This is a genomic window from Spirillospora sp. NPDC048911 (assembly GCF_043198015.1).
Taxonomy (GTDB): domain Bacteria; phylum Actinomycetota; class Actinomycetes; order Streptosporangiales; family Streptosporangiaceae; genus Spirillospora.
In genome coordinates this window covers 56,341-111,817 of record NZ_JBICUD010000001.1, presented here as the reverse complement: position 1 = coordinate 111,817, position 55,477 = coordinate 56,341, and the positions used below count along the sequence as shown (strand labels likewise).

Sequence of the window (55,477 nt, the reverse complement as noted above, 5' to 3'; positions counted from 1 at the left end):
TGAGTAGGTTGACTTCTTCGTAGGTGAGTGTGCCGCCGAGGCCTTGTGTCCAGTCTGGTTTGGTCCAGTCGCCGTTGAGGCGGATGGCGTAGGCGTAACCATGCACGCCTGCGTAGAGGAACGTCCCGTCGGTGGCCAGGTTGGTGGCGACTCCGCCCAGGGCCTCCGTCAGGTGCAGGCTGTGGACGACCTTGCTCGTCACTGGGTCCAGTTCGTAGACATAGCCGTTGCAGGCGGCGAACAGCCTGTCCTCGTGGACCAGCATGTTCACCGCGTGGTAGCCGCAATCAGGAAGGCTCTTCGACCAGACGCTCGTGAAGTCCTGGTCTTGTGACACCACGCCGAGGCGAGGGGACGCGAGGCCCAGCAGCAGCGTCTTCAGAGTCGCGGTGAAGCTCTCGAAACGCTCCATGCAGAAGGACTTCTGCGTCGTCATCCACGTTTCGAGGTCCTGCAGTCCGGTACTGCTGGAACTCGCCTTGGTCGGGAAGTGACGGCGGATCTCCTCTGTGGTGATGGACGTCTTACCCGAGGCGAGAATGTCGAGCAGGGCCTGCTGCGACATCTGCGCCGTCTCGCTCGTGGCCGCCACTCCATCGCCGCCGTTCGCGCCGCTGAACAGCGTGTCATCGCCCCAGACCTCGTACGGAGTGGTGCGCGCCGCCGAGCTCACCCACAGGGAATTCGAGTTGTAATAGTCGTGCAGGTTCGCCGAGCTGAGCTGAGCGGCGGCGCTCGTGAGGAAGGTCAGGTAGTTCTGATAGGCGGCGAACTGACCGGACGTCCCATCGGCGCCGACGGTGCTGGCGATGACGCGTCCGACGAGCGCACTGGCCTCCTGGGCCGTCTGGGGATCGTTGGACGGGCCGGCGTAAGCGGGATCGTAGAGCCACTTTCCCGAGAGCGACGGCTGGCGGCTCTCGGTGATGTCCTTGATGGACTCCCAGTCGGCGATGAACAGATCGCTTCTGGCGGCCCATTCGATGAACCACTGCATGACCAGCGTCTTGTTGACCAGGTGGCCCGCGGCGAACGAGTCCTCCAGGAAGTGATCGGCGTAGCCGTGGAAGACCCAGGCCCGCCGGGCGAGTTCCGGGTCCTTCTGGGCATGCGCCCGCGCGGCGAGATCACGCGCGATCAGGTGCGAAGACTGCCAGCGGTACCAGGAATAGGGCGCGAAATGGCATGCGTTCCGGGCGAGGAGACCTTGGTAATGGTTCTGCCCGGACGGCCCGAGGCCCAGCGTGAAGTCGTCGAGTTCGCTTGTTTCGACGATGTTGTTGACCATGCTGAGCTGCCATGGCCGGCAAGCCGCCTTGGCGAAGGTCTTGTTCGGGTTCTTCCCGGTGAGCAGGTAGGTGAGCTGGTTGTAGCCCTCCTGCCGGATGACCTGGAGAATCGGCAGCACGATGTCCGCGTCGAGGTCGTCGAAAGCCGCCGCGTCCGAAAGGTAATCCGGAAGTGCGTTCAGCTCTCCATAGGTGACCAGCACGCCTTTCGGTCCGAGCCGTAGCGTCCTGATCCATTTGCACAGTCTGTTGATGTCCTTTTCCGTGACCTTGTCCGGGTCGTACTGCCACAGATCGAGCAGCTCGATCTGGTTGGCCAGGAATTCCTTGCGGGTGGGCCCGCCCGTCGATATGTCGACGAGATTCTTGGTGGGGCCGTCGCCGAGCATGCGGTGCTCGAACGACACGTGCCGCTGGATCGTGGCCGGCGGCACGGTCGCGCCGGCCGGTCCGCGCCAGGTCCGTCCGGCCAAGACCGCGTCGGCGCGGCGGTCCGCGTCCCGCTCCGACGGATCGCCAGGGCTGCTCATCGTCCACGGTGAACCCGCCACCGCGCCCCCGGCCCCCTGCGCGACGTGCGCCGCGACGTGCGCGGCCTCGTGCGCGAGCAGCCACAGGCCGTCCGGCGTACCGGGCCGGAAGGCCCCGTCCCTGAAGAACACCTCGGAACCGACGGTGAACGCCTCCGCGTCCAGCGCTCGGGCCAGGCCGTCCGCGATCGGGCCGGTGTGCACCCGCATCGCCCGCAGGTCGGCCCCCAGACCCCGCTCCAGCTTCTCGCGCAGGCCCGCGGACAGCCGCCGGCCCTTTCCCGAGGTTTCGATTCCCTGGACGATTTGCGTCGACACGATCTCCGGCATCTGCGACCCCCATCGCTAGCCCCCCGGATTGTCGCCCGAAGCGCGCTTCCATATCCAGACGGCAGCGCTGGCCACATTGTGACCGCGCCGACGAACAATCACCGTGAACAACGTCCGCCGCGAGATCACAAAACTTTGAGGCCGGTGACGTTGGGTCACACCCACGGCGAGCGATCTCGGCGACCGCTTGAGGGAGTGGTGTGGCGGGGGATACCGTATGGCTCTGCGAAGGTGATCTGGCGGGGGAAGGCGGAGATCGGTGAACCCTTATCTACCGGCCGAGCCTGTCATTCTCAGCATCGGGGATATCGCGGTCAGCAGTTCGTATGTGTACTTGCCTCATGGCTGCTATCCGCTCCGCGGAACCGTATGGACGGTCCAGGACTCCACGCAGGTGTATGAGGGAATTTCGACGGCCGGCATCGTCCTGACGATTATATTCGTCTGGTTTTGCCTGCTGGGTTTGTTGTTCCTGCTGATGAAGGACCGCCGCTACAGCGGATTCGTCGCCATCTCCGTCACCGGCAACGGTTTCCACCATGCGGTGCAGCTTCCGCCTGGACCCCAGACCGGAGCCTGGGCGGCCCACATGGTGGCCCAGGCCCGTGGCATGGCAGCGGTCGCCCCGCCGGTCTGAGCAGGTGTCAGTCCCACCATCACAACCAGGGCTGTCCGGTCCCAGCAAGGCCTCCAGCGCGACCCGTAGCGCGAGGGCGTAACCATGGGCGCTTCGCCACGTCCTTCCTTCCGGCAGTGACATCTGGTAGCTGAGCTGCGCAGCTTGCGTGAGGACTGTCACCTGATCGGCGACGAGGTCGCCGCCGAACTCTTCTGGTCGACGGCGAAGGTCAGCCGAATCGAGAACGCCAGAACCGGCCCGTGAATCTCCGAGGTCAGCCGGGCTCCTGGGGCTGTACGGCGTGAACGGACCGAACGGCGGCTCGAGATCTGGCTACGCTGCCGGCAACCGCTGTGCCGGATCCTGCGGCCCGCCGAGCCCTCGCTGGCTGTCGACAAATCCGTCCTCCGGACGAGGGCTGGATCGTCCTCCTTCTCGCCCACACCCAACTCCGGCTGGTCCAGCATCTGGCGAGGACCTTACGCCACCTCTGGAAACCTCAACCTACGCTCGGTTCCTCGACTGCACGGTGGCTTGCACACGTCTGGCAGCTTCTTCAGGATCTTCGTGCTCCCAAATCCGGATGACCACCCAGCCGGCGTCTGACAAGAGGCGGTTGGTCTCCTCGTCGCGGACGCGATTGCTTGTCACCTTCTCGGCCCAGAAGTCAGAGTTGGTCGCAGCCTTCGTGTGGTGCTGCGGACATCCGTGCCAGAAACACCCGTCGAGGAAAACTGCGACCTTTGCTCGCGTGAACACGAGATCGGCGGTACGACGGAGGTGAGGAAGAGGTTGCTTGGACACGCGGTATCGCAGACCGAGCCGATGGGCAGCTCTTCTCAGTTTCAGTTCGGGTTTGGTGTCCCGGCTCTTGTTTGCCTGCATGTTCTTCCGAACACCTGGGGACGACGCCTGAGATGGTTTGCTTGTCACCACAAAGTCAATTGTACAGGAAATAAAGATCCCGCCATGAGGAAACCCTGACTTCCAGTAGAAAATCCTCGGTCCGGTTGGATACGCTAGCTTGGTTAATCCCCTGAGTGGAGTGGAGTGAGCGATGCCGGATGCGCTCGAAGCAGAGTTGGTTGGCCTGTTTCATAAGATGAATTCGACTCAAAAGGGTCAGATTCTGCGTATCGCGCGATCATTGCACACTCGCGTGGAAGTGGACATATTCCATGGTGCAGGCCTGATCACCGTAGAGTTTCAAGAAGAGTTCACTTCTCGCCTTCAAACTCATCACGGAACCCACTCCAAGCAACTCGACCGGACTTCATTCGAGGACGCTTTTCGAGCGGGAGCCAAGGCTTCTGGCCGGCGAATCCAGGGAGCCTTGTCGGCGACCAACCGCTACTACGACGAGATCATTGACGGCGAAAAGTGGGCCCTTAAGACCTCGGCAGCGAAAGATGTCCACAAAAGCTATTTGCATATCAGTAAGCTTTCTGAAGCCGTATGGATCCAAGACGTCCGCAGCGCGACCGCGAGAATGCAGAAGACCAAAGAATATTTCGAGGATTACTTGAATGTGGTCGATCGCCTCCTTCAACTCCGGGTACATCGAGACCCGAAGCGGTGGTTTTACGAGCTTGTAGAGGTTCCGATGACCCTCTTTTCTCCCATCCTCGAATTGGACAAGAGTGAATTTGATGCCGATGGTCCAGCCATTCAGGTTGAAGACGAGGGAGGCCCCTGCTTGACTCTTAAATTGGATCGGAGTGACTCTAAGATAACGATAACGAGAATTCCACTCGAGCGCTGTACTGTGCATGGTCGATGGGAGCTGCCAAAGACTATGGATGTATAGCAGTCAGAGAAGAAAAATCTTCAGAGCGTGTTGGAGATCCTCTGAAGTATCTCCAACACGCTCTGGCCTTCGTCGCTATCTCAAAGTATCCGTACGCCCACTGGGTCCCGCGGGGAATATTCTTCACCAAGACAGCTTGCGGCTCACCGGTTGAGTGACTCGCTTCGAAATTTCGAATTATTGGATGTGCCGCCGCGGAGGTCAGAACAGAACGCTTTTTTCTGTGCGAGTGATATCAGCGAGAGAAAGGTGTGTTTTAGGAAGGATGAGTTCTTCGGGCCCAGGTCTGGGTGATCCGAGGATCCATGTGACCAGCGCCGCCAGTTGATAGGAAATCAAAGGTGGCACTGCATCTCCGATGTGGCGATACATGTTACTGACACTCCCCTGGAAAACGTAATTCGCTGGAAAACCATTTAGAATCCCCATCTCGCGGACAGAGCAGAGCCGATCCTGTTCGGGATGGGAATAGCGGCCGTTCCCTACATGTGAACATTCTCGTTTGATCGTCGGAGCCGGGCGATCCCACCACATGCGTCCGTACACGTCAGGATGGCTGCCGAGAGCGTTCCGGTTCAGCCGATCGATCATGGTGGGAGTCAACAGCTGACTGGCTCGGGGGTGCCCAGCAAGGTCGAACCAGCTACCGCCATCGTGAGGTATGGCTTTAAGCCGTCCCCACACTGCCTCGTCTCGTATCGAAGGAGCCGTGTGCATGGGATCGTTCGGATCCATTGCTCCCGCTTCGAGAGAGGGAAGCGACCAGATTGCGCGCCGTACATGGGTTGCTTTGGGGTCGACCGAATAGCCATCCCATAGATCTCGCATAGTCAGGAGTGGAAGATCGCCCTTGACTGCTACGACAAGTGCCCGCTCGCGCTTTTGAGGAAGTCCGAACTCACTCAGAAAGTGAGTCCCATAATGGACTTTGTATCCGAGTTTTTCAAGGTCTTGAACCAGAAAAACGAGGTGTTTATTAAAACGTCCCATTACCAGTTCGCGGGCGTTCTCCATGACGAGTACGTCAGGTTGGAAGACGGAAGCGAACTCCGCGGTCCTTCCAACTAGGCTGTTCCTCGAATCGTCTTCGATGTGGTTCTTTGAGAGGGTGCGAGAGAATCCCGTGCAGGGCGGACAGGCGACGAGAACGTCGAGACCGGATTCAAGATCGAAACGCTGACCGAGTTCATCCGGATCGATGACACCAAGGTCGACTTCTTCAGGCGTTATTCCCATATTTGCGGAGTATGTGGAGTTGCAAGCTAGCGTTCCGGCCCCGGTGCTCGGCTTGCCGAGCTGGGCGTCCGCCGCGCCAACGATCTTGAAGTTCGGGTTTGCGTGGAAGCCGCTGCTGGCGCCACCGCCGCCCGAGAATAGATCAACAACAGTCAGGGCCATGCCCCAAGCTTATCTCAGGCCGCTAGCGGATAACGAGCAACGATAGCGACTCGCCGCTCCCACTCACCAAGCCTCCGCCCAGGCATCTACCGTCAGGCGGATGCCTGGTAGCCGAGTACTTCAAGATCAAGTGATCCGACTCGTGTGCACATGCGTGGGAGTTCTTCAAGGAAAGCGAGCGCCTGTCAAGCTGGGCATTCCCTTATCTGCCCAAACAGGAACTTGAAAGAGTGAATGGTGATAGTGCGGGATGAGAGGGTCACTCGTCATTGTCTACATCGACCAGCTCTGGTGGGAATTCGACGCGCCAACTCGCATGCAATATGCAGTCGCTGACGGGGATTCCGCTCAAAGTTATCTTTTCTACGCTATTGTCTAGCTTGAGACTAAATGCCTTTTTTCCGTTTAGCTGAAATACGAGAGCGCTTCCGCCGCTGCCCACTCCGGTGCCATTGAGTTTTCCACGAAAGTCATTTTGCTTAAGATTTCTCACCGACTTCAGAAGGTTTAGAGGAATCTCGACGAGATCGTACTGGATGGTATTGCGTCCCGCGGTAAAGGCTCTGAGAGTGGCAATCCTCTCGTACTCGGAGAGGTGTTTATAAATTCTCTCTCTGGCCCGCTCCGCGCGATACTCATCCGGGCAGTCTCGGATCCACCTTGCCTCGGAGAACTTGGAGATCCTTATGCCCGTTCTGCTGATGCTGGCGGCCGCTTCGGTCTTGAGGGACCAGCGAACCTCATCGATGAGGACATCCGCGCCCTGATGGGTATTGGAAGTGGTTTTTCTAGCCCGACGCCCCGCGAACTTAGCTGCGGCCACGAAGGCGTATTCAAAGGACCCCTTTTTAAACTTCTCATCCGAAGTCGCATGGTGAATCTTGAGTCGATTCAAGAAGGATTCACCAAATCCGTTGCTAATCAAGTCGCTATCGGGCTTCAGATATTCCATATTCGGACGGAGCAGGGACTCTGTCATCTCGCGGAGAAGGTCGAGTTGGGCAGGCTCAAGCCTGCGAGCCTGTTCGGCCAGTTCCTCCACTGTCAAGGCTGCAGCCTCCCTCATGACACCTGCGGCAACCGGTAAAAACTAGTCGAACTTCGAATGTCAGTCAAAAGGTGCATATCGGGCGCATGGATCCAGTGGGTTGGCGCACCGTAGTCAGTAGATGCCGCTGCGTGGCACCGATGGCATCGGTGCTCCGCAAGGTCTTGCCGTCCATCGCGATAGCCCCAGGAGCCTCTGGTGCGACAGAGAGTGGTCCAGCCAGGCGCGGAGCTTTGGCAAGGCGTCGGTGTCCGGCCGGGCCCAGCGCCACCTGAGGGCGGTGGTCGCCGGCACTCGGAGCAGTCCCCATGCAGCCAGCAGCGCCAGGTCATATTCGGCGGTGAACCGCACGATCTTGGTCAACGAGATTGCGTCGCCAGCAATCCAAAGAACGGGGGGCGTGGCGTCCCGACTGGGGGTGCGGGGAGTACAACTGCCTCAGCGCCCACGCTGGATGAAGTCTGAAAGAGTTAGGACAGGTGGTCGTTGAGGCGGTGTAACAGGGCCATGTTCATCGCGAGGTAGATGACGTTCTCCGAGATGGTCCTAAGGCATTCGGAGCCCTTGACCCGGCGCCTTTATCTGCTCAGCCAGGCGAAAGTCCGCTCGACCACCCACCTGCTAGGCGCGAGCGCGAACCGCGAGAGTTTCCGGGTGGGTGAGTCCTGTTTGACTCAGGACTGCGAAAATCGCAGCTCCGGCGGGTCGCAATCTCAGCTAAGGCACCTGCGCGCCACCCTGAAGAATGCCTTCGAACGGATCTTTCTTAGTGCTCCCAGGACATGTCGTGCATGGAATCAGCCGCCGACGAGTTTGGCAGCTTTAACCACACCTTCTGCTACGTGTGCATACCGCTGCCCGAGACGAGTCGCGAGACCAACAAACGTTTTTCTCGACTGGGCCCTGCTCACTGGTACACCCGAAGATTGGGGCATCTGCTTCTTCAACAGGCGCGACTGGCCAGCGGCGACTAATAGTCCGGGTTCGGGCAGTCGATGCAGGCTCCGTTTGGTCCTGTAGAGCGGTCTCACTCCGGCTTGACTCCGACGACCATGATGACACTGGGGCCGGCGTTTGGAGTGAGACCGTCGTGGGCGGTGACGTCGCCGCGGCCGTGGAGCTCCGGGCAGAGACCGTTGACGGCCAGGTGTGTCTCGCGGTTGAGAACACCCGACGGAGCTCGGACGCTGGGAAGGCTGGGCTGTCGCCAGTGAACGTGTTGATGACGGAGAACGAGGACCAGGGCTCCAAGCTGTCGGCCGTGATCTTCCCGGAGCCGGACACGGAGATGATCCGGATTCCGTGACGAGAATATGGATCTTGGCCGCTGCTGGAGGCGGTGTTGCTCGGTTTCGTCATCATCCATTGTCGGCCAGAGCAAAGCTTGAGCTTGAGCGGCCGATGCCTTGCCGCCGCGCCGTCCAGGAGGATCGCGTTGATCCCGGCTCGGGCGAATGGTGATAGTGAGCTTCCCCCCGGTCCGCGGACACTCTGATGTTGCCCCAATTTCACGGACTCGCGGGTGAGGAGATCAGGTTCGGCAGGTGGGTAGTGTTTTCGAACTCTAAAGGCTGTCACGTAACTCCCCGCGAATTGGGTGATGTCGGACGGGACACCGGTGGTGTCAGCCGGTGGCGGCGAGGTTGTGCAGGTAAGCGATGCCGGCCACGGTGTAGCCCAGGGTGCGGGCCTTGCGGCGGTGGTCACGCAGGATCTTCCAGTTCTTCATGCGGGCCAGAGCGTGCTCGACACGGGCCCGCACGCTGCGGTGCACGGCATTGAGGTCTTCCTGCCAGTCCTCGAGCTCGCCGTCGCGGGGCCTGCGGTACGGGATGATCACGCCGAGGTTGCCCTGGTAGGCGCCATCGGCCATGACATGCCCTCCGGTCAGAGCCTGGTCGATGCCCGAGTCGCGGTAGGCCTGGCAGTCGTTGCGATTGCCCGGCAGCGGGTCGCCGGTCGCGACCACCAGGCGGGTGTTGGCGTCGATGGCGATCTGCACATTGGCCGAGTAACGGTAGTTCTTGCTGCGCGCGGCCAGGCTCCGGTCCCGCAGGGGCACCAGCGTGCCGTCCACGATGCACACCTCCTCGGCCCCGCGGCGCCGGACGGGCGCCAGCGCCAGCAGTGCCGACAGGGTGTCCACGACACGGTGCGCGGCGGCGTGCGAGATGCCAAACAGCGGACCGACCTGCCGCAAGGTCAGGTTGGCGCCAGTACACCGCCACCAGCAGCACCCGGTCGGCCAGCGGCAACGCCCACTGGCGGCCCGGCCGTCCATCGGCGATCTGCGCACCGCCCCGCTCGGCCACCACGCGCACAAGCTTGCGGAACTGCCGTGGCGACAGCCCGGTGAACGGGACGATCCACTCCTGCTCAGCCGCTGTGATCACCTGACCCACACAAGATCATCGATCAACTACCGCCCGCGTTACGTGACAGCCTTTAGCCACGACGGGTCTACCCGCCTACCGTGATCCGGTACAGGACGCCGATCGGGCGCCATGCGGTCGGGTGTGATCTCCCCTCGGGCACAGAATCCCATATATGGGCGCAAAGTTGGACGGAGATTACTCCGTCCCACTTTGTGTTTTCAGGCTTCAGGGAACGTTGCTGTTCTCCTACCATTCAGGGTGAAGAGCAAGCGGCTTGGCAGCCTGCGGCGGGCGCATCGGCGGACAGCGTCTCCACGGCTACACACTCCCGCAGGATGCCCTGAGTCGGAGCAGCAGGGGTTTCGTCTGGCGTCGCTACGGTCAGGACGTCAGGCCTGGTCGAGGGCAGCAAGCTCTCGTTCGAGTTCCTCTTGACGCTGACGCAGCTCAGCCAAGTCTGCCCTGATCTCACGAGAGCGGAGGAGCCGTTGGAGTGGTGTTCCGTCCTCGAACGGAGTAACGACATTGACCGAGCGATCGGTGACCTCAATGCGCTTCGTGAGGAAGGCACGGGCGAAGTCTGTGAAGGTCCATACGTGAACGTATGAAGCACGTGCTGCATAGGTTGTGAGACCCGCTGCTGCGAGGCCGCCTTGTTCGTGGATTTCGCGGACCAGCTCCAGCTCTTCCACCAGCCGCGACCTGATCTGGACCAGTTGATCGACCGACTTCGCCGCTCCGATATGGGCGTCGAAGATCTCTATCCTCTTTGTCAGGTCGCCGAGGTAGGCTGCGATCTTTTCTCGGCTGGGCTCCAGTTCTGCGGCGGTCGCCCAGGAGGGGTGATCGCGGAGCCTGCGATGCAGGATCCGGTCGACCCACTCGTCCACGCTGCTCTGCTCATGGTGTCTGTATTTGCCGTCTGCATGGCGGTTCTCACAGCTGTAGTGGGCCTCGATCGACTGGCTGTTCGTAGTGATTCCTGGCCAGAGCCGCAAGGTGCCGCCGCAGTCGCCACATCGCATGTCCGGTGCCAGCCGCAGTGGAGGCGGATGCTCTTCGTCGAAGGCCTCCAACGCGGAAACCGTGGCCTTGTAGTCGCCGACCCGGGTGGCATACGTCCTGGTCCATGCGTCGTCCCGTCCAGCGAGCACTGGTGCGACCAAGCCGAGCGCGACCAACTCGTTCTCATCGTTGGACCGCCATACGGCCAGCGGATCCTCGTTCAGACGGACGAATCCGTGCTCAGGGTCGGCCCCACAACGGTATGAGACATCGAGAGACCGCGGATCGAAGCTGATGGCGGCCTCGGCCTCGCAGTTCGTACAAGGAACGACCGCGATGCGGCGGGACGCCGGATATCGGCCAGCGGTTCTCTTCTCCTCCTCGATCTTCCAGTCCCAGCCATGTATAATGTGATGAGCACGCCTGTCGATCATGTCTGCTCGGCGTATCCGGTCCTGTTCTTCCCGCTTCTCCCGTTCAGCCTCACGCATCTGTTCACGGCGCGCCTCCAGAATCGGGACAAGCGCTTCAAGCTGCTCGGTCTGATCGTTAGATAGCTTCTCAACGATCGCTCCGCCACATGTGCGGCAAGGCCGAACGTCGCCGATAGCTCGTAGTTCCCCGATAGTCATGTTCTTCTCGGCCTCGGCCTTCTTGCCGACTTGCCTGCATCGGGGGGAGTGGACGACGCCGGTCAGGCCAACTCGAACTGTGACGTTCAGCCCTGCCAACGCTGCTCCCAGTTCATCCTGGGTCAACAGCGTTGAAGAGAGAATCTCCATTGGCAGCGGCTTCCCCATCGGGAATGTCACCTCCATGCGTCACGGTCGATCCGGCCACTCGTAAGACAGGTAACCGTCCTCAGGTCCAGGCTTACAGGTCAACACAGGACAACAGCCGGATCTGGCCAACAGCGCAGATCCGGCCGCCTGCTTCTTGATGGAGCCCAATGCAGAAGTCACGGTGAGTGGTGTGAGAGCCATCTACCGGAGGTGAGTGTGGCCAGCGTTCCCAAGCCGGGCGCCGAAACCGCCGCACGTGTGATCGTGAGCAAGTTCGGCCGAACAATCTCCCAGAAGAGAGGGTTGGGCGGAGCAGAGGAGGATCAACTTCGCGCCCCTCTGGAGACGCTGCTTCGGGAGTTCGGCACACTCATCGGTGTTGAAACAGTCCCTTACGGCGAGGTGAGGCTGGATCACCTTCGTGCACGACCGGACTACGCGGTGAACATCGGACAGGTGCGAGTTGGCTACATCGAGTTGAAAAGGCCTGGCAAGGGCGTCCCAGGGGCTCCGGAGTGGCGGCCGGCCGAAGACGACCGGAACCAGTGGACCAAGCTCTGCGCGCTTCCGAACGTGATCTACACCGACGGGATCACCTGGGCCCACTACTCGTTCGGTGAACGGACTTCTCCCGTCATCAGGCTCTCGAACACGGTCTCTGAACTGCGTCGGCCGTCAGCTCCCGCCGTCGCCGAACTGGCCGGGATCCTCCGGCGGTTCCTCCTCTGGGAGCCTGAGGCCCCCAGGACACTGGGCTCTCTGGTGAGAATCGTCGGTGGGTTGTGCGGTCTGCTGAAGGACGAGATCCACACCGCGATCATCGCGCCGGTGAAGAAGCGATCCCAGGTGCGGCTTGCGCTTCTGGCGGACGACTGGCGGGACCTGCTCTTCCCAGGACTCGACAACGAGCGTTTCGCTGACGCGTTCGCACAGACCATCACGTTCGCGTTGTTGCTCGCCCGTTCCGACGGCATTGATCTCGCCGGCGATTCCTACTACGAGATCGCCCAGAAGTTGGGCAAACGGCATCTGTTGATGGGGCAGGCCTTCGCCCTGCTCACTAACGGAGCTGACGACGAACTGGACACCGTCGAGACCCTCCGCCGCGTCATCAATGTTGCTGACCTCCAGACCCTCGACGTCAGCCCCGCGGACGCCTACGCTTTCTCGCGGCCTACGACCCCATGCTCCGCAAGGACACCGGCTCGTACTACACCCCCATCGAGGTCGCCCGTCACATGGTCAAGTTTGTTGACGAGGTGCTGCATGAGCATCTCGGCAAGGAATGGGGGTTCGCCGACGACGACGTAGTGGTCGTGGACCCCGCCATGGGAACCGGGACCTTCCTGGTCGAGGTCATCAACTCCGTGGCCGACCGGATCGACGACAAGCTCGGACCCGGGTCACGCGAGGAATTTGTCCACGAGCTGGTCACCGACAGGCTCGTCGGGTTCGAGATCCAGGTCGCGCCGTACGCTGTCGTCGAACTTCGCATCCATGGTTCCTTCAAGACGCGGTTCGGGGTCGAGACGCCGCCTGAGGCCTTGCGGTTCCTCACCGACGCACTGGCCGACCCCAACCATGTCCAGCGGAAGTTGGGCGCGTCCTATCGGGTGATCGAGGAGGCCAGGGACAGGGCGAACGAGATCAAGCGCCAGGTTCCCGTGATGGTGGTCATCGGCAACCCTCCTCATGTGGAGAATGCGAGGGGCCGGGCCTCGTGGATCGAGCGTCCCCGAAAGGGGGTACCAGGACCTGAGGCCTTCGTCGGACGTCCTTCCCTCGACGAGTTCAGAGCCGCCGGTCTCGGCCGTTACGAGTCGGACCTGCATGGGATGCCGTGGTACTTCCTGCGTTGGGCGACCTGGAAGGTGTTCGAGGCTGAGCGGCGCATGCCGGCGGGGGCAGTGGCCTTCATCGTCCCATCGAGCGTGATCAAGAGCCGTGCTTTCTGTGGTCTGCGCGAGTACCTGCGGCACAAGTGCGATCTTGGTTGGGTTATCGAACTCTCGCCAGAAGGGAACCGCTCACCTGCCGTCACGCGAGTCTTCGGTCCCGATGTGGGACGGGAACTCAGCATCCTCGTCTTCGCCCGAACGGCCGGTTCCAACGAGTCGGAACCGGCCGATGTCCGCTATCTCGAGTTGCACGGGACACGCGAGGAGAAAGAAGCAGCCCTGGGGAAACTGACCACGAAAAGCTCATCTTGGCGGCGTTGCGACCGCGGTTGGCAGGACTCTTTCCTCCCTGCCGCGGACCCGGAATGGACGGCGTTCCCTTCGCTCGGCGAACTGATGCCCTGGAGGTCGCGAGGCGTCACTCCAGGTCGAACCTGGGTCTACGCTCCTACAGCCGACGTCCTTCGAAGCCGCTGGCACAAGTTCCTTGTCTCGCCGGTTGAAGAGCGTCGTGAACTCTTCCGTGAAGGGCGGGATCGAACTTTGCGAAGCTTGGTCAAGCCGCTTCCCGGTTTTCCGCGTCCGCAATGCTCGCTGGTCAAAGAGACCGGCCCTTGCCTCGAACCGGTTCGAGTCGCATACCGATCATTCGACCGGCAGTGGCTGATTCCGGACAACCGTCTGTTGGTCATGGCCCGTCCTCCTTTGTGGCAGGTCTGGTCCGAAGACCAGGTCTACGTCTCCGAGGACGCCCATGCCATCAAGCATGGGCCGGGCCTAGTCTTCACTGGGTTGGTCCCCGATCTTGACCACTTCTGCGGCCGGGGCGGCGGGATACGTCCCCTCTGGCGCGATCCCACGTGCTGCGCTCCGAACATGACCAAGGAGTTGCTCGATCACCTTGGCGATGCGCTAGAAGTCCCGGTCTCCGCGAAGGATGCGCTGGCCTACATCGCAGCCGTGGCCGCACACCCCGGATATACACGCCGGTTCCAGAAGCACCTACGGCAGCCAGGTGTGCGAATCCCGCTCACCGCAGACCCAAAGCTGTGGAGTCGCGCCGTGACCATCGGGCGCGAAGTCCTCTGGCTCCACACCTACGGCAGCCGCTTCGAAGACCTGTCCGCCGGGCAGGCGCGTTCCGAGCGCGCCCTTGTCGAACGTTTCGGAATCAAGTGTCTAGCTCCTGTGAGATCGCTTCCCGAGCGACTCGCCGAACGTCTCACTTATGATCTGGAGGCGCAGTCGCTCTCGTTCGGTAGCGGAACCTTCGCTCCAGTGCGACAGGACGTCGTTGACTACACGGTCTCCGGCCGACGCGTGGTGTGGCATTGGCTAAACGGTCGGACAATTCAACCCCGAAACAAGCGCCGTTCCTCCGCTCTTGACGACATCAGGCCAGCCACCTGGAATCGCGATCTCACATTCGAGTTCCTGGCGCTCCTCTCCGTCCTTACGGGATGCGTGCTCCTGCAACCAGGCCAGGAAGCGCTGCTGAACGAGATATGCGCAGGGCCGTTGATCAGCAGCAACGATCTCTGCAGCGCTGGTGTATTTCCTGTTCCGACAGCAGCGACAAAGCCACCGAAATCAGCACGGCTGGGCTTTCACCCCATTCCCGGAAGTTGACCGGTAGCACGGCTTCCCATCAACTCGGCCGTTCTCCGGATACTGATGTCGTCTTCGTTGTGCAATGGGGTGCATGGAGGTCGGAGAGATCTGGGCTTATCGCGAGGATCGCGACAGCCCATTGTGCCGGGTCGAGGTCGTCCGGATGAACCACCCCCGACGCCGCGGTGTCCATGTGCGATTTCTGGACGGCGAGGATGCCGGCATCCAAGAATGGGCCGGAGGCGAGCAGCTTCCGGCGCTGTGGGGTGAGGCGCAGAAGGTCGTTCAGGATGACGCGCATCTGGCGGCGGCGGTCGAGGAATCGAAGCACGTCCACGGCAGTCCCGAATGGGAGGCCGCCAAGCTGGTGTTCTTGATGATCAGGCCCAAGGGCAGGATTTACATGTTGCACACCAAGGTGGACGCCGGAGTGGTGCAGATCAAGGATCTGTGCAAGGTCGCCTTGTGGCTGCGGCTGGATGAGCACGAACTGCTGGAGGCCGAGGGCGCCTTCGTCGACCGGTACGGCACCTATATGGCCCCTTGGCCGGTCACCCTGCGGATCGCGCGTCGAGCCGCAGAACTTCAGGCGGACGTCGTGCTGGAGGAGATCCTGCGGCGGCTCGACTCGGAGCGGAAGTACCTCGACCAACGCTACTCATGGGAGCGGGGCCGGGGAGAGAAGAAGGTCGCGAGGCTGGAGGCCGTCGCCCGTCTTCTGCACGAGTGGTGCGGTGAGGAGTCCTTGGAACGGTACGACGAGTTGGAGGCTCTACGTGCTGAGGTTCAACGGCTGGGCCTGGTCGCGGAGAAGGCGATCGCAGCCCTGCGCCAGAACGGGCACCGGGCTATCGCCGCCGCCATTGAGCGCGACCTCGGCGTGCGAACCACGACATCTCACGGTAGGGATCGTTGACGTCACGTGGAGCCTCGTCCATCTTTCCGTACTCACGGTAGGGCCCTTTCGGACTCCAGTCACCGAGGTACGGCCTCAGGTCGTCGGCATCGGGGATGAACTCGAACTCGCTCAGCACAGATGGATTCCGGGTCGGGTCCAGACGATCGGCAACGCCGAGCGCCCATGGAATCCAACGCCGGAGTTCGGCCATGCGTTCGGGATCGTCCGTCTCCGCTGCGACGACCTCCAGTTCACCGCACAACGCACGGATCTCGCGCGCCGCCGTCCAGCCGTCGAGCGCCGCCGCCAGCGTCCTTCCACGTTGATCTTCGGTGGACTGTCGCCTCGCTTCGGCCATCGCCCGTTGCCAACGTGCTCTCTTCTCGGCCTCCTGTCCCTCCGACTGCGCTCGTTGTTCGTCGAGCTGACGCTGCTGTTCAAGCCGCTCCTGCTCCTCGCGCTGGACGCATCGTTCCACCGTCTTGAGGATCTCGCCTAGTTTGCGTTCCACCGATGCTCTGCCGTCGGTCCATTCGCGTTTGTCCGCATGTGCAGGAAGCCCCAGTTCAATCCTGAGCCGACCTGTGAAGACGGTCTCGTACTCCGGGGCGACGCGCTGCCACGCGTAGATCCCGCGCTCCTTGCGTTCCGCGTCTGACAGCTCACGGGTCTGCTCTTCGGTCTCCTCAGTTATGGTCACCGTGATCTGGTGGTTCCCGACCTGCAGGAACAGTCCTCTGGGCTTGCGTCGTCTGGAGAGCGCGAGTCGGTGGCCCCGGCGCTCGGTCTGCTCCGAGAGGTCCTGGACCAGACGAAGGGCACGCGATCTCAGTTCGTCGGAGACCGTCAGCAGCCCTGGGTCCTTCGCGACCGTCGTGATCAGGTCAGGACGGTGGGACACTTTGTCCCGCGCGCCCAGCCGGATTCGGTTCCAGTCGGTCTCGTCCTCCAACCCTCCGCTCGAAAGGCGGATGACCAGGTCACCAGCGCTCCGACCCGTGTGCCGCAAGAGCATGGAGTCAGGGACCAGACCGTTCTGTTTCGCCGCATGAATGATCCGGCGATACGCCGCTCGTGTCTCCTCGTCCGGGTCCTCCACTCTCAGGGTGCCGCCCGCGCGTTGGACACGTGCGATCAACTCCTGGCCGGACAGCGGCACGTCAGAGGTCTGGGTGTCGCGCCCCGGAACGGCTCGGGACCTGGACCCCGGCTCTGGCCTGTCAGGGTGATGGCCGTGCTCAAGGTAGAAACGCCCCGCATCGGTGATCTCCGCGTGCCAGACGCCTTTGTGGCGAGGGGTCACGACCAACCCCCGGTTCCGAAGGGCATAGACCGTCGCCGCCAACTCGGGGTGCTTCGCGCTGACCGGGTCCTTACCGACGCCGATGCGGCGAAGCAGGGTGAGTTGCCGCTCGTTCAGAGGTGACCACCGCTGCATGAGGCCCAGCGCATCCCACCTTTGGATCCGCCGCAACCGATTCCCGGGGATCCATCAGACCTGCGGCTGGCAGGAGGGGCGAGCAGGCGAGCGAATGCCTTTCAGCCGATCATGATTCGATAGGGTCGCCGATCGGACACCATACGGGCCATGTGCGGTCGGATGTGATCACCCCGCCGACATGAACCCCCATCGAGCGCACACCGCTCGATTCTGGCATCACGTCCTGTGACGGACACCCTGCAACGTGGTCGTGCGGGTGATCGTGATGGCGCCGTCCGGGGGGTAGCGATCATCGGCGCACCCATGCCTTGTGTACCCCCTACCGGATTCGAACCGGCGCTACCGCCTTGAAAGGGCGGCGTCCTAGGCCGCTAGACGAAGGGGGCCTTGACCTTGCCAAGCATAGGGGACAACCAGGCTGGACGCATAAATGGTTACCGGGTTGTCAGGGGCTGGGCGAGCGAGGGGGTGTTGAGCTGGGCCATTGGGAGGGGAAGGTCGGGCTGGTGGGGGGAGGAGTCGGAGGTGTGGCGGGTGGGGTGATGGCGCGGTCTGGCTTGGGTTCTAGATGGCGTTCTATCTGGGCTGACGTTAGGCCTAGTCCGCCTAGGCGGAGGTCGTCCCAGCCCTGGAGACGATGGGTGGCTCGGCTGAAGTAGAGGACGGACAGCTCGATGGGAGTGGGCTCTTCATGCTCCAGGCCGCGGAGGCCGGCGCCGCCTGTGGAGCCTTGGATGAAGAGGCGAGTTTTGCTGGAGAGCAGTTTGGTAGAGCGTTCGTGGGCGTGGCCGGAGAGGGCTAGGGGAGTGAGGCCTGAGAAGCCTTCGGCCTGGTTCGGGTCGTGGATGACCGTTATGTCGGGGGTTGTGCCGGTGGCGCGGAGTTTTTGAGCTTGGGTGCTGCCAAGGCTGCGGAGTTGGTCGGCGCCTACGTCGTCGTCTCGCGTGGACTTGTCCGGGGTGAAGCGGGGGTCGCCTACGCCGTAGATGCGGAGTCCCTCCACCTCTTGCAGCCTGTCGTCCAGGACGACCGCGTTCTTCTGGGCGGCCACGGCGTTCTGGGTCGACTTGGAGTCGTGGTTGCCGCGTACGAAGACGTACGGGACCTTGAGGCTTGAGATGTCCGTGGCGAAGCGGTCCTCGGGCTTGCTGCCGTGGTCGGTGAGGTCGCCGCTGTCGATGATCAGATCGACCTGGAACTGGGTGCTGACCGAGCGGATGACGGACCAGGCCGCGGGGTTGAGGTGGATGTCGGAGACATGGAGGACGCGGAGGGTGGAGGGGTCTGGTTCGTAGGTGGGGAGCGTTGAGGTGGCTGCGTAGAGGCGTGAGACGTTCCCCACCAGGCGGGCCAGTTGGGCGCGGTAGGCGGAGAAGCGTTCGACGATGCTGCGGGCGTCGCCCACGACCTGGGGTGCGTTGGCCAGGAGACCGGTGTAGCGAGGCTCAGCCAGGGCCTGCGGATTGAACGTGGCCCAGGTGAGGAGTGTCAGGACTACGAGAGTTGCCAGGGTGGTGGTCAGGGCCAGAAGAGCCTTACGGAGGGAACGGAAGACCACTAGGGCGGCCAGGAAGGAAAAGGCCAGCGTCAGGGCCAGCGCACGTAGGAGCATGACCATGACGCCGTGGCGAAGCTCTGTTCCTACCTGGTCAGTGAGCCGGTCTACTTCGCTGTTGGACTCGATCAGCTTGCGGGCCTCTTCGGGACGCAGGTCGGTGACACTGGCCTCCAGAGCGATCGGGCCCCAGTGAGTGTCGAGATGCAGGGCCCCTAGGGGCGGTATCCGGATCGTGGTGCCGCCCGTCCAGGACGGACGTAGCGCCAGGGATACATCCGTCGGGCCCACAGGGGTGACGGCATGGCCACCCAGCGTCAGGCCTAGCAGGCCTCCCAGGAGGCCGACTGAGATGACCAGGATGACGCGGCCTGCACGGCCGCGGGCGATCTTCACGAGGGCCGTGATGGTGCGACGGAGCGCGGCCCGGATGCGGGTCACGGTGCCTCCTTCCGTCGAGCAGAATGATTCAGGTGATCGAAATATCGCGTGAGAGCTTCGAAGACCTGGTCTCCGAGGCCCTCGACACCGTCCCGCCCGAGCTGACCCGGACCATGCGCAACGTCGTCATCGTGGTCGAGGACGACGCCCCCGAGCCCGGTCTGCTCGGCCTTTACCAGGGCGTACCCCTCACCGAGCGCGGCGACTGGTACGGCGGCGTACTCCCCGATCACATTTCGATCTACCGCAACGAGATCCTTCGAATCTGCGAGACCGAGGCGGACGTGGTCGATGAGGTGAGGATCACAGTCGTTCACGAGATCGCGCACCATTTCGGGATCGATGACGACTGGCTTCACCAGCACGGTTACTGAGCTCCGGGGGTAGGGGACCGGATGGCAAAGGGTTCCATCAATCGGGCACGGTAGGTTACACAACTGCCACGCAGCGTGAGTTAATAGGACGACCACCCGGAGCCGGGTGGACGAACTGGAGCGCATGGCAGATGGGCCGGCATCGGCGTCCCCCGGAGGCACAGGCCACGTACCGCGAGGTCTTCGCGGTAGGTGAGTTCCGTGCTCTCTGGCTTGCCCAAACGTTGTCGTTCATGGGGGACCAGCTGGCCCAGGTGGCGCTGGCGGTCCTCGTCTACCAGGCCACCGACTCGGTGCTGCTCACGGCACTGACGTACGCGCTGACCTACCTTCCGCCGATCGTGGGCGGGCCCGTGCTGTCCGGGCTGGCCGACCTCTTCCCGCGACGTAGCGTCATGGTGATCTGTGACGTTCTGCGCATGGGGCTGGTCGCCCTGATGGCGCTTCAGGCGATGCCGTTCGGGGCGCTGTGCGCAGCCGTCTTCTTGACTGTGTTGCTGGGTGCACCGTTCACGGCGGCGCGAGCCGCGCTGCTGCCGGACGTACTCGAGGGCGACAGATACGTCGCGGGTTCGGCGATCAACAACATCACCCACCAGGCGACGCAGATGCTCGGTTTCCTGGCGGGCGGCGCGATCGTCGCCGTGGTCGGCACGTACGAGGCGCTGGCGCTCGACTCGCTGACGTTCGGGGCCTCCGCGCTGGTCCTGGTCGCGGGGCTGCGCCGGCGTCCGGCCACCAAGGAACGAGGCAAGCAGTCGCTGGGCCTTTGGCGCGGCACCAGAGACGGCGCGCGGCTGGTCTTCGGCGACCCGACACTGCGCTCGCTCGTCTCGTTCGCCTGGCTGTGCGGGTTCTATGTGATCCCTGAAGGTCTGGCCGCGCCCTACGCCGCCACCTTCGGGGGCGGGGCCGTGACCGTGGGCCTGCTGATGTCGGCCATGCCGACCGGGATGGTGATCGGCGCCTTTCTGTTCAGCAGGTTCGTCCGGCCCACCAACCGCATCCATGTCATGGGCTGGATGTCGATGCTCGCCTGCGCCCCGCTGATCGGCGCCGCGACGCACCCGCCCCTGTGGACCGTGCTGGGGCTGTGGGCCCTGTCGGGCGTCGGCAGCGCCTACCAGCTCGCGGCGAACGCGGCGTTCGTGGCCGCCGTGCCCCCGTCCGGCCGCGGCCAGGCGTTCGGTCTCGCCCAGTCCGGGATCCTCGCCGGTCAGGGCCTCGGCATCCTGCTCGCCGGCGCCGCAGCGCAGTTCCTCGGCGTCGAGACCGTCGTCGCCCTGGCCGGCGCGCTCGGCCTGTCGGTCGCCGCGATGCTGACCCTCACCTGGAACCAGAGACGCGGCGACGTGATCGCCGACATGCGCGAACGGACGGAGCGCGCCTCCGCACCGGACGTCAAACCCGGCCCCCTCGCCCGCGCCGAAAAAGGCTCCTCCGAGCTCCTGGTCGCCCCCCGCGAGACGCCCGAGCAGTCACACCTCAACGGCCGCTCCCTGAACGGAACGAACGGCCACCCCACCAGCATCCGCCCCTCGGCCCCAGCGCCCTAACTCCAACCCACACCCACAAGCCCCCACCACCACACACCCGTCTCCCACTCGGCCACGCACGATCGCCGCCTGACCACTCCCACCACTATCCGCATGCCCAGAGCCGCGTGCCGCGTGCGTTGGTGGGGCTGGGGGCGCGCTTCGTTGCGGGCCCCCGTGGCGGGTTACTTCGGGGTGCGGGTTTTGTTCAGGGCGTCCTTGGTCTTCTGGCTGACGTCCTGGAAGACCTCCTGCACCTTCGGGTTCTCCTTGCCCTTCTGGACCAGGTCCTCGGCGATCGAGGAGGGGGCGCCCTCTTCGGGGATCAGAACCCACGCGACGGCGTAGACCAGGACGCCGGCGCCGCCGAAGATGCTGAAGGCCGCGAGGCCCAGGCGGATGATGTTGGCGTCCACGCCCAGGTAGCGGGCGGCGCCGGAGCAGACACCGGCGATCATCCGGTCGTCTCGGGTGCGGCGAAGCTGTTTCGAGGTGCTCTTCTCCATGTCCATGCCTCGATACTTCCCGCTGGAAGGCTTCGGCCACATCGGGATTCGCCCTGATTCAACCCTGAGACGTCCCTCCCCCGGCCGCAGGGGGCCGGTTGGCGGGTTCGGCGTACAAAGATCTTTTAGTGGTGAAGCGTTTCTTAAGTATTCTGCGTAGGACTATTGATTGGACGCTTGGCGCGGGCCTCGGCAGACTCGTTGTCGCAGGTCACGCGAATCGAGTGAGGGAGCGGGCATGAGAATCGGGATCGTCGGGGCCACCGGGCAGGTCGGTGGCGTCATGCTCAAGATCCTTGCTGAGCGCGACTTCCCGGTGGACGAGCTGCGGCTTTTCGCCTCCGCCCGTTCAGCCGGACGGACGATTCCGTGGCGGGACGGCGAGGTCACGGTCGAGGACGCGGCGGTGGCGGATTACGCCGGGCTCGACATCGTGCTCTTCTCGGCGGGGAAGGGCAGCTCCAGGGAGCTCGCGCCCAAGGTCGCCGCGGCCGGTGCCGTGGTGATCGACAACTCGTCGGGGTGGCGGATGGATCCCGACGTGCCGTTGGTCGTTTCTGAGGTCAACCCGCACGCGGTGGCCGTGCGGCCCAAGGGGATCATCGCCAACCCCAACTGCACCACCATGGCGGCCATGCCGGTGTTGCGTCCGTTGCACGAGGAGGCCGGGCTCAGCGCTCTCGTCGTCGCCTCGTACCAGGCCGTGTCCGGGAGCGGGCTGAGCGGGGTCGCCGAGCTGCACGAGCAGGCCCGCAAGGTCGTGGAGGGCGCCGACCGGCTCACGCATGACGGCGCCGCGGTCGACTTTCCGGAGCCGCAGGTCTACGCCCGGCCGATCGCCTTCAACGTCCTGCCGCTGGCGGGCTCGATCGTGGACGACGGGCTCAACGAGACCGACGAGGAGAAGAAGCTCCGCAACGAGAGTCGCAAGATCCTCGAAATCCCCGGCCTGAAGGTGTCCGGGACGTGTGTACGGGTGCCGGTCTTCACCGGGCACTCGCTCCAGATCAACGCGCGTTTCGACCGGCCGATCAGCCCTGAGCGGGCCGCCGAGCTGCTCGCGTCCGCGCCCGGCGTGGTGTTGTCCGACATCCCGACCCCGCTCCAGGCCGCCGGCCAGGACCCCACGTTCGTGGGCCGCATCCGCCGGGATGAGACGGTCGAGAACGGGCTGGCGCTCTTCTGCTCCGGCGACAACCTCCGCAAGGGCGCGGCCCTCAACACCGTTCAGATCGCTGAGCTGGTCGCCGCCGAGCTGGGCGCCGCCTGATCGCATACCTGAGCTGGTTACGCCCATGATCTGATTACGGTTGACTGTCGGCGGTCGTCGCGTTTCGGCGCGGCGGCCGCTTCGCCTTGTCAGGCTGAGCGGCCCCGGACCTGGAGGGTGTCCAGGAGGCGGGCGGTGCTCTCCGCGATCTCCTGGACGGCGCGTTCGAACGCCTCGGCGTTGTGGGCGGCGGGGGCGCGGAAGCCGGAGATCTTCCGGACGTACTGGAGCGCGGCGGCCCGCATGTCCTCCTCGGTGACGTCCTCGGTGAACGGCGGGCGAAGTGTCTTGATGCTGCGGCACATGCCCCCATTGTCGCCCCGGGCCCCAGCGGTGATCCACCTGGTCTCCCGCAATGTCCAGATGTCCAGATGTCCACGATCACTTGGACAAACGCCCGCGGGGCTCGAAGGCGGGCCGGCGCGTGCCATTCTGGCCACTCCCCTCACAAACGATCACCGAAGACGCCCCTCTTCGGAGGGACGCTCTCTGCGCAAGGAGATAGTTCATGCGGATCCGAACGACTGCCACCGCCCTCGCGGGCGCCGTCTTCGCCGCTGGGCTGGTGGCCGGTGGGGCCGCTCCCGCCCAGGCCGCCCGCAAGCCCACCTGCGGCGGCAAGGCCTACGAGATGTGGATGTGCTTCTACCCGGACGGCGACAAGTTCTGCATCACGAACAAGTCCAAGGTCAGGGGAAACCACGTCGAGATCGAATGGTTCGCGCCGTACAAGGGCAAGGGCGGCCGGGTCGTCAACAAGAAGGGCTACAACAAGACCGTCTGCAAGAGCTACTCCGCGTCGCTCAAGGAGAAGCGGAAGGTCAACTTCCGGGGCTGGCTCTACAACGGGGGCGGGACTCCGATCGACATGTCCAAGGGCTTCTCGGCCACGACCTGACCGGCACTTCAGCTTCCCGCCAACGACTCCGAGAGGTGTTCCCATGAGACTCCGTCGCATCACCGGCATCGCTGCCGCCGCCGCCGTCGCGTCCGGCCTCGTCGCCGCCGCCCCTGCCACCGCCAACGCCGAGCCGGCCGCCCAGGCCGCCGCCGCGTACGGCTGCAGCGGCAAGTTCATCCGCTCCTGGCCCGTCACCACCAGCTGGGTCACGCTCAGCGACATCCGGCTCTACTACAACTCCAGCACCGGCTGGAGCTGCGCGGTCAACGTGAAGCGCAAGGCCTACCGGTCGAAGAAGACGTCGGTCTGGATCCACATGATGAACTCGCGGGCCAACGACACCGACAAGGCCGGGCCCTCGTACATCGACTCCGAGAACGGCAAGTTCAAGTGGTACGCCGGGCCGATCAAGGTCAAGGGCAAGATGGGCGGCAAGAAGCTCAAGGTCTCGCTCGTCGGTGAGACCTACTGGGACGGCTCCAAGGCCTACCGCCGCACCCCGTTCGTGAACGCGTACTGAGCTCCCTCACATACGACTGAACGAGCCTGGAAAAGCCACCGCGGGCCTCTCGCAGGTGGGTGTGCCAATTGAGAACGGCCCGTCTCCCAGGAGACGGGCCGTTCTCGGCTCGAAAGCCGTCAGGACTTGGTGATCTTCACGTTGTCGATGCCCGCCTCGACGAGGCTGGCGCCGCTCGCGTCGGCGGCGTCCACGAGGATGCGGACGCTCTGGCCCGCGTAGGCGGAGATGTCGGCGGTGGCCGTCTGCCAGGAGGCGGAACGGTTGGACGCCGCGCCCGTGGTGTTGAGCACGGTCGTGGTGCCGCTGGATCCGACGACGCGGACGCGGACGTAGTCGGCGCTGGAAGCGTTGTTGAGGTGGCCGAGGTACCACGAGAACGACAAGCTCAAGCTCCCTGTCGGCAACGTGATCGCCGCCGACTGGATGCTGGTGACGCCGCCGTCCACGTCGTTGTCGCCCGCGGAGCTGCCTGCGGAAGCGCCCGTGACGAGGGAGCTGGTGCCGCCCGCGGCGGCCAGCTGGAGGCTGGTGCCGGAGCTGCTGGTCGCCTGCGCGGCCCCGCGTTCGAACCGGCCGGTGGTGGCGGTGTCGGTGCTTGACGGGTTGGCCGTCCAGCCCTTGTCGGTCTCGAGATCATCGGTGTAGACGGTCTCGCCCGGCGGCGTCCCGGTCCCGGCGAGGTTCCACACCGCGTACGCGAGCGCGTCGGCGTGGCGGTCGAGGGCGGTGTCGTTGATGTTCGACGTGGTGTCGCACGACCGGTGGTAGCAGCTGTCGAACGCCTGCCCGGCGGTGCCGCCCCACAGCTGGGCCTGGGCGGACGACTTGATCCCCTCGGCTCCGGTGAACATGCCGCCGGCCGGGATGTTGTAGCGGATGAAGCCGCCGTAGTCGGACCGGCCGTCGAACGCGGTGTCGCGCACCTGCACGCCGATCGAGGTGAAGTACGCGCGGAGCGTGTTCTCGATCTCGGCGGATCCGGCGGGGCCACCGCTGCCGCTGGAGCCGTCGCCGTCGTAGGCGAAGTAGCCGGGGTTCGGCGAGCCGACCATGTCGTAGTTGACGTAGCCCTTGATCTTGGCGCGCTCCGTGGCGCCCAGGTTGTTGGTGTAGTAGTTGGACCCGATCAGGCCGAGCTCCTCGGCGCCCCACCAGCCGAACCGCAGGTGCTTGGCGGGCTGGAGGTTCGCCCGGGAGACCGCGAGGGCGACCTCGAGCACGGTGGCCGAGCCGGAGCCGTTGTCGTTGATGCCCGGTCCGGCGGTCACGCTGTCCAGGTGCGATCCGGACATGAGCACCTGGTTGGGGTCGCCGCCGGGCCAGTCGGCGATGAGGTTGTAGCCGGTGGCGCCGCTGGAGGTGAACGACTGGATGGTGGTCGTGTAGCCGGCCGCGTCCAGCTTGGCCTTCACGTAGTCGAGCGAGGCCCGGTAGCCCGGCCGCCCGTGGGCGCGGGTGCCGCCGTTGTTGTTCGCGATGGTCTGGAACTGGGTCAGGTGGGCCTTGACGCTCGCGAGCGGGATGTCCGGCGGTGCCAGCGCGGCCGCCTTGAGGGCGGCGGACAGGGAGTGGCCGGACGTGGCGGGGGCCGGTTTCGCCGCCGCGCCGCCGCCGAGGAAGGTGGCGACGGCGAGCGTGACCGCCCCCGCGGTCGCCAGTACGCGCGATCTCATGGTGCCTCCGAGAGGTCCGAGAGGTGTGCCGGCTCGTGGCGGAGCCACCGGGGAGGTGGTGCGCCTGGAAGGGGGGCCTGGGGCGTACGACCCGCCACGAGCCGGCGGTCTTGGGGCGATCAGGACTTGGTGATCTTCACGTTGTCGATACCCGCCTCGACGAGGCTGGCACCACTGGCGTCGGCGGCGTCCACGAGGATGCGGACGCTCTGGCCCGCGTACGCGGAGATGTCGGCCGTGGCGGTCGCCCACGCGGCGGAACGGTTGGACGCCGCGCCCGCGGTGTTGAGCACGGTGGTCGAGCCGCTGGATCCGACGACCCGGACGCGTACGTAGTCGGCGCTGGAGGAGTTGTTGAGGTGTCCCAGGTACCACGAGAACGACAGGCTCAGCGTCCCGGCCGGCAGCGTGATGGCGCCGGACTGGATGCTGGAGGTTCCGCCGTCGAGGTCGTAGTCGCCCGCGGCCGTTCCGGCCTGGAGACCGGTGGCCAGGGAGTTGCTCCCCCCTGCGGGGGTGCGTTGCAGGTTCGTTCCCGAGTAGGTGGTGGCCTGCGCGGCGCCGCGCGCCCACTGGCCGTTGGTCGCGGTGTCCGAGCTGGACGGGTTGACCGTCCAGCCGGTGTTGCTCTCGAAGTCGTCCGAGTAGACCGTGACCGGTCCGCCCGTGCCGACGGTGAGCGTGTACGTGGCCGTACGGTCGACACTGGCGCCGTCACCGAGGACCGTCAAGGTGTACGTGCCGTTCGCGGTGCCGGCGGGCACGCTGACCGTCATCGTGGACGTCTGCCCGGAGGTCACCGAGGCCGGTGAGAACGAGGCGGTCGGGCCGCCGGGGCTGCTGGTGGCCGACAGCGCCACGGTCTGGGCGCTGCCCGCGGTCGTGGCGGTGGTGACCGTCGCGGTCGTCGAGCCGCCGGCCTGCGCGCTGCCGGCGTTGGGGTTGAGCGTGATCGAGAAGTCGTTCTGCTGCGCGCCGCAGGCGGCCTCACCGCTCTGCGCGGGGACGCTGACCGCGGCCCACGCGGCCTTGACCGCGTTGCACTCGGTCGCCGAGCCGGGGTAGAGCGCCAGCGCCGCGTTGATCGTCTCGATCCGCGCCCGCGCGTGGCTCCACGCCGTGACCTTGCGGTTCAGGCCGCCCATGAAGATCGCGCCGGCCTTCTGCACGCCGATGCCGGTGACGGTCGAGTTGTTGCAGGTCGGGCTGGTGGGCTTGCCGCCCCCCGGGTTCGAGCCCTCGGCCAGCAGGTAGAACCAGTGGTTCTGCGGGCCGGCGGCCGCGTGCACCTCGGTGCTCGGGATCGAGGACGAGTAGCAGTTGGGGTCGCCCTCGGCGGACGGGTTGTACATGTTGCGGATCTCGCCGCTGCCGACCAGGTCGACCTCCTCGCCGACCAGGTAGTCCGGCGGGTCGAGGTTGGCGGGCTCGTTCGCGTAGTGCTCGGTCAGCGCGCCGAAGATGTCGCCGGTCGACTCGTTCATGCCGCCCTTCTCGTTCCCGCTGCCGCCGCTGGAGCCGCCGGGGGTGGTCTGGAAGATGGCGTGACCGAACTCGTGCGCGACCACGTCGACCGAGGTGGCCTGACGGGTGTTGGCCTGGTTGTGGCCGAAGCTGGTGTAGCTGCCGTTCCAGAACGCGTTGGCGTCGTTCAGCCCGACGCGCGCGGGGTAGCCGCCGCCGGTGCCGTTGATGCCGCTGCGCCCCAGCCAGGCGCCCAGCATGTCCCATTCCTTCTGAACGGCGTAGAGGGTGTCGACGCAGGCGGTCTCCAGGTTGGTGCCGCCGCCGTTGCCCCACGCGCTGTCGGTGCCGGTGTACGTGGAGCCGTTCTGGCCGCCGCAGCGGATGCCGGAACGCGTCGGGTCCGACATCTCCGTGGCGGCGGTGCTGAGGTCGACGGTGCCGTGGTAGTAGCTCACGTCGTCGGCGGCGTCGGCCACCTCGTCCCAGGCCTGGGCGACCTTGCCGGTCTTCGCGTCCACGAAGACGTGCAGCTTGGTCGGCGCCTTCTTCCTGAGGCCCTCGACGACGGTCTCGTACGCCAGCCGGCCGGAGCCCTCGGCGATCACGGTGAGCCGGGGCGTGCTCGCCGAGGTCACCTTCGTGATCTGGGCGCGCGAGGTCCTGGCGGCCTGCGCGGCCGAGACCGTGGCCTTGGTGCCGACGTCGAGCTTCTGGCGCTGGGCGACCGTGGTGCCCAGCACCGCGCCGGTGGAGTTGGTCGTCACCACGAAGTCGCCGCCGTACACCGGCAGCCCGTTGTAGGTGCGCTCGTACGCGACGTACTGCAGGCCGCCGAGGCCCGAGACGACGGTCTTGCGGACGATCCTGTCCTTCGGGGCCTTGCGGAAGGTGCCCGGCTTGGCGACGACGATCCGGTCGGCGGAGGCCGCGGCGACCTGCTTGGGGTCGGGCTTGGCCGCGAGGGCGAGGGTGGTGGCAGGGCCGGCTGAGGCGTGGACGGGCGCGGACATCGCCACGGCGAGACCGGCGGCGGTGATGGCCGCCGGCCAGAGCGCGGTCAAACGTCTCACAGGGTGCTCCTTCTACGGGCCGGGCAGGACGGCCTTCGGGAGGTCCTTGTGGGAGCGCTCCGCGAGACTTCGACCGCCCGGCAAGGGCTGGAGGAGATCCCCGCAAAGGTGTGCGTCGCGCGGACGCGGCCAGCGGGGGACGCCACGTCCGCGAGCACCCGTCGCGGGGGCACGGGTGCTCGGCGCGGGGATCATGACCCGCGCCACACGGGGGGAGGGGATAGGGGGATAAAGGGCGGTTCATCCGGATGAGCTGTCGAGAAGTGCACCCCGTGTACCGCTTCGCGTCAACGCCTCCACGTACGACTGGATTTTCAATTAATGTGAAAAAGATTCTGAATATCTTGAATACCGGCCCTGAACAGCGGAAACGACCGCACCCTCACCGTCGTGACACCGTGAGGGTGCGGTCGCTCAGCGTGCTCGCGAGTGGCGAGATCGTGCTCGCCGGGTCGCCGGAACGATCTGTCAGAGGCTCATGACGCGTCGGCGGGTGCGATTCGATGGCAGAGCCAGGCGAGCGCCAGGGGATAGCGGTATTCGATGGCGCCGTGAGCCGAGTCGAACAGCTCGAAGTGGATCACGTCCTCCTTGACGCCCGCGTCCAGCAGCGCCTGCCGGAACGCCTGCGCGCCGACGTCGAGGTACCACTCGTCGCGGGTGCCGCCGTCGATCCAGATCGCGCGCTGGGAGAGCATCGCGTCGGCATACCGCGGCACCATCCGGACCGGGTCCAGATCGAGCCAGCGCTGCCAGACGTCCGGCTTCAGCACGCCCGTGACCGTGTCGAACGGCAACTCCGGAGACCCGTCCTCGCGAGCGGTGTAGGACGCGGTGTAGCCGAGCATTTCGAGCAGCTTGGAGTCCTCCTGCTTGGTGAACGACACGCGCGAGCCGAAGTCGTTCCACCAGTTCATGAGGTCGCCGTCGTACGCGCGCAGATGGCGGACGACGTCGGCGAAGTCGCTCATGTAGCAGTACTCGAACAGGGCGTCGCCCGCGTGCGTCGCCAGCGCGCCGAACAGGTCGGGCCGCAGCATCGGCGTGATCATCGCGCCGTAGCCGCCGCTGGACTTGCCGGTGATCGCCCGGTGCTCGCGGCCGGCGAGCGTGCGGTAGTGCGCGTCCACCCACGGCACGACCTCGTCGCAGATGTACGAGTGGTAGCGGCCGGTGCCGGGGGAGTCCAGGAACTGGCTGCCGCCGTACGAGGTCCACGCGTCGAGGTACACCACGATCGCGGGCGGCGCCTCACCGCCCGCGAACACCGCGTCCGCGAGCTCCGGGAACGGCTGCCGGAAGGGCATCCGGTTGCGCCACATCTCCAGATGCCCGGTGAAACCCTGGATCACGTACACCGTCGGATAGCGGCGTCCGGGCTCGTCGTCGTAGCCCGGCGGCACGTACACCCAGAGCGGGCGTTCGTGCGGGTCGCCCAGCGGGTTGCCGCGCAGCAGATCACTGCTGAACACGTGTTCGTCGAGGCGTCCGGCCAGCTCTACGGACCATGGGAGCATGCGTTCTCCTTTGTTTCGTCGGTCTTTGCCAGTATCGCCGGACGTAAACGATCAGTAGGTTGAGCCGCATGAGAACGCGCTGGATGGTCCCCGCCCTAGCCATCGCCCTCGCCGCCACGCTGCCCTCGGGCGTCGCCCAGGCGGCCGCTCCGAACGCCGAGGCCGGCAAGGCCACGCCCGGTCATCACGGCAAGGTGCGATGCGAGTTCATTCCGACGCCGGAGAACCCCGCCGCCAAGCCCGTCCGGCCGCCCCGCCCCTGGGCGAAGAAGCGCGGCATCGTCGAGGTGACGCTCAAGACGAACTTCGGCGACATCAAGATCAGGATGGATCGCCGGGCGACGCCCTGCACGGTGCACAACTTCGTCAGCCTCGCGAAGCAGCGGTTCTTCAACCGGACGCAGTGCTGGCGGCTCACCAACTCCGAGCGGCTCGGCGTGCTGCAGTGCGGTGACATCTACCGCGCCGAGGAGGGCGGGCCGGGCTACAAGTTCGACGACGAGCTCACCGGCAAGGAGACCTACCCGCGCGGCACCGTGGCCATGGGCAACTGGGGCCCGGACACCAACAGCAGCCAGTTCTTCCTGGTGCACTCGCACGCCAACATCCCGCCCGCGTACACCGTGTTCGGCCGGGTCACCAAGGGCCTGAACGTGCTCGACAAGATCGTCGCGGGCGGGATCATCCCCGGCCCGACCAACCCGCAGGACGGGCAGCCCAAGAACCCCGTCAAGATTCACCGGGTGCTGGTCCGTCACTGACCGCCCGCCCGCCGGCTCCCGCCGCCCAGGCCGCGACCTGGGCGCGGGAGCCGAACCCGAGCTTCGCCAGGATGTTGGCGACGTGCCGGCCCGCCGTCCCCGGACTGATCACCAGCTCCGCGGCGATCTGCCGGTTGGTCAGCCCCCGGCCGATCAGATCCACCACCTCGCGCTCGCGCGGAGTGAGCGTGCTGGGCGGCAACCGGCCCCCCACAGCCCGCGAGACACCCCCACCAAGGCCCGCGCCCCCGCCCACACCCGGGCCCATGCCCCAGGCCACGCCTGCGTCCCCGGCCGCACCCGCGCCTGCGCTGCCGGTCAGATCCGCGCCGCCAGCCACGTCCGCGCCTGCGCTCCCGGCCGCGCCCATGCCCGTGCCTGCGTCTAGGTTTATGGGGAGGTCGCCTATCGCGTAGGCGACCGCTGCTTCGGCTGTCATCGCGTGGCCTTCGGACCAGAGCCGCGCTACCGCCGGTGCGCCGATCCGTTGCCGGACGCCGTCCAGCCAGAGCTCGCGGCGCGCGCCGGAGGACGGCGACGGCGGCACGCCCGCGGACTCGCGCACCGCGCCCGATGCCCCCGCGATCCGCACGGCGCGGAAGGTGTCCCCGGAACGCTCCGCCAGCGTGGCGAACAGTTCCAGCACGCGCGCGACGCCGATCCGCTGGCCGGTGAGCTCGGTGAGCACCAGGCTCTCGGCCAGGTAGCGGCGGGCCAGGTCGAGGTCGCCGAGATCGAGGGTGACGGCGCCTATCCCGGCGAGGCAGCGGGCACGCTGCATCCTGAACTCGACCAGGTCGGTCGCGATCGCGTGGGCCTCGCGGTAGTAGCTCATCGCGCGTTCGTGGTCACCGTGGCCGTGCGCGACGACGCCGAGGCCCACCAGCGTCGTGGCCGCGATGCCGTAGTGATTCAGGCGCCGGAAGATCTCCAGGCTCGCCTCGTGCAGCCGTCCCGCCTCGCGGAGCTGCCCGCGGCGCACCGCCAGCGAGCCCAGCGCGGACAGTGCCAGCGCCTCGTTGAACGGATCGCCGTCGCGGGCGCGCAGCCGGACCTCCGCCAGCCGCCGTTCGGCCCGGTCCTCGTCCCCGCGCCGCAGGTCGATACGGGCCAGCACGGCCAGCGAGCCGTTGACGCCCGGCTGGTCACGCAGCTGCCGGTAGAGGCTCAGGCCCTCGCCGGCGTGCGCGGCCGCCAGCTCCATCTCGCCCTGCTCGTACACGATCTCGCTGTACGCCCTGCACGCGGCGGCCCGTATCTCCGCACGGGGGGTGGTGGGCAGCGCGAAGAACCGTTCGAACCAGGCCCGGCCCTCGGCGAACCGGCCCTGGATCAGCCAGATCCACCGCAGTGCCACGCACAGGCGCAACCCTGCCTCGACATCGCCCGGCCGCGCCGACGCCCGGAGCGCGGCACGGAAATTGTCGAGATCGGCGTTCACGGCGCGGAAGGCGTCGAGCCGCTGCTCCCAGGTCACGTCCGTGGCGCGCCAGCCGGTCCGTTCGTGCCGTTCTGCCACCGCCACCATGTGGTCGCGGTGCCGCGTCACGAGCAGGGACGCCTCCTGCGCCTCCGCCATGCGTTCGGCCGCGTAGTGCCGGATCGTCTCCAGGAGCCGGTAGCGCGGAACGCCGTTCTCCTCGTATGGCACGACCAGGGACTTGGCCACCAGGTCGCCGAGCACGTGCAGCACGTCGATCGTGTCGTCGGCGCAGACCGCTTCGGCGGCCTCCAGCGTCCAGCCCCCCGCGAACACCGACAGCCGGCGCAGCAGCAGCCGTTCGTCCGGGCCGAGCAGATCGTGGCTCCAGTCGACCGTGGCGCGCAGCGTGCGCTGCCGGGCGGCGGCCGTGCGGCTGCCGTGGACGAGGAGGCGGAACCGCTCGTCCAGCCGGTCGGCGATCTGCTCCACGGTGAGGAACGCGACGCGGGCGGCGGCCAGCTCCAGTGCCAGCGGCAGCCCGTCCAGCCCGCGGGCCAGCCGGACGATCTGCGGAGCGTTCCCCGGGTGGAGGCCGAAGCCGGGCCGGGCCGCGGCCGCCCGCTCGGTGAACAGCCGGATGGCGGCGTGCCGCCCGATCTTCTGGAGATCGGTGGCCGACTCGGCGGGCAGGTCCAGCGGCGGCACCCGCCACACCACCTCGCCGGGGATGCGGAGCGGCTCCCGGCTGGTGGCCAGCACCCGCAGGCCCGCGCACCCGTGCAGGAGCCGCTCGGTGAACGAGGCGCACGCGTCGATCAGGTGCTCGCAGTTGTCGAGGACGAGCAGCAGCTCGCGCGGGCGGAGCGCGGCCAGGAGGGTCGCCTCCGGGGGCTGGCCCGGCTCCTCGGTCACCCCCGCCACGGCGGCGACCGCCTGCGGGATCATCGCCGGATCGGTGACCTCGGCCAGCGGGACCAGCCAGGCGCCGTCGCCGAACTCGCCGGCGACCTGGGCGGCCAGGCTCCGGGCCAGCCGGGTCTTGCCGATGCCCCCGACTCCGCTCAGCGTGAGGCACCGCTCGCCGGACAGGAGGGCGGCCAGCTCGGCCACGTCCCGCTCCCGCCCGACGAACCGGTTGGTCTCCGCCGGCAGGTTGTGCCGCCCGGGCTGCGTGCGATGTGTCATGGACCCCTCAACCGAGAGTCTGACACCGGGCGTACTGTCCTGCCAGCGGAGACCTTGTCCTGCTGCGGCCCACTGGGGCCCTCGTGGGGCCCCAGTGGCGGACGCTAGGAGGCGCGGCGGAGGGTGAGGAAGACGCGGTAGACGCCGTTCTTGTCGCCGCCGTCGAACTTCATCGCGGGCAGCGTCACGAGCGACGAGTTCTGTGTCTTGCTGTCGGCGAAGGCCTGCGTGAGGGCCAGCTTCTGCGGCTCGCCGACCGGGTCGTCCGCGCCGACCGAGGAGATGAACCCCGCGATGCTGGCCAGCGCGCCCGCCGCCGCCGCGATGACCGGCATGCCGAGCACTCCGGCGAGCGCCGCGGCCGTCGTGAGAATCTCTCCGATCTCACCCACGATCTTGGCCGCGTCGCCCAGGTCGTGCTCGAAGTGGGCGGCGGTCAGCAGCACGTCGGAGCTGATCGCCGTCGCGCCGGACCGGCCGAACAGGCGCAGCTTCTCCGAGCCGGTCGCCGGGTTACGGTCGCCGTCGTTGGCCTTGTAGAACGGGGTGCGCAGCGACCGGGCGGGCTCCCCGTCGTCCACCTGCTGCTGCGTGATGATCGCGAAGACGGTGTACGGCTCGTCCTTGCCCACCCACTCGGGGTCGCTCTCGTCGTCGCAGATCATGTGCGAGAACTGCAGCTCGTAGGTGTGCGGCGCCGCCCCCGGCGTGCCGGGCGCGGGGGTGTCGTCAGTGACGGCCGTGCCGCCGAGCCTGTCGAAGATGGCCGCCAGGTCCTGGCGCGGAACGGCCGTCGGCGCGGGCTTGAAGGCGTAGGTGCCGCCGAAGTGCGCCCGCTTCTGCTCGTCCCCCAGCTTGTCGGTCAGCTGGACGAGCCGCTGGGCGACGCTCCTGGCCTCCGGCAGGCGGTCGAGCATCTTCCAGACCGCGTTGTCGACGTCGTTGCGCTGCGCGGCCGGCACTCCCGCCGCGTAGCGGCGCAGAAGGTGGAGCGTGACGCCGGCGAACTCGGCGCCGGCCGATGCCCCCGCGGCGCCGGTTTCGATGTTGCTCATGCTGAACCCTTCGGTTCGTCGGGCACCCCCCGTGGGGCCCGATGACAAGCGAGAACGCTACGAACGGCGGCCGTCCCGGCACATGTGCCGAACGATGTAGATGCCGATGTATGTCACGAACGGCGCGGGTCTCCGGTCCTCCATGATGAGAGGTGTCTACCGAGGAGTGATCTGGATGAACGAAGCTGAGACGGTGACCTTGAAAGAGCGGGCCGCGCGGCTCCGCGAGCTGCACCGGCCGGGCGACCCGCTGCTGCTGCCGAACGTGTGGGACGCCGGTTCGGCCAAGGTCGTGGCAGGGGAGGGGTATCCCGCGCTCGCCACGGCCTCGGCCGCGATCGCCGAGATGCTCGGGTACCCCGACCACCAGGGCGCGCCGCCCGAGGAGATGTTCGCCGCCGCGGCCCGGGTCGTCCGGGCCGTCGAGGTCCCGGTCACCGTGGACGCCGAGGCGGGCTACGGCCTGGAGCCCCGCGACCTCGTCGACCGGCTGGCCGGCATCGGCGCGGTGGGCTGCAATCTGGAGGACACCGACCACGCGAAGGGCGGGTTGACGCCCGTCGACGACCAGGCCCGCTTCCTCGCCGCCGTGCGCGCCGCGGCGACGGACGCCGGGGTCGATCTGGTGATCAATGCGCGGGTGGACGTGTTCCTCGGCGGCGCGACCGGGCCCGAGGTGACGGCGGAGGCGATCGAGCGGGGACGCCGCTACTTCGAGGCGGGCGCCGACTGCGTGTATCCCATCCTGGTCGCGTCGGAGGAGACGATCGCGGCGCTGGTGGAGGGGCTGCCGGGCCCGGTCAACGCCAACTGCCTGCCGCACGGTCCCGGTCTTCGCCGGTTGGCCGAGCTCGGTGTCGGGCGCGTCTCGTTCGGGCCGATGGCCTATCGCAGGGCGCTGGCAAGCCTGAAGGCGACGGTCACGCGGATCGCCGCCCTGGAGGACCCTTACGCCTGACCCCCGCCTGTCCGCGGCGGGACGGCACGTCCGTCCGGCGGGACGGCACGTTCGTCGACCTGGCTCACCCGTTCCGGCGCGGGTGGCGAGGCCGTGTACCAGCAGGATCCGAAAGCGCAGGTCGTCACCGACCTGCGCTTTCGTGCGTCCCGGGGGTGTCTCGTATGACGGGCTTGTTGGTCCGTCCAACATTTTGCTAATGTTGGACGCGCCAACGTTAGAGCGGCTAACGATAGCGATGACTTCCCGGAGGAGCACGATCATGATCAAGTCGTTCCGTATCGACGTCCCGCAGGCCGACCTCGACGACCTGGCCGACCGGCTCGCTCGGACCCGCTGGCCCGACGAGCTGCCCGGCGCCGGCCGCGATTACGGCATCCCGCTCGGGCGCGTCAGGGAGCTCGCCGAGTACTGGCGCAACGGCTACGACTGGCGCCGGCACGAGGCGGAACTGAACGAGCTGCCGCAGTTCACGACCGAGATCGACGGGCAGACGATCCACTTCGTGCACGTCCGGTCGGCCAAGCCGGACGCCCTCGCGCTCGTCCTCATCCACGGCTGGCCGGGCTCCTACCTGGAGTTCCTCGACGTGATCGAGCCGCTGTCGCAGGACTTCCACCTGGTGATCCCGTCCATCCCGGGCTTCGGCTTCTCCGGGCCCACCCGCGACCGGGGCTGGGACATTCGCCGTGTCGCCCGCGCCTTCGCCGAGCTGATGGACCGGCTCGGCTACGGCCGGTACGGCGCGCAGGGCGGCGACTGGGGCGCGGGCATCGCGCGCGCCCTGGGCGGCACCGCGCCGGAGCACGTGGTCGGCGTGCACCTCAACTACCTGCCCACGCCACCGCCGCCGGTGCCGGGCATCGAGGACGCGCTGTCCGACGACGACCAGGCGCGCCTCGCCAAGATCAAGCAAATGGTGGCCCAGCGGCCCGGCTACCAGGTGCTCCAGGGCACCACTCCGCAGACCATCTCCTACGCCCTGACCGACTCACCGGTCGCGCAGCTGGCCTGGATCGTCGAACGGTTCGACGAGTGGACCGACCCGGCCTCGACGATCGAGCTCGACCGCGTCCTCACCGACGTCTCGCTGTACTGGCTGACGGGCACCGCGGGCTCGTCGGCCCGCCTGACCCGGGAGAGCGGTGTCGGCGGCCCGCTGAGCTGCCCCGTCCCGGTCGGGATCGCCGTCTTCGCGCACGACATCACCCGGTCGATCCGCCCGTTCGCCGAGCGGATCCACGACATCGTGCACTGGAGCGAGTTCGGCGACGGCGGCCACTTCGCGGCGATGGAGATCCCGGAGCTGTTCGCGGGAGACGTGCGGGAGTTCTTCACGGGGCTCGCGCTCGGATGAGCCCGGCGCCTGGAGGCCTGGCCGGAGGTCTAGCCGGAGGTCTGGAGGGAGAAGCGGGCCTGGATGGTGGTGCCGTCCGGGCCCGTGTGGACGCGCAGCAGATCGGCGATGTGGTTGACCATGAGCAGGCCGCGCCCGCCGTTGCCGCCGAGCCCCACGGGCTCGCGGCCGGCCAGGGGGTCGGTGAGGTGCCCGGCGTCGCTGATCTGGCAGACGAGGGCGCTGTCGGCCCAGACCCGCAGCGTTCCCCGGCCGCCGCCGTGCCGGACGGAGTTGGACGCCAGCTCGTTGACGGCGATCTCGAGGTCGCCCACGGTCGCGGGGGGCAGGCCGGCGCGGGTGGCGATGCGGGCGGCGACCTCGCGGGCCTGGACGAGGTTGTCGATGTCGAAGTCGAGGATCACGTGATGCCGCGCGTCCGGCCCGGGCGCGGGCAGCGGCCGGTTGTACGCCTGGATGACGGTGCCCGGGTCGTAGACCGTGCTGACGGTGGTCTTGGCGTTGTCGATGACGGTCGGGTGCGTCAGCGCCGCGTCGCTGATGACGCGCGGATCGAGCTCGATCGTGTCGTACGGGCACAGGATCGTGACCGGCCGGCCGGTGAAGGCGAGGTTGATCAGTGCCTCGTGCTGGACGCACGCCGGGTACTCGGTGGCCGACCGGCCCGCCCAGATCGGCTCGCCGATGATGCGGACGTGCTCGGCGTCGCGGTGGGAGTCGGCGAAGGCGCGGAGGACACCGGGGATGATGCGGCCGGGGTTGCGGCCCGCGACCGTCATGTCGAGCATCTTCACATCGCGGGAGGCGTCGCCGAGCTCCTTGCGCAGCAACGCCAGCCGGGGGCCGGGCACGGCCACGGCGACGGGCTGGCCCGCCTCGAGTCCCGCTTCGATGAACGGCACGGTGCCGGCGAGGTACTCGTCCGTTCCGCGGTAGAACAGGGCGGGATGGACGAACGGCTCGGCGTCGTCGAGGGTGGCGCTCATGACTGGACCTTGATCTTGGGGACTTTCGAGTAGAGCACATCCATGATGCGCCGCAGTGAGGCCGGCGGATTCTCCAGGTGGACGTTCCTGCCCGTGGGGAGGCGTTGCGCGGCGGTCACCAGGACGGCGGCGCCACCGGAGTCACTGAAGACCACCTTCGAAAGGTCGAGGTGGACGTCGGTGCCCCGGCTGACCAACGGCGTCAGATGTGACTCCAAGGTGTCACGCGTGACCAGGCTGATCTCCCCCTCCATGCTCAGCCCCACCCGCCCGGGCGTGGGCGAGCAGGTCAGGACGGCGCGGCGCGCCTGCCGGGGAATACGCACCGGCGGCGCGGGGGCCACTCCGTCAGCGGCGCCATCGACCGCCTCTCGATCCGGACTCGACATCCACCCTTCCCTGCCCTGACCCACCACGGTCAAACTCTCGATCGGCCCAGCCGGACACCCCCGATTGTACGAGACCGGGCCTGCTGGAGAAGCGTGTCACCGTAGATCTTCCGGCCGGCCGTCGAGCACGGCGCCCCGTGGCAATTGGATCGCCAATGATCCCGGGAAGACGCCTTAAACCGAAAGTTCCCAGGTTTCCGCAATGACCGCATCCGGCCGACGGCCTAGGATGCCTAACGGGCATCGAATACCATCAACGTCTGGAAAAACGACGGGGCAATGCGCGATGAGTTTCGGCGGCCCCGTGATTTCCGGCCCGGGGCCGGTCGCCCACCGATGATTTTGTTCGCCATTAACGCCCCCGTCTTTTGCTCGCACGGGCGATCCGCCCCCCACGACTCCCCCGCAGTGAATCCCCGCTCCACAACCCCGCTGTCTGTTCTCATCTGCCTTTGGAGAGGCACGATTCAGATGCTGAGGAGTTGACTTGCACGCCCCAGGTCACAACGATCTGTACGCAGCGGAGGAAGTGGAGATCGGTTCGCTGGCGGCCGGCGGTTCGCCGCGGACCGCCGGCGAGAACCTCGCACACGTGGAGACCCTGGTCGCCTCCCAGGCGCAGCTTCCACCGATCGTCGTGCACCGCCCCACCATGCGCGTCGTCGACGGCATGCACCGGCTGCTGGCCGCCAAATCCCAGGGACACCGGACGATCTCCGTCAGGTTCTTCGACGGCCCCGAGGAGGACGCCTTCGTCCTCGCCGTGCGATCGAACATCGCGCATGGGCTCCCGCTGTCGCTGGCCGACCGCAAGCAGGCCGCCGAGCGCGTGATCGCCTCCCATGCGCGCTGGTCCGACCGGATGATCGCCTCGGTCACGGGCATCTCGGCCCGGACGGTCGCCGAGATTCGCAAGCAGGTCAAGGGCAGGCCCGCGGACGGGGCCGGCCGGATCGGACGGGACGGCCGGGTCCGGTCGACCGATGCGACCGAGGGGCGGCGGCGGGCCCATGAGCTCATCGTCAAGGACCCCGGCCTCTCGCTGCGCCAGGTCGCCCGGGCGGCGGGGATCTCGCCGGAGACGGTCCGGGACGTGAAGAACCGGTTGTCGCGGGGCGAGGATCCCCTGCCCCGGCGGCGGCCGAAGGAGCTCGTGCCCCGGCCCGCAGGTCAACCGGCCCGGCGCGACGGCCATGCCGGCAGGCCGGCGCCCGGGCCGGCCGCCGCGCCGGCTGCGGTGGTGGAACGGCTGAGAGCCGACCCCGCCCTGCGCTTCAACGAGAACGGGCGCGACCTCTTACGGCTGCTGAACGTCCACACGCTCAGGGCCGAGGACTGGAACAGGCTGGTGGACAGCGTGCCTCCGCACTGCACGGAGAAAGTCGCCCAGCTGGCACGTGATTGTGCGAGGAAATGGCTGGAGTTCGCTTCCGTCGTCGAGCGCGATTGATGCTCGGCGGCGGCCCCTCGCCATCGTCCAAGTGCCGGCGGAACCGGTTGGACGGCAACACGCCGGCCGCTCGTTCGTGCCCCCCATCGGATTCGAACCGACACCTAGTCCCTTTTAAGGGGACTGCCTCTTCCGCTTGGGCTAAGGGGGCCTGGATAGTCTGATTTTAGCCGGTTGGCGTACTCTGGGTCGACAATTAGGACCACTGAAGATGGCCGGTATGGGTAGGCCAAACAGACTGGACGCCGCTCCTCCGGAGCGGTTCCGACTCGTTCACCGGAAATGCGGCTCTGCCCTTTCCGGTGTATTCGGGCTTGGCCGCGTGGGGCAGACGATGGAATTGATGCCGCCCGGTCGTGAGCGCCGGACGGTCCGTCCCGGCTGCCGCGCCGCCCTGGTACGCGCTCGGTGAACACCCCGCCACCGCGTCCCTCGCGCCGCCGACCCCGCGCTTGACCTCGGCGATGAGCGGGCACGGTCCGCTGGGGCTTTGAACGGAAAGGCGCGCGGCGAGATGGCATAGTCAATGTCGCTCGGCGCGGAAGTGCGGTGTGTTGGAGGGGACGTCATGGCCAAAACAGGCAAGGTTCTGCGGTTCGACGACTTTCGCGGCTACGGGTTCATCGTGCCCGACGAGGGAGGCGAGGACGTCTTCGTCCACGCCAACGACCTCCTCGACGAGAAGACGGCGTTCACGCCCGGAACGCCCGTCGAGTTCGAGGTGACCCAGGGCGATCGCGGATTGAAGGGGTTCGCGGTGCGCGTCCTCGAGTCGGGACGCCGCCCGGCGGAGGCCGGCGCGGCGAGCGGCAGTCCGGCGGCGCAGTCGCCGCCGGTGAAGGGCCCCAAGACGGTCGCGGCCACGAACAGGCCGGACGAGGACGACGGCCTCTGCGACGTTCTCTCCCCGGACGAGTTCGTCCAGGAGCTGACCGAGCTGCTACTCGAAGAGGCACCGGAACTGACCGGTGCGCAGATCGTCCACCTACGGCGGGGGCTCCTGGTCCTCGCGCAGAAGTACGGCTGGGTGGAGAACTGAGCCCCGCACCGGCGGCTCGCCGCTGAGGCGGGTCAGAGCAGCGCCCGGAAGCCACTGTCGACCGCGGCGACGGCGGCCGCGATGTTGCCCACGTTCTCGACCCGCACGCCGAGCTTGGCGAGCAACTGGAGAATCTTGTTGTTGTCCGGCTGCTCGTTCTCCAGCTCGCCGTCGAGCTCCTCCGCCGTGGCGACGGCCTTCTCCAGCTCGGGGTCGCCGGGCGCGATCTCGCGCAGCTCGGTGATGATCGCGTCGAGCCGGCGCCGCAGCTCGGCCAGCTCGTCCTGCGGAGCCTGGTTGGTGATGGCCCGCGCGTTCGTCCCCGCCGCCATCGACACCGCCCGGATGCTCGCCGAGTCACCGGCATAGATCCCGCTGTTCTCGTTCATTTGGTCCTCGCTCCTGAATTCCCTCGGAAGCCCTGGTTCACCCGGTTCCTGACGCCGTTCGCCATGCCGGCCATCGAGCCCTGGCCAACGGCGATGTTCTGGGCGCTGATCTTTCCTTCGCCGGCGACGAAGACGCCGTTGTTGAGGATCGTCGTCTGCCGCTGGGAGAAGTCGCTGACATCGATGTTGTGCTTCTCCATGAACTCGGTGATCGCGTCCATGATCCGGCGCTCCACCGTCTTGACATAGAGCTCCTGGTCGAGCTTCTGGAAGTAGCTGGTGGAAGGCGTTGTCGTTGCCCAGCTCACGGATGCTGACCACGGCGCCGTAGTTGAAGACGCGGTCGTCCAGGATCGCCCACCGGTCACGCCTGGCCTTCAGCCACTGAGTCAACGGGCTGAGGACGACACGCGCCATGTTGAGGAACGCTCGCAGGACGGCGATCGGGAACCGTACGAGGGACTCCCCGGCGAGCTTCAACAGTTGCAGGACGGTCGGGTGGCTCAGCAACTGGTCGACTTTCCTGTAGCGGTCGCGTGACGGTGGCAGCAGCGAATAGCTCGCCTCGACGAACAACAGGTCCTGATCGGGCAGGAGCGCGAAACGCAGGAAGATCGTGACGACCACCTCGCCGCTCCAGCCGTTGACGCAGACCGTGAGATAGGGCCTGGCGCGGCCATTGGGCGCATCACGCAACCGCCGCACCAGCGCCGCGTCCACCTTCGCGGCGGGTGCGCGCAGCGGGGTGGGCAGAAGCGCTTGCTGGACCTGCGGTTCGAGGCCGTGCTGAAGGTCCCGGCCGTTCACCACGAGCCGGTCCTGTACGGACACCCCGGGCAGTCCCAGCCTGCCGATGGCGTCCCCTACCTCGTCGTAGAGCTCGTGCACGTGGAAGGGAATGACGGTCTTGCCCTCCTCGGCCCTGGCCATGTTGAGGGTCACCGACCAGGTTTCGAGATCGAAGCCGTAGCCGACGAAGGGCCGGTACATCGCGGACATGACCACGTTGCCGCGGTCGTCGTCGGCGATCTCGGCGAGCCTGGCCTGATCCTTGCGCGACGGTGGGACGGGTGCCTCGGCAGGGTCGAAGGAGTCCCGTCGGAGCCGAGGGAAGATCACCGCGTAGTAGGTGTACAACAGCTCGGCGAAGACCACGCCCCACAGCGCCACGGCGATGAGGAGAGTCCACTGCGGCAGGATCGACGCCGCGTTCTCCAGGTCGAGGAAGAGGACCAGGAGCCACACGGCCGGAAGCAGCGTCAGCACGAGGTCGCGGAGCCGCTGCCTGCTGCGCGCGGCCAGCGCGTACTTGAGCACGGTGGCCAGGTCGACGCCCGGTGAGGACGCGACGGCCTTGTACGGCTCGTCCAGCACCGATTCGATCGCCTTGGTCGACAGGCCGCTGTCCACCTGCATGGCGGCGCAGAGGTAGCGGGTCGCGTCCCGTGCGAACGGCCTGCGGCTTCGGTTCGGCGGTGACGCTCGCCTTGGCCCTGGCGGAGTTCCGGCAGGTGGGGCGGGGGCCGCGATTTTCGATGGGAAGGTGAAGTTGTTCGGTGCCGCGTGGGCCGGGCCGGTGGACTGCCCGGCGACCGGCTGGATGACGCGCCGCTGACCGCAGTGCCGGCAGACCACGTAGTTCTGCGAGTTGTCTCCGTTGCACCTGGTGCATTTCATCGGCTTCCCTCCCTGGGCTTCTGGGGATCAGGCGGTGGTTCCTCACCGCCGCCTGGGTCGGTTCGCCCCTGGTCATGCGTCGGTGGCGGAGGGGCGGGCTGCTGGCTTTGCGACGGCGACGCTGGAGGGGTGCTCGGAGGACGTGGCGCCGGAGTGGTTCGGGTCGGGGCCGGTTTGGGGGTGGGGGGCTGCGCGTCCTCGCCCGGTGCGAAGATCCACAGCAGGGAGCCGAGCACGGTCGTGGCGGTGGCCGTGCCTATCAGCAACCGCGCCTCGTACGGGTGGAGCTGGAGTCGCATGGTGTTCCCGTCCCGTCAGTCCATGTATTCGAGGGGGACGGTGCGGTAGCCCTCGGCCCGGATGGGGATCTGCATCTCGCCCGCCTGCGACGACGCGACCAGCGAGTTCAGCAGGCTGTTGATGGCGGCGGCGAGCGCCGCGTCCTGGTCGGAACTGCCGTCGGCGACGAAGGCGGCCTTGGTGGCGACCTTGCCGAGGACCATCTCGGGGGCCGCGCCGAAGCCGTAGGTGATGACGTGCGGATGCCGGTTCCAGGTGCGGTCGATGAGCCGCTGGAAGGACTGCTCCCAGCCCGGGTCGCTGGGCGCGCCGTCGGTCAGGAAGAACACCGCGGGCCGCAGCACGGCCTTGCCCTGGGCGTTGAGGTCGGCGACGTCGAGGTCGATGCGCTGCCGTACGAGGTCGAACGCCGCCCCGTAGTTGGTGAGCCCGTTGCACATCACCTCGGGCATCGCCGGGACGTACTCCATGTCCGTCATCTCGATCACCACCTGCGGCTGCGTCGAGAACGCGATGATCGACATGTGGGCGAACTCCGAGACGCGCGGGCTCTGGGTGAGGCTCGCGTGCAGCTTGTCGAGCGTGCGGTTCAGCATGTCCTGGTGCGGGAACATCGAGCTGGACACGTCCACCACGAGGTAGGTGGGCAGGCACTTCGGCTTCATCACGTAGGGCTGCCGGTCCTGCGTCATCTGGTACGGATCGGTCACCGTCGGCTCCTTCCCCGAGGGAACGGTGTGGTCGGTCAGCTGCCCTGCACGAGCAGGACGGCCAAAGCGAGTGCGGCGACGAGCACGATGGCGGTGACTACGAGCCACTGCCAGTCGCCGTGCGCGGTGTGGTGGTCGCCGGGGCTCGGCGGCGGCGTCGGCGGCTGGGAGCGCTGCGGCTTCGGCGCGGCCGGAGTGGCAGCGGCGCCGATGAGGACGCGCTGGTCGAAGGTGCCCGTCACCGTGCCCTGGCGCTGGGGGCCCGGCCGTGCGGGCAACGGCAGGCGGGCGGGCTTGAACCGGATGTACGGTCCGCCGTTGAGCACCTGCGCGAGGATCTCGACGCGTGGCCGCCTCGTCCGGTGCTCGGCCAGCAGCGCGTCGAGCAGGACCTCGGCGAACACGCGGTAGGCGGGCACGTCGTCCGGAGTGTCGGCCAGGGTGTGCAGCACCGACGCGAGGTCGCGGCGGCCGGTGAGGCATCGTGCGGTCAGCAGCGCCACCCGGTACCGGTCCGTCGCCGCGTCGGCCGGCGCGTTCGCGGGCGTGAGGGGGTCTTCCCAGTTCGGCTGGTGGATGTTGGGCATCGAGCCGATGCCGCAACCATCGACGTCGATCAGGAAGACCGTCTGATCCTGGCCGCTCCAGAAGGCGTTGGAGTAGGACCAGTCCGAGTAGACCAGGCGATGCTGCTCCAGCACCGCCGCCACGTTCGCGAGGTTGCGGCAGACCCGCCAGCGGTCCTCGGAAGTCGGGGCCCGCATGCCGCGACGCTGGAAGGCCGCGGCCGGGGACGCCAGGAAGTCGATCTCCTGGAAGCGGGAGCCCGCCGGCCCGTTCCCGTTCGGCGCCGGTGTCCCGTTGCCGTTGCCCGTCTGGACGCGGAACCGGTCGGGTGCCGTGGGCAACACGCAGCCGAGGGCCAGTCCGTCCGGGCCGGTGACCCGTGCGACCGGCCATGACGTCTGCTCACGCAGAAGGCTCCGCTGGGTCTCCGCCAACGCGCCGGGCAGGGCGACCAGCGTGTCGAGCCGCTGGGTCTCGGCGGCGTCGAGAGGCGCCTTGTAGAGCTTCACCAGCCAGCCCGGATCGGAACGGAGCGGATGGATGCCGCTGCTCTGGCCCGCCGCCGGGCTGATCGAGCCGTCGACGGCCCCCAGATCGGACCGGCTGACGACGGACGGCAGCGTCCACTCGCCCGTGCCGGCTCTCACGGGGCCCACCGGGAGGGCGTGCCCGCGTCCGGCCAGACCGTCACGGCGGTGCGATCGTCGAGGAACTGCTCGGCGTCGAAGCCGACATGGCCGAGGTACTCCCCGACGGGCGGCGGCTCGGCCCAGTGCTCGGCCAGGAAGGCGGTGGCCTTGCCGATCGTGGCGAGCGCGTCGCCGAACCCGTCGGTGACGAAGGAGATCACGTCGCCCTGGCCGAGACGCACCCAGCGGTGCTCGGCGCACTGCGGGGCGGCCGGGAGCACCGCGCCGGGGGAGTTGCTCTCGATGCCGCCCGCGCCGCCCTTGCGGTCGCCCGCCTGGAACGACCAGCGACCGCCGCCGAGCGTCCACGCGGACACGTCGCCGAGCCAGCCGACCCAGACATCGCGGCTGAGATCGTGCTCCGGATACGCCGGGATCACCGCGACGACCAGCACCGCGGCCACGTCGCCCGGCTCCAGGCCCTGCCTGCTTGCGTCGTTCACCATCTGGTCCGCGACGGTCACGAAGAGCTCCGGCGCGGACAGGACCGGGAGCGGATCCGGGCCCGCCAGCCGGTCGCGCACCGCGTTGACCGCGACGCTGGCGGCCACGGTGGCGCCGCGCTCGGCGTGCGCGCTGCTGGAGACGCCGTCCGCCACGGCGAGCACGAGAAAGCGCCCGTCGTCGTCACGGCCCAGGCGGTACGCGTCCTGCCGGGGCATGGCGGGCTCCTCGCAGCGGTGACCGGGGCCGACGATCGACGCCGCCCGCACCTCCAGGTCGCCGAGCCGGACGGCGTCGGCGGACACCCCGGGATGCACGGGACGGGCGGGCAGCAGCCAGGGCCGGCCGTGCGCGCGCGAACCGCGCGTCCCGAAGAGGGGTGCGATCAGCGATGGACGCGGGCGGGCAGTAGCGGACGGGTCGGGTCGCGTGTCCGTGCCGTCCATCGGCACGGGTCGCCGTGGCCTGGGCGCATGCCGATGCGCCGCCGGCATTCGCCGTGCGTGCGAGCCGGTCGACGCGAACGGGGGCGGCGCCGCGTCGGTGTGCCCGTCCCGGACGTCGCGCAGGTCCCGCATGCGCCGCGGGTCGGGTGGACTCACCCTGCCGGCCTCTTGCCGGCGTGGTGCCTCGGACCATGGCATCGGCTGCGCGCTCGGACGGGCGGACCGCCGGGTGATGAGATCGCAGAAGATCAGTGCGCCGGCGACCACACCGATCACCGCGCAGAATTCGATGACGATCCGGCTGAATGCGCCGCCGCGCGGCGAATGGAGCTGGACCATGGCGAGCACGAGCACCACGCTCGCCCAAAACCCCCGCAGGCGCCCCGTGTACACGGCCTCAATATAACAGTTATCGCCCGACAATTCACACCATTTTTCTGATCCAGAACAATGGATCTTTATTGGACCGCAACAATGGATCTCTTCTCGGTGGAATTGATCTCTCTATGGGAGTGGGCGATGACCTCCGTGCCGGCACGCCTGATCCGGTGCGGGCCCCGCGCGAACGGGCCCGCACCGGCGCGCGAGCGGGTCAGATGGTCACGAACTCGTTGCTGCTCTCGGTGGAGACGACGCCGTTGTTCGCCAGCAGCGTCACGGTGAACCGGTAGGCGTCGCCGGCCGGGAAGTCGGCGGCCCGGACCATGATGTTCTCCTGCTTCGCGTAGCCGGCGTTGTTGCCGAGATCGGTCCAGCCGAACTTGCCGGCGGTGATCGTCTCGGCCAGCTTGCGCCGGGCGAAGGTCGTGGTGCCGCCCGAGGTGGAGGTGGCGCTGATGATGAGGGTGTAGGCGGCCTGGAGGTCACCGAGGTTGTCCCCCGACTCGGCGTTGACCACCAGCTGGAACTCGTTCAGCCGGGTGCCGCCGAGCTCGTTCGGGGTGTTGTCCTGGGCGGCCCCCGGCTTGTTGGTGGTGTAGACCCGGGTCACCTGCACGTCGTTCGTCTGCATGAGCGCTCTCCCCTGTGAATTGCTCATTGTCGGCCCGCCGGTCGGGCGTTGATATCTGTAAGAGCCGCCGACCGCGGCCGCTGATACATCGCGAAGCAAAGACCTTGAGGGATGTATCTGGAGCGAGCCGCGACTGCTCTTTCAGATGAACGCTTAGTGAGGAGCCGGAGAGGACGTGCAGGCTGTGGAAGGCGACATTCTCGTGGCCGCTTCCCGGGTATCGCCCGCGGAGCGGAACGCACGCAGGGCGGATCTCGTGCTGGAGGGCGGCGGGGTCAAGGGCATCGGGCTCGTGGGTGCGATCGGGGCCCTGGAAGCCGGCGGCTGGCGGCTCGGTGAGCCCGCCCGGATCGCCGGAACCTCGGCTGGGGCGATCGTCGGCTCGTTCCTCGCCGCCGGCATTTCAGCGCGGCGAATGGAAAAGGATTTCGACGAACTGGAGCACGAAGACATCCTCGACGCGTCACCGTTCGGCGCGCTGGGCCGAGGCGTCTCGCTGCTGACCCGGCTCGGTCTCTACCGGGGCGACAGGCTGCACCGCTGGATCAGCGATCGGCTGAAGGCCCAGGGCGTCCGGACGTTCGGCGACCTGCGGCTGCGCGACCCCGTCTCGGACCTGCCGCGCGACCGCGCCTACGGGCTCGTGGTGATCGTCTCGGACGTCGGCAGCGGGCACATGGTGCGCCTTCCGTGGGACTTCGCCCGCTACGGGCTGGACGCCGACGAGCAGCCGGTGGCGGACGCCGTCCGTGCCTCGGCGTCGATCCCCGGTGTCTTCCGGCCGGTGCGGATGCGGCTGCCGGGCGGCGCGCGGGCGACGTGCGTGGACGGCGGCCTGCTGTCCAACTATCCGATCACCGTCTTCGACCGCCGGGACACGCTGCGGCCACGCTGGCCGACGTTCGGGATCAAGCTCTCGGCGAGGCCGGCGCCGGGGCGCTGGACGGTGGGCCGTCCGGCGCGGGGGCCGGTCTCCTATGGCCGGGCCCTGGTCCAGACGATGATCGAGGCGCATGACCGGCTCGACCTGGACGAGCCGTCCATCGCGGCGAGGACCGTCTTCGTCGACTCGGCGGGCGTCGGTGCCACCGACTTCCGGCTGTCGCGCGAGGCCCGGGCCGACCTTCACGAGCGGGGTTACAAGGCCGCCGAGAAGTTCCTCACCGACTGGGACTTCGATGCCTATCTCACGAAGTACCGCACGTGACCGCGCCCCGTCACCTCATGCCGTGCTGTTCGAGGCGGCGTTCCAGCAGGACCGCGCCTCTGCCCGCGATCAGGCCGGCGCTGCGCTTCCGAAGGTCGGTGGCGGACGGCACCGGCTCGGTGTGCCCGGCCGTGTCGCCGCGCTCGACCAGGTCCGCCCAGTCCAGCAGCGACTCCGCCATCAGCAACGGCGCCCCGCAATGTCCGTGCACCTCGGCGGCCGCCGCGAAATGGTCGTTCGCGCGTCCCGGATGGCCCCGCGCGACCGACAGGTGGGCGAGGTAGTGGTGGCCGCAGTGATGCCCGACCGCCGACATCCCGAACGTCTCCCCGAACGGGGTGAGCGCGTCGTACAGCGGCCACAGGAGATCGTCGCGGCCCAGCCGGGACGCCGCGTACGCCAGGTTGTCGAGCGCCGGCCGTTGCGCCAGGTCCCGATGCGGCATGACCCCGTGCTGCGCGGCGAGGACGCGGTCGAGGGCCGGTCCCGCCTCGGGGTCGTCCAGCTCGCAGAGGAAGCGCAGGACCGCGTGCACGGGGTCGATCTGCGGGCTTTCGGACGCGTGCCGCAGCCGCCCGCGCAGTTCGCCGAGCCGGCCTTGGAAGCGGCGGATCTCGCTGAGCTGCTCGGCGTGGAAGGCCAGCGCCTCCAGCCGCCGCCCGAGGCCCGTACCGAGTTCGAAGGCCTCCACGGTGGTGCGCTCGGCGCCAGGGATGTCACCCTGGAACAGGGTCATGCTCGTCCGGCACATGACGACGAGCCACACCAGCTGAGGTTGCGCGAGCTGGCGGGCCAACCGCTCCGACTCCTTCAGGTGGGCCGTCACCTGGCTCATGTCGCCTGATTCGAGCAGCGACGGTATCCGCTGGAACGTCGCGTGGAAGAGGGCGAGGTCGTCGCCGGTTCGCAGAGCCGCACGCACCATCTCGTTCCCGTCCTCGGCGCGCCGCTCCAGCGACTCGGCGGGGATGACGGTCAGGCTGCGCAGGCCGAGGACGCGGACGAGCGTCGCCGGATCCGTCGCCTGCCGGGCCAGGGCGATCGCCTCGTCGGCGAGACTGAAGCGGCGGTCGTCGCCGTCCTGGGCCCAGGTGAGCTCGGCCGCGAGCTGGGCGGCCAGCAGTGCCCGCGTCCGCAGGTCGTCCGGGTCGACGAGCGCGCGTGCGCGCGACAGGAGCGCCACCCGGCGATCGTCGACCGTGGCGGTCATGCTGAAGAAGCCGCGATCCTCGGCGACCGCGGCCGCCACGACCAGGTCGGTGCGGCCGCTCTCCTCGGCCAGCGCCGCGGCCTTGGCGAGCGCCGGGCGCGCGGCCGGATCGCCGGCGAGCCACATGGCGCGGCCGCACTCGACCAGCGCCTCGGCCCGCCGCTCCGCCGAGGTGCCCGGATCCTCGTCGAGCAGTTCGAGCCGTCGCCAGCACCACGAGACCGCCTCCTGGTGGGCGAGCCTGGCGAGCGCCTGGCGCGCGGCGAGCCCGGCGGCCTCCGCCGCCTCGGCGACGCGCGCGGGATCATGCCCCTGCCGCGCGGTCGCGAGCAGGTGCGCCGCGATGACGTACGGGCGGGTCTCCATGACCATGGGGTCGGACCGGCGCAGCGCGTCGGCGACCCTCCCGTGCAGCAGGCCGACGCGCGGCCGGGAGAGCGTCTGGTACGCGGCGGACCTGGTCAGCTCATGGGAGAACTGGCACTCGCCCGAGGCGGTCATCGTCACCAGACCCGTCGCCATGACCTCCTCGACGGTGTCGACGAAGGACATCTCGTCGGTGCCGAGCGCGAGCCGCAGCGCCGCCGAGCCCAGCTGTTCGCCGACCGCGAGGAGATTGGCCAGGTGGCGGGCGTCCGGCCCCAGCCGTGCCAGCCGGGCGACCACCATCCGGGTGACGGAGTCGGGCACGGTCAGCCGGTCGAGGTCGCGGCCGCGGATCAGCTCCCGGATCACCTCGCTGACCAGGAACGCGTTGCCGCCGGTGATGGTGTGGAGCCTGGCCGGGTCACCCTCCGCGGCACGGCCGGACGGGTCCGCGACGGCGGTGAGGGCCGCGCTGACGTCGTGGACGCCGAAGGGCTCCACCTGGATGACACGGCTCTCGGCCTCCAGCCGGTGCAGCTCGGCCGCGGCGGGATCGGCGGCGTCGGCCGGCACGGGCCGCGACGTCGCGAGGATCAGCAGGGGAAGCCCCTCGGACTCCCAGATGAGTGCGCGCACCATCGCCAGCGACTCCGGGGTGGCCCACTGCAGATCGTCGATGACCAGCAGGATCGGGCCCACCGAGGCCAGCCGCTCCAGGAACGTGCGGACCGCGGCCGCCAGCTGGTACCGCTCCGAGACCGGCTCGGTCGGGGTCGGCACCGTCAACGACAGCGGCGGCGCGGCGAGCGAGGGGGCCAGCCGCACCAGCTGCCCGCACTGCTGGTCGACGCCCGCGCGCAGCAGCAACTCCGGAACGTCCCGGGCCAGCCGTTCGACGGCGGCGGCGATGGGCTCGTACGCCTGCCGCGCCGGATCGGTGCAGCGCCCGGCCAGCACCGTGAAGCGCCGGTCGGCCGCCCGCTGCGTGATCACCGAGGCGAGGCGGGTCTTCCCGACGCCGGGCTCGCCCTGGAGGATCACCACCCGCGGCCCGGTCTCGCTCGCCGCGAGATCGGCGGCCAGCTTGGCGATCTCACGTTCGCGGCCTATGAACGGCAGGACATGGCCGACGTCCAGCCACGGGACCGGCCGGACGCGCCGCTCACCGGCCGCGTTCCGCCACAACAACTCGTAGGCGCGGAGCGGCCGGGGCAGACCCTTGGCGGGCAGGCGCCCGACGTAGGCGAACTCGTGGCCGCTGCGTCCCTGCGCGAGCCGCCGGACCAGCTCGGTGCACAGCACCTGCCCGCCGTCGGCCTGGTCGACCAGCCGGGCGGCCTCGACGGTGGGCAGGCCGCTGACGTCGTCCTCGTCCCAGCGGACGTCGCCGACGCTGAGGGCCGCGCGGACGGCGATCGGCGCGGGGGCCCGCTCGTTCTCCTCGACGATGGCCCGCTGCACGGCCGTGACCGCGTCCAGGCCCGCGGTCGCGGACTCGAACACGGCCATCAGGCCGTCGCCGAGGCTCTTGGTGAACACCGCCCCGGCGGCCGTGGTGACACGACGCAGCAACTGGTAGATGCGGCCGAAGTGGCCGTCGGCGAGCTCCTCCCCGAGGCGGGCCCTGGTGCTGCTGGATTCGACGAGATCAGTGAACAGAAGGGTGGCGGTGGTCAGCGTTCCGGGTGCGGGGGGACCCATGGCGACGCTCCTCCTCCTCGCGTCCGGTCAGGCGTTCGCCTGGTCGTTGGTCTGGTGGTTCGTACGGGTCGGCCGCCGCCGTGGCGGCCTGGCCGCCGGAGTGCCGCAGCGCCGTGCGGACCTTGCCGCGCACCTGCCGGCGCTTCTCGCGGACGTGCCGGGCCACGGGCCGCTGCCGGAGCCGCCAGCGGCGGGCCAGCTCGGCGGGGATCTCGAACGGGACGGGATCCCCGGCGAAGCGGTCGGCATAGGTGATCACCACGGCCCGGCCGAGCCTGCGGATCAGCCGGCGGGCGACGGGGCGCAGCGGATCGGGCAGCCAGGAGAAGCGCTGCGCCGCGGCGGCGGTCGCGAACAGCGGCGCCGACCACCAGGCGGGACGCGGCACCCCGAGCAGCGCGGGCACCACGTCGACGCCCTCGCCGGTCCCCTTGAACAGCCAGTGGATCAGGCTTCTGGGCAGCTTGCGCCACCCGAGGACCATGAACTCCTCCATCTCCTCCAGGAGTGCGGCCATGAGCTGTCGCCCCTCGCGGGTGGGCTCGAACAGGCCGTCCAGCCGGGCCCGAATGGTCTTCAGTTCGTCGAGGGCGAGCGGGCCCTCCCGGCAGGCCTCGACGCCCATGAGGTGGCCGAAGACGCTCCAGGTGTAGAGGTTGGCCGCCCGGTCGTCCTCGCTCAGCGTGATGCCCATGCGCTCCATGACCTTCCAGGTCACGAGCGAGAAGTCGAGCAGGGTGGCGAGCAGGAGCTCCTGGTTGACCGGGGGACCGTACGCGGCGGAGTCCCAGGCCCGAGGCCCGTCGAGATCGAGGACGAGCGCCCGGATGCAGGAGTGCAGGAGCCGCAGGCCGATCGCGTTCCCGTACCCGCGGCCGCCGTGGGCCAGGGAAGGGAGCTCTCCCTCGGCGGGACCGCGCATGCCCATGACGTTGATCAGCATCTGCCCGGTCTGGGCGATCCTGCGGCTCACGTTGCCGTTGGCCAGGTCGGACGAGCAGACCAGCACCTTGGCGCCGGCGGGAGCCGCGTACGCCAGCGGGAGGCAGGCGAAGAACAGGGCGACCGACTGGTAGAGGCCGTGGTCATTGAACACGCGCTGGCCGCGTTCGATCCGGGCACCGTCGCCGCCCCAGGAAGGGAGCGCGTCGCCGGTGGCGAGCTCGCCCAGTGCCCCGGTGAATCCGGTGGGCTCCGCGTGCAATTCCTTGAACAGGGCGCCCAGCAGAGCGGCCGGTGAGCGGAGCTCGGGATGAGCCCGGCGGTATTCGGCGACTGCTTCGTCGATCTCCGGATCGGCCATCGCCCGCAACCGCCGGAATTCTGCCTCGGTCCAGCGCGTCGCGCCACGGGCACCGCGCGTCTCGGCTTGGTCATGCATGACGTCACCCCACGTATTCGTCTGCATTATGAGCCCCGTTATCCCAGGAGCATCATCAGTGCTATTGCCGATAAAGGAAATGGCGGAGGAAAGTCACGGCACGCTGCGGCGACGGAGCTCCGCGGTATTCAGGAGCACGATGGTGCGTCCATTGATCTCGATGATCCTGCGGGCGGCGAGTGCGCTCAGGGCGCGGTTGACGGCGGGCCGGGACGCGCCCACGTACGCGGCGAGATCCGACTGGGTGAACGCCCGGTCGAGGACCGTGCCCCCGGCGTCGCCGTGCTTGCCGGCGAGATGGAGGAGCACCTTGGCCAGCCGCCCGCCGAGGTCGAGGAAGGCCATGTCCGCGGTGCGTTCGGTGAGGCGCCGGACCAGGGCGCCGAGGCCGTGGAGGAACTCGTCCGCCACCGCCGGGTGATCGTGCATCAGCGCCAGCAGCTGCGCCCGCGACAGCGAGAAGAGCCAGGCCGTCTCCACGACGACGATCGACGCCGAGCGCGGCCCCCCGTCGAGGACGGACAGCTCGCCGAAGGTCTCCGCGCTGCCCAGTGTGTCGAGCACGACCTCGTCCCCGTGCGGCGTCGCGAAGACGACCTTGACCAGGCCGTCGAGGACGGCGAAGAGGCGGTCGCCGGGATCGCCCTGGTGGACGATGATCTGGCCCACGCCGTGCCGGCGCGGGAGCCCGGCCCGCGCCAGGGCCTCGATGCCGTCCGCGTCGAGAACGGCGAACAGCGGGATCTCCGCCAGGACTTTGACGATCAGCCGCGTGACCTCGGGAGAAATGATCCCAGGCACGCTGTTCACGCGCCTTTCCATACGCGCACTCTAAACCTGCCACGGTATTTCCGCCTCTCTTTAAGGCTGTGCTCTGGATGACAGCGCCGGTGTGCCCGCGCGAACTGCGCCGCCGCCGCTCCGGCCGGATCGTCTTCGCATGACGACCTCACTGGCCGAGGACTGGGACCACGAAGTGATCGCGCTGGTTTCGGCGGCCCGCAATGGCGATGGTGACGCGTGGCGGCGTTTGGTGGAGAACTACAGCGGGATGCTGCGTTCCCGGATCAGGCGCTTCCGGCTCGGTAACGAAGACGCGCAGGATGTGATCCAGACGACGTGGCTGCTGGCATTGCAGAACCTGCACCGGCTGGAACAGGAGAAACGGCTGGGAGGATGGTTGACGACCATCGCCATTCGAGAGTCGATGAAACTCCTGAGACGGTCCAAAGAGATCAGCACCGACGACCTCGACGCCGTCGACCGGCCCGACGCCGACGCGGGCATGGCGTCCGTCGACCGCCGGCTGGACGGCGCCTGGCTGAGCGTCGCCGTCGCCGAGGCCGCCGCCGAGCTTCCGCCCCGGCAACGCCAGCTGCTCACGATGCTCGCCGAACGGCCCGAGCTGCACTACGTCGACCTGGCACGGGAGCTCGGCCGCCCGATCGGGAGCATCGGCCCGTCCCGCGCCCGGTGCCTGACGCGGCTCCGGGGCCTGCTCACCGAACGCGGCGTCACCCCGGATCTTCTGGACTGACGCGCTCTCCTCGACTGACGGGCACCTCAAGCCTGCCTCCCGCAGCGTCCACCGGCGTCTCCGCACAGTTCGCCGTCGATCCCGCAGCACAGCAGGGCTTCGGGCCCGGCCTCCGGTCTGAGCGTGCGCCGGTGGACGCACCCGGTCAGGTCGAATCCGGCCAGCGCCGCCGCGTCGGGGTCGGAACGGAACGGCGACCGGTAGCGCTGACGGGCGATCAGTCCCCGGACACCGCGTCCGGCCGCCGCCCGCCGCGCGTTCTCCTTCTGCAGCCACTCCTGATAGGGCTCGGGGACGTGGCCCTCGTCCATCTCCGCCTCGAGTTCGTCCAGCTTGTCCGAGGTGAACGGGGGATCGAAGAGCTCCGGCACGTTCGCGTACATCCGGAAGTACGCGACGATGAACCGCATCCGGTCGTCGAAGCTCAGCCAGTTGCCGACACCTGCCGTCGCCCGGTCGAAGTCCGAGGGCAGGAACCGGTCGACGAGCTCGCGCACCTCCAGGTCCTGGATCGGTGCCCAGACCGTCTCGGGAGCCGCGCCCTTCGGCGGGGGAAGCGGCCTGCCGAGCTGGATCCTGCCGACCGGGGTGCGCATCACCATCAGCCGGCTCGTGTAGAACCGCACCCACCACCGCTCGGCCTTGCGCGCGGGCCAGGCCAGCTCCGCGTGCGGCGCGGTGTAGATCGCGAGCCGGTGGAACGGGCGTCGCCTCAGCGCGCACCACAACCAGCGCCACGAACCTTGCAGCAACCACCGCGGAGGCCGGTTCAGGACCAGCTCCAGCAGCCGCTGCGCACGTTGCTGCTCGTAGGCGACCAGCGCGATGTTGGCCCCGAGGACGAACTCCGCCCTCTCCGGGCCGGTGGCGTTCCTGGCCTTGGTGAACAGCCGCACGACCGCGTCGAGGAACTCCTCCTCCGCGGGCGCGAGCAGGGCCGACAGGAACTCCGGCCGCCGGACGAAGTCCCCGGTCTCGTCGACGCGGATCAGGTAGTCGTCGTCCGCGTCCCAGAGCTCGGCGGCGAGGCTGCCCATCTCCAGGAAGATCGCACGGTTGGCCAACGCGAGCGCCAGCGGATAGCTGGGCCCCAGCAGAGCGAGGAACACGCGCCGGAACGGCCTCCGAAGCCAGACCGGCACGTTCAGCCGTGCCGCCACATCGCCCAGGAAGCACGACCCGGGCGACAGGTCGAGGTTCTCGGAGACGGCCTTGGACGCCCACACCGCGTAGCAGTACCAGTTGTTGACGTCGCGCCCCAGGTGGCGGGCCAGGTCGAGCGCCAGCCGGTGATAGGAGAACGCGATGACCTCTGCTTCATGGGAGGGCCGCCGGTCCGGGTGGACCGCGACCTTCACGATGTCATCCACTGACA

44 protein-coding genes, 2 tRNA genes and 1 pseudogene are annotated in these 55,477 nt (G+C 67.7%); 19 read left to right on the top strand and 28 right to left on the bottom strand.

Annotation, left to right across the window (positions count from 1 at the left end; genetic code table 11):
• A partial coding sequence (locus ACGFNU_RS00500) for a DUF4157 domain-containing protein (protein WP_392589074.1) occupies positions 1-2,149 on the bottom strand: 2,149 nt, incomplete at its 3' end.
• A gap of 259 nt (positions 2,150-2,408) precedes the next feature.
• Between ACGFNU_RS00500 and ACGFNU_RS00495 the strand changes: the two genes are divergently transcribed.
• Together ACGFNU_RS00495 and ACGFNU_RS00490 are read left to right on the top strand one after the other, a co-directional pair.
• Positions 2,409-2,786, top strand: coding sequence for a hypothetical protein (locus ACGFNU_RS00495; protein WP_392589073.1), 378 nt, complete (start codon positions 2,409-2,411; stop codon positions 2,784-2,786).
• A gap of 123 nt (positions 2,787-2,909) precedes the next feature.
• Positions 2,910-3,032 (top strand): helix-turn-helix domain-containing protein, encoded by a 123-nt coding sequence (locus ACGFNU_RS00490; protein WP_392590961.1) that lies wholly within the window; start codon positions 2,910-2,912, stop codon positions 3,030-3,032.
• Positions 3,033-3,272: 240 nt separating this feature from the next.
• Here the strand turns inward: ACGFNU_RS00490 and ACGFNU_RS00485 are convergent, their stop codons facing one another.
• Positions 3,273-3,701 carry a very short patch repair endonuclease gene (locus ACGFNU_RS00485; protein ID WP_392590960.1) on the bottom strand — a complete coding sequence of 143 codons (429 nt, stop codon included), beginning with the start codon at positions 3,699-3,701 and terminating at the stop codon, positions 3,273-3,275.
• A gap of 124 nt (positions 3,702-3,825) precedes the next feature.
• Here ACGFNU_RS00485 and ACGFNU_RS00480 point away from each other — a divergent pair, with 124 nt between their 5' ends.
• The gene (locus ACGFNU_RS00480) at positions 3,826-4,575 is read left to right on the top strand and encodes a hypothetical protein (RefSeq protein WP_392589072.1); all 750 of its coding nucleotides are present in this window, start codon (positions 3,826-3,828) and stop codon (positions 4,573-4,575) included.
• A 201-nt stretch (positions 4,576-4,776) separates the two neighbouring features.
• On the opposite strand, the gene ACGFNU_RS00475 is transcribed toward ACGFNU_RS00480, so the two are convergent.
• Both ACGFNU_RS00475 and ACGFNU_RS00470 read right to left on the bottom strand, forming a co-directional pair.
• Positions 4,777-5,973: a DNA cytosine methyltransferase gene (locus ACGFNU_RS00475; RefSeq protein WP_392589071.1), complete on the bottom strand. Its 1,197-nt coding sequence runs from the start codon at positions 5,971-5,973 to the stop codon at positions 4,777-4,779.
• A 259-nt stretch (positions 5,974-6,232) separates the two neighbouring features.
• The gene (locus ACGFNU_RS00470) at positions 6,233-7,039 is read right to left on the bottom strand and encodes a hypothetical protein (protein ID WP_392589070.1); all 807 of its coding nucleotides are present in this window, start codon (positions 7,037-7,039) and stop codon (positions 6,233-6,235) included.
• A 1,072-nt stretch (positions 7,040-8,111) separates the two neighbouring features.
• Here ACGFNU_RS00470 and ACGFNU_RS00465 point away from each other — a divergent pair.
• Complete coding sequence (locus ACGFNU_RS00465) at positions 8,112-8,327, top strand: hypothetical protein (protein WP_392589069.1); 216 nt, start codon at positions 8,112-8,114, stop codon at positions 8,325-8,327.
• A gap of 318 nt (positions 8,328-8,645) precedes the next feature.
• Here the strand turns inward: ACGFNU_RS00465 and ACGFNU_RS00460 are convergent.
• Both ACGFNU_RS00460 and ACGFNU_RS00455 read right to left on the bottom strand, forming a co-directional pair.
• Positions 8,646-9,423, bottom strand: a pseudogene (locus tag ACGFNU_RS00460) (transposase family protein).
• Positions 9,424-9,785: 362 nt separating this feature from the next.
• Complete coding sequence (locus ACGFNU_RS00455; RefSeq protein WP_392589068.1) at positions 9,786-11,201, bottom strand: hypothetical protein; 1,416 nt, start codon at positions 11,199-11,201, stop codon at positions 9,786-9,788.
• Positions 11,202-11,399: 198 nt separating this feature from the next.
• Between ACGFNU_RS00455 and ACGFNU_RS00450 the strand changes: the two genes are divergently transcribed.
• From ACGFNU_RS00450 to ACGFNU_RS00440, 3 genes are all read left to right on the top strand, one after another.
• On the top strand, positions 11,400-12,494 hold the full coding sequence (locus ACGFNU_RS00450) for a hypothetical protein (RefSeq protein ID WP_392589067.1): 1,095 nt from the start codon (positions 11,400-11,402) through the stop codon (positions 12,492-12,494).
• Positions 12,404-14,710 (top strand): type ISP restriction/modification enzyme, encoded by a 2,307-nt coding sequence (locus tag ACGFNU_RS00445; protein ID WP_392590959.1) that lies wholly within the window; start codon positions 12,404-12,406, stop codon positions 14,708-14,710. Before ACGFNU_RS00450 ends, ACGFNU_RS00445 begins: the two co-directional genes overlap by 91 nt.
• A 73-nt stretch (positions 14,711-14,783) precedes the next feature.
• Positions 14,784-15,608, top strand: a complete 825-nt coding sequence (locus tag ACGFNU_RS00440) for a hypothetical protein (protein ID WP_392589066.1) — start codon at positions 14,784-14,786, stop codon at positions 15,606-15,608.
• Here the strand turns inward: ACGFNU_RS00440 and ACGFNU_RS00435 are convergent.
• The 3 genes from ACGFNU_RS00435 to ACGFNU_RS00425 all read right to left on the bottom strand — a co-directional run bounded on the left by ACGFNU_RS00435 (position 15,541) and on the right by ACGFNU_RS00425 (position 19,027).
• Positions 15,541-17,028 (bottom strand): hypothetical protein, encoded by a 1,488-nt coding sequence (locus tag ACGFNU_RS00435; RefSeq protein WP_392589065.1) that lies wholly within the window; start codon positions 17,026-17,028, stop codon positions 15,541-15,543. The two genes, ACGFNU_RS00440 and ACGFNU_RS00435, sit on opposite strands and share 68 nt — an antisense overlap.
• A gap of 316 nt (positions 17,029-17,344) precedes the next feature.
• Positions 17,345-17,417, bottom strand: a tRNA-Glu gene (locus ACGFNU_RS00430).
• Between the two features lie 59 nt (positions 17,418-17,476).
• Positions 17,477-19,027: a metallophosphoesterase gene (locus ACGFNU_RS00425; RefSeq protein ID WP_392589064.1), complete on the bottom strand. Its 1,551-nt coding sequence runs from the start codon at positions 19,025-19,027 to the stop codon at positions 17,477-17,479.
• Between the two features lie 32 nt (positions 19,028-19,059).
• Here ACGFNU_RS00425 and ACGFNU_RS00420 point away from each other — a divergent pair, with 32 nt between their 5' ends.
• Positions 19,060-19,401: a metallopeptidase family protein gene (locus ACGFNU_RS00420; RefSeq protein ID WP_392589063.1), complete on the top strand. Its 342-nt coding sequence runs from the start codon at positions 19,060-19,062 to the stop codon at positions 19,399-19,401.
• Between the two features lie 131 nt (positions 19,402-19,532).
• Entirely contained in the window at positions 19,533-20,957 is a 1,425-nt protein-coding gene (locus tag ACGFNU_RS00415; protein WP_392589062.1) for an MFS transporter, read from the top strand.
• A gap of 164 nt (positions 20,958-21,121) precedes the next feature.
• Here ACGFNU_RS00415 and ACGFNU_RS00410 read toward each other — a convergent pair whose 3' ends face one another.
• On the bottom strand, positions 21,122-21,448 hold the full coding sequence (locus ACGFNU_RS00410; RefSeq protein ID WP_392589061.1) for a PspC domain-containing protein: 327 nt from the start codon (positions 21,446-21,448) through the stop codon (positions 21,122-21,124).
• A 232-nt stretch (positions 21,449-21,680) separates the two neighbouring features.
• On the opposite strand from ACGFNU_RS00410, the gene ACGFNU_RS00405 reads away from it, so the two are divergent.
• A complete protein-coding gene (locus ACGFNU_RS00405) occupies positions 21,681-22,712 on the top strand; it encodes an aspartate-semialdehyde dehydrogenase (protein WP_392589060.1) in 1,032 nt (343 codons plus the stop codon).
• Positions 22,713-22,801: 89 nt separating this feature from the next.
• On the opposite strand, the gene ACGFNU_RS00400 is transcribed toward ACGFNU_RS00405, so the two are convergent.
• Positions 22,802-23,017 carry a DUF2277 domain-containing protein gene (locus tag ACGFNU_RS00400; RefSeq protein ID WP_392589059.1) on the bottom strand — a complete coding sequence of 72 codons (216 nt, stop codon included), beginning with the start codon at positions 23,015-23,017 and terminating at the stop codon, positions 22,802-22,804.
• Positions 23,018-23,220: 203 nt separating this feature from the next.
• On the opposite strand from ACGFNU_RS00400, the gene ACGFNU_RS00395 reads away from it, so the two are divergent.
• Together ACGFNU_RS00395 and ACGFNU_RS00390 are read left to right on the top strand one after the other, a co-directional pair.
• Positions 23,221-23,610 carry a hypothetical protein gene (locus ACGFNU_RS00395; protein ID WP_392589058.1) on the top strand — a complete coding sequence of 130 codons (390 nt, stop codon included), beginning with the start codon at positions 23,221-23,223 and terminating at the stop codon, positions 23,608-23,610.
• A 43-nt stretch (positions 23,611-23,653) separates the two neighbouring features.
• Positions 23,654-24,133, top strand: a complete 480-nt coding sequence (locus ACGFNU_RS00390; RefSeq protein ID WP_392589057.1) for a hypothetical protein — start codon at positions 23,654-23,656, stop codon at positions 24,131-24,133.
• Positions 24,134-24,252: 119 nt separating this feature from the next.
• Here ACGFNU_RS00390 and ACGFNU_RS00385 read toward each other — a convergent pair whose 3' ends face one another.
• The 3 genes from ACGFNU_RS00385 to ACGFNU_RS00375 all read right to left on the bottom strand — a co-directional run bounded on the left by ACGFNU_RS00385 (position 24,253) and on the right by ACGFNU_RS00375 (position 29,863).
• A complete protein-coding gene (locus tag ACGFNU_RS00385) occupies positions 24,253-25,809 on the bottom strand; it encodes a M28 family peptidase (protein WP_392589056.1) in 1,557 nt (518 codons plus the stop codon).
• 119 nt (positions 25,810-25,928) lie between these two features.
• The gene (locus tag ACGFNU_RS00380) at positions 25,929-28,346 is read right to left on the bottom strand and encodes a M4 family metallopeptidase (protein ID WP_392589055.1); all 2,418 of its coding nucleotides are present in this window, start codon (positions 28,344-28,346) and stop codon (positions 25,929-25,931) included.
• 476 nt (positions 28,347-28,822) lie between these two features.
• Positions 28,823-29,863 (bottom strand): alpha/beta hydrolase-fold protein, encoded by a 1,041-nt coding sequence (locus ACGFNU_RS00375; protein WP_392589054.1) that lies wholly within the window; start codon positions 29,861-29,863, stop codon positions 28,823-28,825.
• A gap of 68 nt (positions 29,864-29,931) precedes the next feature.
• Here ACGFNU_RS00375 and ACGFNU_RS00370 point away from each other — a divergent pair, with 68 nt between their 5' ends.
• Entirely contained in the window at positions 29,932-30,624 is a 693-nt protein-coding gene (locus ACGFNU_RS00370; RefSeq protein WP_392589053.1) for a peptidylprolyl isomerase, read from the top strand.
• On the opposite strand, the gene ACGFNU_RS00365 is transcribed toward ACGFNU_RS00370, so the two are convergent.
• Positions 30,593-33,232: a tetratricopeptide repeat protein gene (locus tag ACGFNU_RS00365; RefSeq protein WP_392589052.1), complete on the bottom strand. Its 2,640-nt coding sequence runs from the start codon at positions 33,230-33,232 to the stop codon at positions 30,593-30,595. The genes ACGFNU_RS00370 and ACGFNU_RS00365 overlap by 32 nt on opposite strands.
• 104 nt (positions 33,233-33,336) lie before the next feature.
• On the bottom strand, positions 33,337-34,287 hold the full coding sequence (locus ACGFNU_RS00360) for a hypothetical protein (protein ID WP_392589051.1): 951 nt from the start codon (positions 34,285-34,287) through the stop codon (positions 33,337-33,339).
• A gap of 175 nt (positions 34,288-34,462) precedes the next feature.
• Between ACGFNU_RS00360 and ACGFNU_RS00355 the strand changes: the two genes are divergently transcribed.
• Together ACGFNU_RS00355 and ACGFNU_RS00350 are read left to right on the top strand one after the other, a co-directional pair.
• Positions 34,463-35,245 (top strand): isocitrate lyase/phosphoenolpyruvate mutase family protein, encoded by a 783-nt coding sequence (locus ACGFNU_RS00355; protein WP_392589050.1) that lies wholly within the window; start codon positions 34,463-34,465, stop codon positions 35,243-35,245.
• Between the two features lie 262 nt (positions 35,246-35,507).
• Entirely contained in the window at positions 35,508-36,602 is a 1,095-nt protein-coding gene (locus tag ACGFNU_RS00350; RefSeq protein WP_392589049.1) for an epoxide hydrolase family protein, read from the top strand.
• 29 nt (positions 36,603-36,631) lie between these two features.
• Here the strand turns inward: ACGFNU_RS00350 and ACGFNU_RS00345 are convergent, their stop codons facing one another.
• Positions 36,632-37,588, bottom strand: coding sequence for an anti-sigma factor RsbA family regulatory protein (locus tag ACGFNU_RS00345; RefSeq protein ID WP_392589048.1), 957 nt, complete (start codon positions 37,586-37,588; stop codon positions 36,632-36,634).
• On the bottom strand, positions 37,585-37,977 hold the full coding sequence (locus ACGFNU_RS00340) for an STAS domain-containing protein (RefSeq protein WP_392589047.1): 393 nt from the start codon (positions 37,975-37,977) through the stop codon (positions 37,585-37,587). Before ACGFNU_RS00340 ends, ACGFNU_RS00345 begins: the two co-directional genes overlap by 4 nt.
• A gap of 487 nt (positions 37,978-38,464) precedes the next feature.
• On the opposite strand from ACGFNU_RS00340, the gene ACGFNU_RS00335 reads away from it, so the two are divergent.
• Complete coding sequence (locus ACGFNU_RS00335) at positions 38,465-39,427, top strand: ParB N-terminal domain-containing protein (RefSeq protein WP_392589046.1); 963 nt, start codon at positions 38,465-38,467, stop codon at positions 39,425-39,427.
• Between the two features lie 77 nt (positions 39,428-39,504).
• Here the strand turns inward: ACGFNU_RS00335 and ACGFNU_RS00330 are convergent.
• Positions 39,505-39,578, bottom strand: a tRNA-Leu gene (locus ACGFNU_RS00330).
• Positions 39,579-39,995: 417 nt separating this feature from the next.
• Between ACGFNU_RS00330 and ACGFNU_RS00325 the strand changes: the two genes are divergently transcribed.
• Entirely contained in the window at positions 39,996-40,466 is a 471-nt protein-coding gene (locus tag ACGFNU_RS00325; RefSeq protein ID WP_392589045.1) for a cold-shock protein, read from the top strand.
• A gap of 32 nt (positions 40,467-40,498) precedes the next feature.
• Here ACGFNU_RS00325 and ACGFNU_RS00320 read toward each other — a convergent pair whose 3' ends face one another.
• From ACGFNU_RS00320 to ACGFNU_RS00300, 5 genes are all read right to left on the bottom strand, one after another.
• Positions 40,499-42,532: a hypothetical protein gene (locus ACGFNU_RS00320; RefSeq protein ID WP_392589044.1), complete on the bottom strand. Its 2,034-nt coding sequence runs from the start codon at positions 42,530-42,532 to the stop codon at positions 40,499-40,501.
• A gap of 314 nt (positions 42,533-42,846) precedes the next feature.
• Positions 42,847-43,542 (bottom strand): VWA domain-containing protein, encoded by a 696-nt coding sequence (locus ACGFNU_RS00315; RefSeq protein ID WP_392589043.1) that lies wholly within the window; start codon positions 43,540-43,542, stop codon positions 42,847-42,849.
• 35 nt (positions 43,543-43,577) lie between these two features.
• Positions 43,578-44,756, bottom strand: a complete 1,179-nt coding sequence (locus ACGFNU_RS00310) for a hypothetical protein (protein ID WP_392589042.1) — start codon at positions 44,754-44,756, stop codon at positions 43,578-43,580.
• Positions 44,753-46,081, bottom strand: coding sequence for a protein phosphatase 2C domain-containing protein (locus ACGFNU_RS00305; RefSeq protein WP_392589041.1), 1,329 nt, complete (start codon positions 46,079-46,081; stop codon positions 44,753-44,755). The genes ACGFNU_RS00310 and ACGFNU_RS00305 overlap by 4 nt, the downstream gene beginning before the upstream one ends.
• A gap of 199 nt (positions 46,082-46,280) precedes the next feature.
• A complete protein-coding gene (locus tag ACGFNU_RS00300; RefSeq protein WP_392589040.1) occupies positions 46,281-46,700 on the bottom strand; it encodes a hypothetical protein in 420 nt (139 codons plus the stop codon).
• Between the two features lie 175 nt (positions 46,701-46,875).
• Here ACGFNU_RS00300 and ACGFNU_RS00295 point away from each other — a divergent pair, with 175 nt between their 5' ends.
• Entirely contained in the window at positions 46,876-47,907 is a 1,032-nt protein-coding gene (locus ACGFNU_RS00295) for a patatin-like phospholipase family protein (RefSeq protein ID WP_392589039.1), read from the top strand.
• 10 nt (positions 47,908-47,917) lie between these two features.
• Here ACGFNU_RS00295 and ACGFNU_RS00290 read toward each other — a convergent pair whose 3' ends face one another.
• The 3 genes from ACGFNU_RS00290 to ACGFNU_RS00280 all read right to left on the bottom strand — a co-directional run bounded on the left by ACGFNU_RS00290 (position 47,918) and on the right by ACGFNU_RS00280 (position 53,375).
• Positions 47,918-51,184, bottom strand: coding sequence for an ATP-binding protein (locus ACGFNU_RS00290; RefSeq protein ID WP_392589038.1), 3,267 nt, complete (start codon positions 51,182-51,184; stop codon positions 47,918-47,920).
• Positions 51,132-52,565 (bottom strand): oxygenase MpaB family protein, encoded by a 1,434-nt coding sequence (locus ACGFNU_RS00285; RefSeq protein ID WP_392589037.1) that lies wholly within the window; start codon positions 52,563-52,565, stop codon positions 51,132-51,134. The genes ACGFNU_RS00290 and ACGFNU_RS00285 overlap by 53 nt, the downstream gene beginning before the upstream one ends.
• Before the next feature lie 93 nt (positions 52,566-52,658).
• On the bottom strand, positions 52,659-53,375 hold the full coding sequence (locus tag ACGFNU_RS00280) for a Crp/Fnr family transcriptional regulator (protein WP_392589036.1): 717 nt from the start codon (positions 53,373-53,375) through the stop codon (positions 52,659-52,661).
• A gap of 130 nt (positions 53,376-53,505) precedes the next feature.
• On the opposite strand from ACGFNU_RS00280, the gene ACGFNU_RS00275 reads away from it, so the two are divergent.
• Positions 53,506-54,102: an RNA polymerase sigma factor gene (locus ACGFNU_RS00275; RefSeq protein WP_392589035.1), complete on the top strand. Its 597-nt coding sequence runs from the start codon at positions 53,506-53,508 to the stop codon at positions 54,100-54,102.
• A 26-nt stretch (positions 54,103-54,128) separates the two neighbouring features.
• On the opposite strand, the gene ACGFNU_RS00270 is transcribed toward ACGFNU_RS00275, so the two are convergent.
• Positions 54,129-55,460, bottom strand: a complete 1,332-nt coding sequence (locus tag ACGFNU_RS00270; protein WP_392589034.1) for a hypothetical protein — start codon at positions 55,458-55,460, stop codon at positions 54,129-54,131.
• Positions 55,461-55,477 lie beyond the last annotated feature (17 nt).

Bases quoted from the DNA above. Each gene is read 5' to 3' on its own strand.
- ACGFNU_RS00340 (WP_392589047.1), bottom strand. From the start codon at position 37,977: ATGTCGAGTCCGGATCGAGAGGCGGTCGATGGCGCCGCTGACGGAGTG.
- ACGFNU_RS00400 (WP_392589059.1), bottom strand. From the start codon at position 23,017: ATGTGCCGCAGCATCAAGACACTTCGCCCGCCGTTCACCGAGGACGTC.
- ACGFNU_RS00405 (WP_392589060.1), top strand. From the start codon at position 21,681: ATGAGAATCGGGATCGTCGGGGCCACCGGGCAGGTCGGTGGCGTCATG.
- ACGFNU_RS00300 (WP_392589040.1), bottom strand. From the start codon at position 46,700: ATGCAGACGAACGACGTGCAGGTGACCCGGGTCTACACCACCAACAAG.
- ACGFNU_RS00345 (WP_392589048.1), bottom strand. From the start codon at position 37,588: ATGAGCGCCACCCTCGACGACGCCGAGCCGTTCGTCCATCCCGCCCTG.
- ACGFNU_RS00435 (WP_392589065.1), bottom strand. From the start codon at position 17,028: ATGCAGCGGTGGTCACCTCTGAACGAGCGGCAACTCACCCTGCTTCGC.
- ACGFNU_RS00475 (WP_392589071.1), bottom strand. From the start codon at position 5,973: ATGGCCCTGACTGTTGTTGATCTATTCTCGGGCGGCGGTGGCGCCAGC.
- ACGFNU_RS00455 (WP_392589068.1), bottom strand. From the start codon at position 11,201: ATGGGGAAGCCGCTGCCAATGGAGATTCTCTCTTCAACGCTGTTGACC.
- ACGFNU_RS00470 (WP_392589070.1), bottom strand. From the start codon at position 7,039: ATGAGGGAGGCTGCAGCCTTGACAGTGGAGGAACTGGCCGAACAGGCT.
- ACGFNU_RS00320 (WP_392589044.1), bottom strand. From the start codon at position 42,532: ATGAAATGCACCAGGTGCAACGGAGACAACTCGCAGAACTACGTGGTC.
- ACGFNU_RS00395 (WP_392589058.1), top strand. From the start codon at position 23,221: ATGCGGATCCGAACGACTGCCACCGCCCTCGCGGGCGCCGTCTTCGCC.
- ACGFNU_RS00290 (WP_392589038.1), bottom strand. From the start codon at position 51,184: ATGGGTCCCCCCGCACCCGGAACGCTGACCACCGCCACCCTTCTGTTC.
- ACGFNU_RS00370 (WP_392589053.1), top strand. From the start codon at position 29,932: ATGAGAACGCGCTGGATGGTCCCCGCCCTAGCCATCGCCCTCGCCGCC.
- ACGFNU_RS00410 (WP_392589061.1), bottom strand. From the start codon at position 21,448: ATGGACATGGAGAAGAGCACCTCGAAACAGCTTCGCCGCACCCGAGAC.
- ACGFNU_RS00440 (WP_392589066.1), top strand. From the start codon at position 14,784: ATGGAGGTCGGAGAGATCTGGGCTTATCGCGAGGATCGCGACAGCCCA.
- ACGFNU_RS00285 (WP_392589037.1), bottom strand. From the start codon at position 52,565: ATGCATGACCAAGCCGAGACGCGCGGTGCCCGTGGCGCGACGCGCTGG.
- ACGFNU_RS00360 (WP_392589051.1), bottom strand. From the start codon at position 34,287: ATGAGCAACATCGAAACCGGCGCCGCGGGGGCATCGGCCGGCGCCGAG.
- ACGFNU_RS00385 (WP_392589056.1), bottom strand. From the start codon at position 25,809: ATGAGATCGCGCGTACTGGCGACCGCGGGGGCGGTCACGCTCGCCGTC.
- ACGFNU_RS00375 (WP_392589054.1), bottom strand. From the start codon at position 29,863: ATGCTCCCATGGTCCGTAGAGCTGGCCGGACGCCTCGACGAACACGTG.
- ACGFNU_RS00480 (WP_392589072.1), top strand. From the start codon at position 3,826: ATGCCGGATGCGCTCGAAGCAGAGTTGGTTGGCCTGTTTCATAAGATG.
- ACGFNU_RS00415 (WP_392589062.1), top strand. From the start codon at position 19,533: ATGGGCCGGCATCGGCGTCCCCCGGAGGCACAGGCCACGTACCGCGAG.
- ACGFNU_RS00365 (WP_392589052.1), bottom strand. From the start codon at position 33,232: ATGACACATCGCACGCAGCCCGGGCGGCACAACCTGCCGGCGGAGACC.
- ACGFNU_RS00390 (WP_392589057.1), top strand. From the start codon at position 23,654: ATGAGACTCCGTCGCATCACCGGCATCGCTGCCGCCGCCGCCGTCGCG.
- ACGFNU_RS00355 (WP_392589050.1), top strand. From the start codon at position 34,463: ATGAACGAAGCTGAGACGGTGACCTTGAAAGAGCGGGCCGCGCGGCTC.
- ACGFNU_RS00350 (WP_392589049.1), top strand. From the start codon at position 35,508: ATGATCAAGTCGTTCCGTATCGACGTCCCGCAGGCCGACCTCGACGAC.
- ACGFNU_RS00275 (WP_392589035.1), top strand. From the start codon at position 53,506: ATGACGACCTCACTGGCCGAGGACTGGGACCACGAAGTGATCGCGCTG.
- ACGFNU_RS00325 (WP_392589045.1), top strand. From the start codon at position 39,996: ATGGCCAAAACAGGCAAGGTTCTGCGGTTCGACGACTTTCGCGGCTAC.